Below are 57,527 nucleotides of genomic sequence, written 5' to 3'. Positions count from 1 at the left end.
ACGGAATCCGTCGAGCGCGCCATGTCAATCCTAAGCGCGTTTTCAACCCAGCACCCCATCATGTCTCTGGCCGAGTTGGCCGAGGAAACCGGGCTGCACAAAAGCACCATCCTGCGCCTAACGAATTCCATGAGCATCTATGGTTTTATCCAGCGTGACGAGGACGGCCGGTTCAGTGTGGGTCCCAGCGTCTGGCGGCTTGGGTTGATTTTCCGGCGTGATTTCACCAAGCGCGAACACGTCGCACCATCGCTGAAAATACTGGCCGAAGCGACGGGGGAAACCGCCTCTTTCTATGTGCGCTCTGGCAATGAACGCATTTGTTTATACAGAGAAAACTCACCAAACCTACTGCGCTTTCATGTCGAAGAAGGCATGCGCCTTCAACTGTCTACTGGGGCCTCAGGGCTGGTGCTGCGACACTTCTCGGGCGAGGATGTTGGTGACCTGGCGAAGTTCAACAAAAACGGCACAGCCAGTTCTGAAGGCCAAACCAATCCGAACATCTCGTCAGTGGCCACTCCGGTCTTCGATGCCGAAGGGCACCTTATCGGCGCGCTGACGGTCTCGGGTCTGGCCAATAGGTTCGACGCCGAAACAAGGGCAAACACGATCCCGTTGCTTGAAAGTCTGGCGCGCAGCCTGACCACGAGTTGATGGGCTTGTTTCATCTGATAGAACGCCAAGCTGCTCAACTTGCCACATTAACCGGGCTTCGATAGGCATTCAGGTAACGCCACAAGCCGGAGGGCGCCCCGATGATGAACCATGAGATCAACAAAGCTTTCCGCGAACGCCTGAACACGGGCAAAGCGGTTCTGATGCCTGGTGCTGCCAATGCCCTTGCCGCGCGCGTGATCGATCAGCTGGGTTTTGAGGCGGTCTATATTTCGGGTGCGGGCCTGACAAACACCAACTTGGGCATGCCCGACCTGGGCTTTATCTCGCTCCCCGAGATTGCGCAGCATACATCGGCCATTCGCAACAGTACCGAACTGCCCATCGTGGTTGATGCAGATACCGGGTTCGGCAATGCCCTGAACGTGCATCACACCGTGCGCACATTGGAGCGTGCAGGCGCCAGCGCGATTCAGTTGGAGGATCAGGTCAATCCAAAACGGTGCGGCCATTTTGCGGGCAAGGATGTGGTCGATCTGGTCGAAGCGCGCAGCCGGATAAAGGCAGCAGTGGACGCGCGTCAGGATCCAAATTTCCTTGTGGTTGCCCGCACGGATGCCTGCGCCACACAAGGGTTCAATGCTGCGATCGAACGCGCCGAGGCGTTCATCGAAGACGGTGCCGACATCACATTTGTCGAAGCGCCCCAAAGCATGGAAGATATTCGCAGTATCCCAGGACGTTTGATTGGCACACCGCAATTGATCAACCTGGTTGTCGGCGGCAAAACCCCAATCGTCGATTTCTCCACGCTGGACGAGATGGGGTTTGGCCTTGTGCTCTATGCCAATGTTGCGTTGCAGGGTGCATTGAAAGGCATGCATGATGCGCTGTCTTTGCTGAAATCAGATGGCCGGATGGATGAAAACGGACCTGTCGTTAGCTTCGAGGTGCGGCAGGGCGCAGTTCAGAAAGCCTATTATGACGAAATGGAAAAGCGATACACGGAATGATGTTAGGCATTCCGGTTGCCGACCACCTGCCGCAAACGTGGCCCTGAACCACCAGTTGCCGCACGCCCAATTACAGACCCACCAGAATATCGGGCAACCAGGTTGCGACTTCGGGGATCAGAATGATCACCACCAGCACCAACATCTGCGCTCCGACAAACGGCAATACGCCGCGATACATCTGGCCATAGGTCATGTCACGCGGCGCGATTGAGCGCAGATAGAATATCGATGGGGCCATGGGCGGCGTCAGATACGAGGTCTGAATAACGACCAGCACCATCATCGCAAACCAGATCGGATCGATACCGGCAGATTTCACAATCGGGGCAAAGATCGGGATAAAGATCAGAACAATTGAAACCCAATCCAGCACGAAACCGGCAAAGAACACCACCAGCAGGAAAAAGGCGATGATTCCAGCATTGCCATATCCGATGCCTGCGACGGCATCCCGCACCAGTTGTCCCCCTCCGGTGACCGCAAAGATGCTGGTAAACATCGTTCCGCCCGCGACGATCAGCATAATCATCGCCGTGATGCGCAGCGTGACGTTCAGTGCGTCAGACATCAGCCTCAGGTTCAACTCGCGGAACATCAGCGCAAGAATGACTGTTCCAGCCGCCCCAACAGCTGCGGCTTCGGTGGCCGAGGCGATGCCAGCTAGCAGCGATCCTAGAACCAGTAAAATCAAGGCCAAAGGTGGCAACAGTGCGGTCAGCGTGACCTTCATCTTGCTGCCGGCGGGCATCGCCCGATCCTCTGATCGCAGGGGTGGTGCGTCGTCAGGGCGGACCATACTGCGGATCAAGATATAGAGTACAAAGAACACCACCATGAGCAGCCCAGGCAGAATCGAGGCGGCAAAAAGCTTGCCAATCGATAACTGAGCGATTGACGCATAGACGACCACGATGACCGATGGCGGAATGATTGTACCCAACGACCCGCCCGCGCAGATGGTTCCAGCAATCAGGTCGTTGCGATAGCCCGCTTTGGCCATCGCCGGGATCGCCATCAGGCCCACAACAATCTCAACCGCGCCAACAACACCGGACGCGGCGGCGAACACGGCACACATTGCAATCGTCGACAGTGCCAGCCCACCGGGCAGACCGCCCAGCCACAACTGCAGTGCGAAGAACAGCCGTTTAGCGATCCCCGACCGTTCCAATATCGCACCCATGAAGATGAATAGGGGGATCGCGGCCAGCACAAAATTCGACGCCGTATGCAGCAGCGGGCCATAAAGTTGAAGAAAGATCAGATCGCCAAACACCATGTATCCGAAGGCCACGGAAATGATGATCAGTGAGAACGCGACAGGAATTCCGGCGAAGACCAGCACAAAAAGTGCGGCAAACATCAGCAACGGTGTCATTGATTTTCTTCCATAGCTTCAAGCTCGCCCGGTGCTTCGCCAGGGTTCTTCCGGCCGGTCAGCAACTTGATTGACTCACCCAAAAACTGAAGCGCAAAAACCGCCAGACCAACCGAGATGACGGTGTAAAAGGGCCAAACCAGGGGCGCCCAGGGGCTGACGCTTTCGACTTCACCAGTGATCAGCGCCTTCCAGGCCTTCTTGCCTGAGACCCAAGCGAAAATGACCATGATCGGTGTCATGATCAACAGGAAAACCAACCCGTTCAGCATCTGCTGCGCGCGCATTGGCAGCCGTTGAGATAAAAAGTCGATCCTGACATGCACATCACTGCGCAGCGCATAGGCCGCGCCCAGCAAAAAGATCGAACCGTTCAGCATGTATGAGATGTCAAACGCCCAGAGCGTCGGCGCACCAAACGCATAGCGGGCCACCACTTCGTACAACATAGCAAGGATGAGGGCGAAGATCACACACCGGCCAAACCAGGCCAGTATCCCTGCAACCGCATCGATAAGTCTGAGTATTCTGGTCATGTGCTTCCCCATAATAGGATGACCGGCACAGGCGACCGGTCATCCAGATCAGCGTCAGAGTGGGAGTTACTCGGCGCTGTCACGTACCAGATAGCCGGAGTTTTCAGCCCAGTTCGCCTGATAGGCGAGGTAGCTGTCTAGGACCTCTTGCATCCGGGCGCTGCCGGCTTCGGCCTTTTGGGCGGCCTGGTTGCGGGCCCAATCACGCCCGGCCGCTCGGATCTTTTCCGATTCCGCCGGTTCCATATTGACGATTTCAACATTTGTATCGCGGAACGCGACCATCGCCTGGATGTCTTCGTGACCGAAATGGGTGAAGCTTTCATAGGTTGTCAGCTTCGCCGCAGCGGTAACCTGTTGCTTGATCTCCTCCGGCAGCGCGTCCCAGGTTTCCTGTTTAACAAAAACTTCCCACAGGAAGGACGGCTGATGCACACCCGGCATGATCATATAGGGCGCAACCTCATGGAACCCTTCCGAGATGTTACCACCCGGCGTCGACCATTCGACCGCATCCACGCCTTTACGCTGCAACAGGGTGTAGATTTCATTCCCCGGCACAACCGTTGGCACGCCGCCAAAAGTTTCCTGCAAGACGGCGGCCCAAGCACCGGATGTCCGGTATTTGACGCCCTTCAGGTCCTCGGTTGTTTCGATCTTGACGTTCGAATGCGCCATGACCTCGGATGTGCCAATGCCGACAACCAATGTATGCAGGCCCATTTCCTCGCGGCGGAACTCTTGCAGCATCTGCTCGCCACCGCCTTCGTAAACCCAGTGCAGCGTCGCCTCACCTGACATGCCGCCCGGGAAGCTGGCGAAAATGGCGTTCGTCGGATCCTGGTTTACCAGATAGGATGGGGTGGAATGCCCCGCCTCAACGATACCGTCCTGCACGACCTCATAGGCTTTGAAAGCCGGGGCCAGAACGCCAGCGCCAAAAGGTTGGACGTGCATGCGACCGGCAGTGAGCGTGTCCACATTGGCAGCAAACCGTTCCATAAAGTTCTGATAGAAGAAGGACCCTTCGCCAATTGCGGCGGTCATTTTCCATTCAATCTCGGCGGCTGATGCTGGCACGGAAAGCGTGGCTGTCACCGCCAATGCGGCTAAGTTCGAAAAGAGTTTCATCTATTCCTCCTGTTGCGGGCCAAGGCCCCTGGTTTTGCGCCTGTTGGCGCTGCATTCCGCCGATCTGCTTCTGTGGCAGAGTCTCGGGGGCGATGATCGAACAGCCAGGTCGCGGCTATCCCTGCCCGGCCCCCACCCGGGGGCCAAAGCTGTTACTTGCGGTTGAAACGCGATGCTACTGGCCCTGCGTTCCCAGATCATCCGGGCAAAGCGCGGCCGGCATGTTCTGGTAGGCAACCGGGCGCACCCACCGCCGTATGGCCATGGTTCCCACACTGGTTGCACCAAAATTCGTACTGGCCGGATAGGGCCCGCCATGGACCATCGCATCAACCACTTCCACACCTGTCGGAAAGCCGTTGAACAGTAACCGACCAGCCTTGCGTTCGAGAACCGGGAACAATTGGAGCGCCAACGCTGTGTCTTCGTCATCCATGTGGATCGTGGCCGTCAATTGACCGTCCAGTTTGGCGGATAGGGCGACCATGTCGTCCTCAGACTTAACGCGCACAACCAAAGATGAAGGTCCAAAGATCTCTTCGCTCAGGCTTGGATCGGCCAGAAAAACCTCGGCGCTGGTTTCAAACAATGCCGGTTCTGCGGCCCGATCCGATGCGGCACCTTGCAAAACTGGGCGCACACCGGCGCAGCTTGCCAGATGCGATTGACCGGCTCGGAAGGCGTCAGCAATACCATCAGTCAGCATGGTCTGACTGGGCACCTGTTGCAAAGCTTCTGCCACAGCGGCCACGAACCGATCGGCATCCGCGCCATCTACCACAACAGCAATTCCTGGATTGGTGCAAAACTGCCCGGCCCCCATGGTCATGGACCCGGCCCAGGCCTTCCCGATCTCTTCAGCACGCGCCGCAATGGCGTTTGGTAGAACAAACATCGGATTGACCGAGCCCAATTCCCCAAAGAACGGGATCGGGTCGGGACGTGCGGCGCATAGGTTGAACAGCGCCCTGCCCCCGGCCAAACCGCCAGTGAAGCCGACCGCCCGGATCGCGGGATGGTTCACCAGCGCCTCGCCAATACAGCGATCCCCGCCTTGCACCAGTGAGAATACGCCTGCAGGCATGCCGGTTGCCTTGATAGCGGCGTTGATCGCGTCGGCCACGACCTCGCCTGTTCCGGGATGCGCCGGATGACCTTTGACAACAACCGGGCAGCCCGCGGCCAAAGCCGAAGCGGTATCGCCACCCGCGACCGAGAAGGCCAGCGGAAAGTTCGACGCCCCGAACACCGCAACCGGGCCGACTGGGCGTTGCATCATCTTGATATCCGGGCGAGGGGCGGGTTCACGATCCGGCAAAGCAGGATCATGACGGCGTTCCAGATATTCACCCTTTTGGATAAGCTCGGCAAACATCCGCAGCTGTCCTGTGGTCCGGCCGCGCTCGCCCTGCAAACGCGCTTCGGGCAGACCGGTTTCTGCACTGCCGACACGGGTGATATCCTCGGCGCGGGTTTCGATCTCATCCGCAATAGCATTCAGAAACCTTGCGCGGTCCTCTCGACTGCGATTGGCATAGTCCTGAAATGCAGCCTCAGCCAAGGAACAAGCCTGATCAACCAGTTCGGGTGAGCCGGATGCAAACGAGTGCGCCGCACCCGTTGCAGGGCTTGAGGTGAACCACTGCTCGGATCCAACCCATTGACCGCCGATCAGATGCTGCCCGCGAAATGTGTAGCCGTTATCAAGTGACATGTCAGATCCTCACGCAGCGTGCTGTGCAGAGGCACCGGCCTGCTGCGTCCAATTGGTGTACCAGTTGCGGAACAGGGTGAATTGCTGTTCGACGTAACCACGCTGGCTGTCGCTCAGCGCATCGGTTTTGTTGAAGTGGTTTGTGTATTCCGCATAACCCGTCAGAACCATCAGATGCTTGTAGTACAACACCAGATCGGGGCCCTCATCGAACGAAGACAAAACGCCAAGCGCCGCCTCAAGTTCCAATGCGCGACTGCGGGCAACCGCATCCCCTTTAGCCGCTGCCTGGCACAAAGCGACCAGATGCAGGACTTCGTTGGGCAGAACGTTCCCGATCCCGGTGATCGCGCCCGTTGCACCGCAATTGACAATGCCGTGGAAGACAGCGGTATCAACACCAACCATCAGGGAAACATCATCGCCGCCACTGGTGATGCTTTCAGCCGCATAGCGCAAGTCGTCAGCACCGCCGAATTCCTTGTAGCCGACAAGGTTCGGATGATCCGCCCGCAGTTCAAAGAACAGGTCGGCGCGTGTCGCGAAACCGTAATAGGGGCTGTTGTAAATGACTGCGGGCAGTTCTGATGCAGCGGTCAAGATGGCTTTGAAATGTTGCCGCTGTGCGGCAATCGACGTGCCGCGCGACAGGACGCGCGGGATGACCATAAGTCCCCTGGCCCCGACCTTCTGCGCGTGTGCCGCATGCTCGACCGCCAACACCGAGTTGATCGCACCTGTTCCGACAATCACTGGGATGCCCGCCTCGACCAGGGCCTCGACCCCTTGCATCCGCTGCACGTCGGTCAACAACGGCCAGTCACCCATCGAACCGCAATAGACGACAGTGGACATGCCGGCCTCGATCAGCTCTGCACCCTTGCGCACCAGCGCGTCAAAATCAGGGGTTCCATCCGCCCGGCAAGGGGTCATCAGCGCCGGAATGCATCCTGAAAAGACATTCGAGTTCACTGCTTTGATCTCCGTGGTTGTGGCCCAGATCGCAAGGCGTCACCTGTGTCGCCTGCTGATCGGGAATCGCATATTATCGCGCCAGTCTACTTTTAATATTTTATTTGTCGACAAATAATCGACAAGCGCGCGAAATTCGACCCAGATACCCGGAAAACTGATGAATTCTCCCCCAGCAATAACGCTCGACTCGCAGCAGACACGTGTGGCAATACCGTTGAACACGCTGATAAGCGCCCACGACCCCGCGGCCGAGGACAACCGATATGGAAAAACGCAAGACCGGAGATACGGGCCGCAAACGCGGTTCAGGTGTCCAGTTTGTCTATGAAACCCTGCGGGACGAAATCATCGATCTTGCGCTGACACCCGGCAGCCCAATTGACGAAGCCAAACTGAGCGAGCGGTTCTCCATGTCCCGCACCCCGATCCGCGAAGCGCTGGTCCGGCTGACATCCGAGGGTTTGGTCACAACATTGCCCAACAGGGCCAGCATCGTGGCCCCGATCGATTTTCTGAACCTGCACACTTTTTTCGACGCCATGACGTTGATGTATCGCGTCACCACCCGATTGGCGGCTGAGTATCGCACGGAACAAGATCTTGAAGATATCCGTGCATGCCAAGCGGAGTTTTTCGAAGCTGCGGCCGGAAATGATGTGCTGACCATGATCACCAAGAACGCCGATCTTCACAACGCCATCGCTCGGGCCGGGCGGAACCCCTATTATGAAAGCCTGACACGCCGTCTTTTGAACGAGGGGCAGCGGATCATGCGGCCCTATTATTCGTCTTTCGGGGATCGCCTGCCAGATCGCTACGCCTCGGAACATGATGACATTATTGCTGCAATCGCAGCGCAGGATATAACCGAAGCCGACCGGCTTGCCAGCGCGCACGCGGAACAGATTGTTCAAAACATCCGCGACATGATTTCGGCAGACCGGCGCCACGCAATCGCTCTCTGACTCCCATCATCACAGCCCTTTCAACTCGCCTGGGCCGTTGATTTCTGCGCCCATGCGCATCAGTTTTTTACCCTTACTAAAAATATTTTTGATCTTTCTCTTCTAATCCGATTGAATGCGCCGTGATGATTGATTTCGGGAGACAGCGCATGAGCAGTCCGGCGGGGAAGGATAACTCAAAGCCCAAAGGCAGGCCCAGCGAATTGGGCCAGGCAATCCGCAGGCGCCGCAAGGCCATGGGTCTGACGCTAGATCGGGTCGCCCAAACATCCGAACTGACCACCGGATTCCTGTCTCAGGTTGAACGCGGCCTCAGCTCACCGTCTCTCAGCTCGCTGATGGCAATTGCGGCAGCGCTGCAAACCAGCATCGAAAAGCTGCTCAGCGTGCCCGAAGTGTTCACAGAACATGTCGCAAAGGACAACAGGCAAACCTATTCACTGGGCACGCGCGGGCGGTTCTATGAAAAACTGGGGCCCGGATTTGCCGGGGCCCTGTTCAATCCGCAGATCGTACACAGACCTCCCGGCCACGTATCTGAAAAGATGTGCCATGAGGGCGAAGGGTTTTGCTATTTGTTGTCCGGGCGGCTGGAATACCACCTTGGTGATCGGGTGTTCATCATGTCGCCCGGTGACGTGGTTCACCATGACACATCCACCCTCCACTACTCGGTCGTTTTAGGCGACGAGGAATCGATCGAGCTGTGGGTAACCACTTCTCCGATCAATGATTCTCGGGCCGTTTCGCTCTAAGTCGACAAATTGTCGACTTAGAACTAAATGAAATCATACGGTAATTTCTGCTTTACTAAAAAAAGCTTTAGTAAAACTAATAATCGGATATGGTCAGCCCGAGAATATGCTGTATCTGCGGGAGGACTGTACATGAAACTCAAAGCCGCTCTTGGCGTAACCGTCGCATTAACCCTGGCCATGCCTGTGCTTGCGCAGGAAAGGGGTGGCACGCTGAATTTCGCGCGCTATGACGGTTCACGGCTGATTGACCCGATCTATGCGGATCGCAATCCTGATATCTGGATGGTCGGCAGCCTGTTCGACACATTGCTGCGCAGCAGTGCAGACGGCAATTCCGTTGAACCGGGTCTGGCCGAGGCATTTTCGGTTTCCGACGACGGCAAAACCGTATCGCTTACACTACGTGAGGGTATTCAGTTTGCAGATGGCTCACCGATGTCCGGCGCAGATGTCGTCTTCTCTCTGGACCGCGCGCGAAATCCTGATCTCAGCCCGTGGGCCGGTCTGTTGGGCTCGATTGGTACGGTCAGCGCCGATAGCAATGCCGTTACCATCTCGCTCAACAGCCCCGACCCAACCCTTCTTTCTATGTTGGCCACGTTCAACACGGCCATTGTGTCGAAAGCGGCGTTTGATGCCGCCGCTGGCGATACCGATCAGGACAAATCCGCTGCGATCTTTGCCTCCACATCTGCCGGTGTCGGATCAGGGCCGTTCTACCTTTGTGGCTTTGAACAGGGCGCGTCGATGGATTTCTGTGCCAATGAAAACTACTGGCGCATGGGCGCGGATGGCAAACCCTTGCCCTATCTGGACGGCGTACATTTTGAGATCATTCCGGATGATGCAACCCGTATCCTGAGCCTGCAAGCTGGTGAGGTTGATGCTGCCGAATTCATCCCGTTCAGCCGAGTGGCAGAACTGCAGGGCGATCCAAACATCGACATGCAGCTTTATCCGTCCACCCGGATCATCTATTCGCCGATCAACACGCGCGAAACCCGCGCTGACGGGTCACCAAACCCGCTGGCTGACGCCCGCGTGCGTCAAGCCTTGAACTATGGCACCAACAAAGAAGCCTTGATTGGTTTGGTCCTGCACGGCGCAGGTCAGCCGATGAGTTCGCCTTTGATGGCCAAAGCGACCCAATACGCCGCCGACATGAGCCCGCTTTACGCCTATGACATGGAAAAGGCCAAAAGCTTGATGTCCGAAGCAGGGTTTGCGGATGGCACACAGGTGACCTTTACCACCCTGGCCGGGTCGGCTGATGACGCGACGATTTTCGCAGCGCTGCAGCAGATGTGGGCGCCGCTGGGCATTGATTTGGTGGTCGAGCAGGTCGATAATGCCACGCGCGGAGCCAAGAACCGTTCGGGTGAATTCGATATCCACACCTATGGCTGGGTCAACGACGTGAATGACCCCAGCCAGGTTGTGGGCTGGTTGGGCCATACCCCAACCGCCAAGGCCGTTGGAACCGGCTGGGAAAACGCTGAATTCAACACCCTGTTCGACGAAGCCGCCAGCGAAATGGACGCCAACGCACGCAAGGCGAAATTCGCACGCATGCAAGAGCTTTATGCCGAGTCCGCACCACTGTTGTTCATGTATGAAACACCTTTTGCCGTGGCACTGGGTTCGGCCGTCGAAGGTTATGTTCAGACCCCATTGGGCAACAACGTCTTCGATCAAGCGACCGTAAGCCGTTAACAGTTACCACTCGGCCTCGCCGCTTTCGAGTGGCGGGGCAATAAGGCGGAGCTTGCATTGTCCAGTTTAAACTATATCGCCAAGCGCTTACTGATGATGATCCCGACCTTTCTTCTGGTCATGATCATCATCTTTTTTCTGGTTCGCCTGCTGCCTGGCGACCCGGCAATCGCCATGGCGGGCGACCGCGCGTCGGATGCGGATATTCAGGCAATCCGCGAACGGTTGGGCCTGACCGAGCCCATGTTCGTACAGTTCTGGTTGTTCCTCAGCAACACGCTGCAAGGAGATTTGGGTCGCTCGATCCTCATGCGATCCGATGTGATGGATGTAATCGCCGAACGCCTGCCGATTACCCTGTTTCTCACCGTCTATTCGGTTGCGTTGTCCCTGCTGATTGCCGGACCCCTGGCTTTTGTTGCCGCACTGAATCGTGGGCGCTGGCCCGATGCATTGATCCGCACCGTCTTTCAGATCGGATTGTCGATGCCTGTTTTTTACATCGGCCTGGTTTTGCTGACATTTCTCGCCGCACAGATGCGCCTGTTCCCGGTCGGCGGCTATGGCGACACCTTCACCGAACGGCTCTATCACCTGTTCCTGCCCTCAGTGACTGTTGCACTTTATACCTCGGCCATCGTGATGCGGAATCTACGCAGCGCGATTGTCGAAGTTCTGGATGCAGAATATGTCCAGTTCGCGCGCGCCAAGGGCTTGCCTCCACGCCTGATCCTGGGTCGGCATGTTCTGCGCAACGCGCTGATTTCAACGGTGACGCTGCTGGGGCTTTCCATCGGCAATCTTATGAGCGGTACGCTGGTCACCGAAACCGTGTTTGCAGTGCCCGGGATGGGGCGACTGATGCTCGAGGCGATCTTTGCCCGTGACTATCCCCTGATACAGGGCCTGACCCTGACATTTGCAGTTCTGGTGTCCGTTGTCTTTCTGATGACCGATCTGTTCCAAAGCAGACTTGATCCAAGGATGCGCCTGCAATGAGCGACGCGACCTTCAACAACAGCATGAAACCTGCAACACTTCTTCGACGCGCCCTGCGCAAGCCCGGTTTTGTCGCGGGCTGCGCCATCATCGGGTTTTCAGTGTTGCTGGCCCTGTTCCCAGCAGCCTTCGCGCCCTATGATCCGAACGCCATTGACTACCTGGCCATCAAGCAACCCCCGTCCTGGGCACATCCTTTCGGCACCGACCTGCTGGGCCGTGATAGCCTGTCACGTGTGATCTGGGCCTATCAGGTCAACATGCAGATGGCGGTTTTCGGCACTGTCTTTGCACTGGTCACCGGCATTACGATCGGGGCGCTGGTCGGCTACTACCGGGGCGTCGCTGACCTGATCTTTGGGCGCATTGTCGATGCGGTCATCACCTTTCCGTTTCTGGTTCTTGTGATTGCGGTGGTGGCCGTTTTGGGGCCCGGGCTGATCAACATGTATATCGCCATTTCTGTCGTCTACTGGGTGTATTACGCGCGGCTGATGCGGGCTGAGGTGATCGCCCAGATGGGCAATGACTATGCCTCGGCCGGGGTCGTCATGGGGTACTCCGACAAGCGGATCATCTTCCGTCATCTGCTGCCCAACGCAATCACCCCGGTGATCGTCTATTGGATGACCGACATGGCGCTGGTGATCCTGTTGGGATCGTCGCTTGGTTATCTGGGTCTGGGCGCGCAACCGCCACAGGCCGAATGGGGCGTTTTGATTGCCGAAGGGCGCAACTTTATCTCGACCGCATGGTGGCTAAGCTTGATGCCGGGCATCGCCATCGTTCTGACCGGCCTTGGCTTTTCACTACTTGGCGACGGGCTGGCAGATTTGCTGAGGCCGCGGGGATGACGATGCAAGATCAAAGAAAGCTGCTTGAGGTCACAGGGCTCAGCACGACCTTTCACAAGAACGGCCTGGCCTTGCCCGCCCTGCGCGATGTCAGTTTCAGCGTCGAACGTGGTGAGGTTTTGGGCCTCGTGGGCGAAAGCGGTTCAGGCAAAAGCGTCACCTTGCGGTCCATCATGGGTCTGGCGCGGCGCTACGGGCAGGTCAGCGGGCAGGTGCGCTGGAAAGGCAGTGATCTGGTTGCGATGCCGGACCACGTTCTGCGCCACATTCAAGGCCGCGAGATCGCGATGATCTTCCAAGAGCCGATGACCTCGCTCAACCCCTTACTAACGGTTGGGCTTCAGTTGGAAGAAACGCTGCGCACGCATACCGATCTATCCCGCGCCGCGCGCCGCGACCGAGCAATTGAGATGCTGGATCTGGTCGGTATCCCGTCCGCCGCACAACGGTTGAAAGACTATCCCCACCAGTTTTCCGGCGGGATGCGTCAGCGTGTGATGATCGCCATTGCCTTGGCGGCCAATCCCAAACTGCTGCTGGCGGATGAGCCAACAACCGCGTTGGACGTGACCATTCAGGCGCAAATCCTGGATCTGATCCTGAGGTTGGCGCAGGACATGGATATGGGGGTTGTACTGGTCACCCATGATCTGGGTGTTGTGGCGCAAACCTGTGACAATGTTGCGGTCATGTATGCAGGCCGGATTGTCGAACAGGGGCCTGTTCGCGATGTCCTGCGGACACCGCAGCATCCTTACACCGTTGGGCTAATGCGGTCAGTGCCGGAGAACCTGCCACCGCGCACGCCGCTCTATTCCGTTCCAGGTGTGCCACCTGCCCTGGACGCCTTGCCACCGGGTTGCGCTTTTGCGCCGCGCTGTGCCGCCTGCATCGACGCGTGCAAGCTGGATCGCCCACCGATGACGGTGATCACCGATCAACGGCAGGTGGCCTGTTTCAACCCCATGACCAAAAGCCAGGGGAACGCCGCATGACTGCGCTGATGCAAATCCGAGACCTGCATTTGCGGTTCCCAATGGGCCGCAGCATCGGCGATGTCGTGGCCCGTCGCCCGGGGCGCGAGGTTAAGGCACTGAACGGGGTCAGCCTGGACCTGATCCGCGGCGAAACCCTTGGGGTGGTGGGCGAATCCGGATGCGGAAAGTCCACGCTTGCCCGTTGTATTGTGCGCCTGCACACGCCCAGCGACGGAAGCATCCGTTTTGAGGGTCAGGACGTGTTTGACAGCATCTACAAAGCAGATCGCAGCTATAACCGCCGCGTTCAGATGATGTTTCAGGACCCCTATTCCTCGCTCAACCCTCGCATGACGACCGGGCAGATATTGGCCGAGGCGCTGAGTGTCCACAATATGCGTCCCGAAGCTGAAATCCCCGGCCGCATCGCCGAGTTGTTGGATCTGGTGCGCCTGCCGCAGGACGCGCAGACCAAACTGCCACATGAGTTCTCGGGCGGCCAGCGCCAGCGCATCGCCATCGCCCGTGCCCTGGCCGTCGAACCCGAAGTTCTGATCGCGGATGAGCTTGTGTCTGCCCTTGATGTTTCGGTTCAGGCGCAGGTCGTGAACCTGTTGCTGGACCTTCAGCGAGAACTTGACCTGACGATCCTGTTCGTCGCCCATGACCTGCGCCTTGTCCGGCATGTTTCGAACCGGGTTGCCGTTATCTATCTGGGCCGGATCGTTGAGATCGGCGATAGCGAAACCCTGTTCTCGGCACCTTCCCATCCCTACAGCCAAGCCTTGCTTTCTGCCGCACCGTCCCTGAATCCCGATGACAAAGGCACCGTGAAACGGTTGGAGGGAGAGCTGCCCTCACCCCTGAACATGCCCAGCGGCTGCCCGTTTCACGTCCGCTGCCAACACGCCACAGACCTTTGCAAAACCGAAACGCCTGCCCTGCGCAGCTTTGCGGGCCGTGGTGAGGTCGCATGCCATCATGTTGAAAAGATAAACACCCATGCGTGACACCCCGGACACCGATCGCGCCCCTGTCATCGCTGCCTTGCGCGCCGAGATTCAAGCACAGGGTTTGGACGCGTTCATCCTGCCCCGATATGACGCGCATCAGGGTGAATATGTCGCTGCTCATGACGAGCGTCTGGCCCATATCACCGGGTTCACCGGGTCGGCGGGCATGGCGATCATTACCCCGGACACTGTCGCCATGTTTGTAGATGGCCGCTACGTTGTTCAGGTGGGTAATCAGTGCTCTGGCGCAATTTTCTCGCACCACCATTTGTTCGGCAACCCGCCCGAGCTCTGGTTGGCCTCGGTCGCGCAAAAAGGCTGGCAGATCGGCTTTGACGCGATGCATCTGCCGCCGGTTTGGTATGATCGCTTTGCCGATGCGCTGAAAGACACCGGTGCGGAGTTGAAGGAAACCAGGGGAAACCCGGTCGACGCTGTCTGGCCGGATCAGCCGCCCGAACCCGATGACCCAATCGAAACCTTCCCACTGCAGTTTGCAGGCATCAGTGCGGTCGAAAAGATCTCCGATCTGATCGCTGAACTGACACGCAGGGGCGCCGACCTGCTGGTGGAAACCCAGCCAGACAACATTGCCTGGTTGTTGAATGTGCGCGGCTCAGATGTGGCGTTCAACCCGGTTCCGAATTCATTCCTTCTGGTGCAACGCTCGGGCAAAGTGCATTGGTTCGTCTCGGATAAAAAGCGAAGCGCTGATATCATCGATCATCTTCCAACGAATGTCGAACTGCACGCCCCGGATCGATTTCTTTCTGTTCTTGATCACCTTGCAGCGCAAGGACAGGGCGTTGTGTTCGACCCGGAATTCTCTCCAGTCGCGGTGCGGCATGTCCTGAACAACGCGGACGCCCGGGCACTGCCGGTCCGGGGGTTGCTGAGCCGTACCAAGGCCACAAAAAACCAGACCGAGCTAGAGGGAATGCGCGCCTGTCATATCAAAGACGCCGTAGCCTGGACCGAATTCTGCGCCTGGCTCACCACCGAAGTCCCGGCGCGTGCAGCTAGACAAGATTGGGTGACAGAGCGCGAAGCTGAAAACAAGATACTTGAGTTTCGCCAACAGCAGCCAGGATATATCTGCGACAGCTTCAATACGATCTCAGCCGCCGGTGCCAATGCCGCCATGTGCCACTATGCAACTGATCCAGACAATACTGTCCCTATTCTGCCGGACGGCACCTATCTGCTGGATTCCGGTGGCCAATACGATACCGGGACAACCGATGCCACGCGCAGCTTGTCGTTCGGCGCTCACCGCCCGGATGGATATGACCGCGCATACACAGCCGTTTTCAAAGCCTTTCAGGCCTTGGCGACTTTGCGTTTTCCGCGCGGAACACAAGGGCATCACATTGATGCGATCTGCCGAAGGCCGCTGTGGGATCTGGGGCTAGACTATGACCACGGCACCGGACACGGGATCGGGCACCGCCTGTCTGTCCATGAACATCCGCAGCGCATTGGCAAACCCTATAACCCGGTCGACCTTATGCCCGGGATGGTTCTATCCATCGAGCCTGGATATTACGAGGCCAACCGCTTTGGCATTCGCATCGAAAACCTCTTTGAAATTGTCGAGGCCAAGGACGGGTTTCTTGAGTTCTCGAACCTGACCTGGATTCCGATCCAGACCGGTATGTTGCTGATCGAGATGCTGACCGACGCACAGATTGAATGGCTCAACACCTACAACGCCGCTGCTTTGAACCGGCTGCGTTCAGAATTGTCACCCGAGGGTCTCGATTGGGCTGAAACCGCATGCTCTGCCATTTGATAAAGCGAGGCACCGACCTTTTTGAAATTATCTAAGGTCCTCATCAGCACGCTTTGAGGCGATCATCTCAAGCAACTGATCTTTCGTGCGCCGAATATGTGATGTCAGAAGTTCGCAGGCGTCTTCCACCTTGCCTTCCCGGGCCAGTTGCAGAAGATCCCGATGTTCCATCTTTGCGGGTTCGCGCTGCTTCATGACGCTCAGATGCATCCTTACATAGCGGTCCGACTGCAAATTGATGCGGTCCAGTAGTTCATGGGTCAGCTTGCGATCCGAGGCTGTATAAAGCGCCGAGTGGTATTCATGATTCAAAATCCCCCATCTGCTGACGTCGTTGTCGTCATAAGATGTTTCCATCTGTCTCAGAATCTCTTCACAGCGGGTGAAGTCACTGGCATCCATTTTAGGGATGGACCGACGAAACAGATCAACTTCGATCAGGCTGCGCAGATCAAATATCTCGCCGATTTCGCTGAGGGAGTGTTTGGTGACCGATCCACCACGATTGTTGGTCCACTGAACAAGACCTTCGGCATTCAAACGTTTCAATGCCTCTCGTATCGGCATCCGTGACACGTCATACTCTTCGGCCAGCGCCTCTTGTCGAATTGTCTCGCCTTCCGCCAGTTCACCACTGAGAATGCGTTCACGCAGGTCATTTGCGATGACGTCTGGAAGGCTTTGTTTGGTGATCGCGCGTTTTCCTGCCATTTCTTCCCTTGCCCGGTTACGGTCCGAAGATACGCGTAGCGATTAGCGGCAGTTTTTCCAAGCAAAACCGCATATCCGGCATCCTCGCATAGGTTTGAATACTCTTACTTTTATTGTGTATCCAATATCCCATTAGATCAAGTGATGAATACCGAACCGCGCAAACGGGCCCGCATGCCTCAGGCGCCCCAGGTGTCGGACAGACGGTAGCCCCCCGGCCATGGGTCATCAGGATCCAGCATGTGCTGGTGGATACCTGTGATCCAACCCCGGCCGCCGATTTCAGGAATGATGGCTTCACCACCGCCGACCGTAGTCTTGCCCAGAATGCGCCCGGTGAAGCGGGACCCGATGATCGAGATCGCTTCGAAGGTTTGACCTTGTGCCATCACCCCTTTCGCAGCCATCAATGCCATACGCGCGGAAACCGCAGTGCCCGTTGGCGACCGATCCACCTTACCGGGCTGGATGGCGACGGCGGATTTGCTGGTCAGTCCGGTCTCTGTCGAAGACAGCGGCCCGCAAAATGCACAGAACGAGATATGGTTCCAATCCGCGTTTTCGGGGTGCGAGAAACCAAGCTGTTCATTGGCCGCATTGGTGATCCGCACGCCCGTCCGGGCGATATCGCGGGCTTCGTGTTCTGCAATCTCGAACCCCAGTGCCTGCGCATCGACGACGACAAAACTGTCACCACCATAAGCAGTGTCCACTGTGAGTGTACCCAGGCCCGGAACCTCCAGAGGGACCGAGAGTTTATCCGCAAAGCTCGGCAAGTTCTGCACGAAGATACGTTGCGCCTTGCCGTCACGGCATTCCGCCCGCACCCGCACCAACCCTCCGGGCGCTTCAAGCACCATATGGGTTTCGGGTTCGCGCATGGGAATGATTCCACTATCCAACAACACGGTCGCAACGCAGATCGAATTTGATCCGGACATGGGCGGCGTGTCTTCCGGCTCCATGATAATCCAGGCGGCATCAGCCTCTGGATGCGTGGGCGGCACCAGTAGATTGACATGCCGGAACACTCCGCCACGGGGCTCGTTCAGCACGAAATTGCGCAGGGTCTGATCCTGAGCAATAAAGCTGCGCTGATCCCAGAGCGTCTTGCCCGGCGGCGGGGCCACGCCGCCGACAATGACGTCCCCCACTTCTCCTTCTGCATGGGCAGAAATGACATGAACGGTTTTGCTGCTGCGCATCTGACCCTCAATTATACTGCGCGACAGGCTCACCCAAGGCGTCATAGATCGGATCAACCCCCAGACCGGGCCGATCCGGGGCGGTCATTCGACCATTTATGCGTTTGGGTGCACCGGTTGCGATATCGACTGTGCCGTAGGAATTGAAATCGGTCGCTGAAAAGGTGAATTCCGGCGGCGTCGAGCGAGCCAGATGGGCGATGGCTGCGGTTGTGATGTCACCACCCCAGGTGTCTTCAATGGTCATCGGGATACCATGCGCCACGCATAAATCCCGCATCTGGCGCGCCTTGGTCAGGCCGCCAACCTTCGAGATCTTTAGGTTGATGACATCCATCGCATCTTCAGCAATGCCGCGGACAAGCGTATTTGGGGTGTCGATCACTTCGTCCAGAACAAACGGCAATACCGTGCGACGACGGATCGAGACGCATTCCTCATAGGTCAGGCAAGGCTGTTCCACATAGACATCCAGATTGGCAATCGCACCCACCACTCGTGCGGCCTGATGACGGGTCCAGCCGGTATTGGCATCGGCGACCAGAATGTCGGTCTTTTTCAGAACCGCGCGAGTGGCATGGATACGGTCAATATCCTCATTGGCCTCGCCTCCAACTTTCAGCTGAAACTTGGTATAACCTTCAGCGGCATAGCCTTCGATCTTCTTTGCCATCAGGTCGGGCGCTTCCTGGCTGATGGCGCGGTAGAGCACCACATCATCCTGCGCCGCGCCTCCGAGAAGGGTGTAAAGCGGTTGGTCCGTGGCCTTGCCCAACAAATCCCAACACGCAATGTCGACGGGAGCCTTGGCATAGGGATGGCCACGCAGAGCCGCATCCATGGTGCGGTTGATCTGCCCGATGTTCAGGGGATCCTGCCCGATCAGATGCGGCGCCAGTTCAGCCAGCCCTGCCCGGACGCCCAATGCAAATGATGGCAGATAGGCCGAGCCCAACGGGCAGCATTCAGCGTATCCGCGCAGACCTTCGTCTGTGATAACCTCCAGAACGGTGCTGTCAAAGACCTCGACGAAGTTGCCATTGGACCAACTGTATCGGCCCTCTTTCAGCGGCAGATCCACCTGATAGACATTCATTCCGGTGATCTTCATCGGTCATCCTCCAGATTAGAAACGCGTCGAAGCATAGGGTGCCATGTCGATATCCGGTTCGTGACCCATGGCCAGATCAGCGATCAGTTCCGCTGTACCGGCCGATTGGGTCAGCCCCAGATGGCCATGCCCAAAGCCATAAAGAACCTGCGGAGAACGGGCCGAACGAGAGATGACCGGAAGGCTGTCAGGCAGCGACGGGCGAAAACCCATCCATTGCGTGCCACCGTCTGCGTTCAAGCCCGGCATGAAGCGTTTTGCCTTGTTCAGCAAGGTATCAGCCCGCTTGAAGTTGGGCGCAAGTTGTAGCCCCCCCAGCTCGACCGCGCCACCGACACGCACACCGCCATTGATCCGCGACACGACAAAGCCATGTCCGCCAAAGGTCAGATGCGTCCGCAGATCAAAGGCACCTTCGGGCAGCGTGGTATTGTATCCGCGCTCGGTCTCCAACGGGATACGGTCCCCTATCGTTGCCGCCAACTGGTGCGACCATGCGCCTGCAGAGACAATGACTTGCCCGGCGGTTAACTCACCCTCGCTGGCCGTTACCCGCACCCCGGGGTCGATAGGTGTCAGCGCAGAAACACCCGCGATCCTGATCTCTCCTCCGCGCGATGTGAACTGCTTGGCCAAATGACTGGTCCACCTAGCGGGGTCTAGGGTGTTCAGCCAAGTTGGCGTAAAGCCTGCATGGGTGAATCTGCGATCCAGACCCGGCTGAATCTCGGCGATCGCCTCTGGACCCTCCAGCAAATCGAAAGGGATACCGTGTTCTTTGCGCAGCTCCCAGGTGGAGAGGCTGGCCCGAAACTCGGACTCGCTTTCGAACAGCAGCAACTGACCATCGCGCTGGAGAAAAGCCTCACCATCCACATCCGCGACCTGACGTTCCAACGCGGCTCGGCAGTGCTTCATCAACGCGGCTTGGGCAGTTATTGATGCGGCATAGCGGTCCCGCCAGCTGGCGCGCCAGAACCGCAGCATCCAGGGCGCTATGTTCAGCGCATAAGAGGGCGGAATCGACAATGGCCCCAAGGGATCAATCAGCCATTTCGGCGCTTTACGCATGATACCCGGAGTCGCGAGCGGCTCGATATCGGGAAAAGCAAACGCCCCGGCATTGCCTTTCGAGGCCCCCGCCCCAACCGCTTCACGATCCAGCACCAACACCTGTTTGCCGCGCTTTTGCAACGCCAGCGCCGTGCTGATCCCGATCAGACCGGCTCCGATCACGACAATATCCGGTTGAGTGCTAGGCTGCATGCTTGAGTGCTCTCACATTATGTTTGCCATAGGGCCAGATCGCTCTGGCCCCGGATCAGCGTATCAAAAGGCGATGCCGGCCCGAAACGGATCATCTTTTGCGAAAATCAACTTACCTTCCCCCATGACATGGGCCCGCCCGGTCAGGCTAGGGATCACGCCGCCATTTGCACCCGGCTGATAGCTCAGCCGATAAGGGCTGCCGATAACACTTTCCTGAACGATCTCTTCACCCGGTGCCAGCACCCCATCGGCCGCAAGGCAAGCCAGGCGGGCAGAACTGCCGGTTCCACAGGGCGAACGGTCATATTCATCATCGGGACACAGCACAAAGTTGCGGCTATGGATACCTGCGACATCGGATTGCCCCTGCAACACTACATGGTCCACAAGCTCACCGTTTTCGCCCGTGACACCTTGCGCGATGCACGCTTTGCGAATGGCGATCGCCAGATCGCCCAGGTCGCGGATGTTGCCCGGCTCCACAGCGATTGGACTTGGATCAACGATAAAGAACCAGTTCCCGCCATAGGCCAGGTCTCCGATTACCTGCCCTTGGCCCGCAACTTCCACCGCAACAGAGGCACGCACCCGGCGACTTTCAACATTGGTCACGCGGACGGTATTCGCATCCAACAGGTCTACCGAAATCAGACCTGCTGGGGTTTCAAATGCATGCCTGCCCGGGGTGATCCGACCCAGATAAGCCAGCGTCACCGCCAAACCAATAGTGCCATGACCACACATGCCCAGCACCGCATCAGCGTCGAAGTAAATTACGCCTGTTTCGCTACCCGGACCCTGCGGATCAACCAGCAGCGCCCCAACCATGCCTGGCTGACCGCGCGGTTCCAGCAGGACGGATTTGCAAAACGCCTCATGCTCTGTCGCTAGACGATGGGCGCGTTCAGCCAGAGACCCCGAACCCAGATCAGGGCCGCCATCCAGGATCACACGTGTGGGCATCCCGCCTGTGTGGCTGTCGATCACATGCATTCAGCGATGATCCCGCCCTGTTTGGACCAATCTTTGAACCACGCGCGGAACAGGGCATATTGCTGTTCGCAATAGTTGCGCTGCGCGTCTGTCAGCTCATCTGTTTCGTTGAAATGCAAGCGGTATTCCTCTTCACCGTTCAGCACCAGAAGGTATTTGTAGTAGAGCACCAGATCTGTACCTTCGTCAAAGCTGGCCAGCACGCCAAACGCCTCTTCCAGTTCCAGCGCACGCTGACGTGCCTCTGCGTGACCTGCGGCTGCCTTTTGGCACAACGCCGCCAGCAACAGCGCCTCACGCGGCAGCGCGGTGCCGATGCCGGTGATCGAACCGGTAGCGCCACAATTGACGAAGCCATGATAGACCTCGGTGTCCACACCAACCATCAGGGTGACCTGATCATCTTTGGACGTGATATGCTCTGCTGCATAGCGCAGATCGCCTTTGCCGCCGAATTCCTTGAACCCAACAAGGCTGGGGTGGTCAGCGCGCAGTTCCAGAAACAGATCGGCACGGGTTGCAAAGCCATAGACCGGGCTGTTGTAGATGATTGCAGGTATGTCCGGGGCCGCTGACAGGATCGCCTTGAAATGGTTCCGCTGTGCCGCAATCGACGAGCCGCGCGACAGCACGCGCGGGATCACCATAAGCCCGGCCGCCCCGACCTTTTGAGCGTGTGCCGCCAACGCCACCGCAGATTTGGAGTTGATCGCACCCGTGCCGACGACAACGGGCAGCCCAGCGTTGATCAAACGCTCAACACCTTCCATACGCTCAGCATCTGACAGCAATGGCCAGTCGCCCATCGAACCGCAATACACGACAGCCGACATACCTGCCGCGATCATTTCCTTGCCCTTTTTCACCAGCGCGTCGAAATCCGGTGTCCGATCCGGTTTGCACGGGGTCATCAGGGCCGGCATCGTGCCGGTGAAAATATTCTGGGACATGAACGTAACCTTCCTTAACGTGTCGTCTGGTCAAACTGCTTAGCGCACATTGGCCAGAAATTTGCGTGTATTCTCGGACTGTGCATCACCAAAGATCTGGCCGGGTGGGCCAATCTCTTCCATCACGCCCTGATGGAAAAAAGCAACCCTGTCCGATACATCGCGGGCGAAACCCATCTCATGTGTCACACAGATCATTGTCATGCCTTCTTCGGCCAAAAGGCGCATGGTATCGAGAACCTCACCCACCAGTTCGGGATCAAGGGCCGAGGTCGCTTCGTCAAACAGCATGTATTCCGGCTCCATCGCCAAGGCCCGCGCGATGGCAAGGCGCTGCTGCTGACCACCTGATAGGGCCGATGGGTAAACATTGAGCTTCTCGCCCAGACCCACATGGGTCAGTTGCTGAGTAGCAATGTCTTTGGCCTCTTGCTTTGATTTGCCTTTGACAAGTTTTGGGGCCAGCGCAACGTTTTCCAACGCCGTCAGGTGCGGGAAGCTGTTCCATTGCTGAAACACCATGCCAAGCTTTGTACGCAGCTTGTTGATGTCAGTGCCTTTTGCGTGCACATCGGTACCATCGACCGCAATTGCGCCTTGTTGGATGGGTTCCAGCCCGTTGATGCAATATAAAAGGGTTGATTTACCGGACCCGGACGCGCCGATCACCGAGAGGACCTCGCCTTTCTGGACGTCCAGATCGATGCCTTTCAGAACATGAAGCGCGCCAAAATACTTATGCAGATCACGAATTTCGATCATTGGGCCCACCTTTTTTCAAGAGACGCGGAATAGCGCGAAATCGGATAGCTGAGCGCGAAATAGAACGCGCCCGCGATTGTCAGGATCAGGAACGGCTCCTGCGTGCGGGTGATCAGGATCTGGCTGGCCTTGAGCAATTCGACATAGCCCAGCACCGAAACCAATGCGCTGTCTTTCATGACACCCAGCGCGACCCCGACCCAGGCCGGGAACACGGCGCGCCCGCCGATTGGAAAGACGACGTAACGCAGGTCCTGCCAATAGCTCATGCCCAGGCTGCGCGCAGCCCGGCGCATGGGTGTTCCAACAGCCTCGATCCCGCCGCGCGCAACATTCGCCACCAAAGCGGCAGTGTAGATCGACAGGATCACCACGCCCGAGGCGAACGGGTCCAGGTTCAGCCCAACAATGGGCGCGAAGTTATAAAACAGGACCAGTTGAATGATCAGCGGAACCGAGCGGAATATGTCCAGAACCGGGGCCAGCGTCAGCGTCGCCGCCAGCTTGCCCTCGTACAGGATCCAGCCGCATATCACGCCAAAAACCGTGCCGATAGAAATCGACAACACCGAAATCCAGAGCGTCCGCAACGCGGCTTCGCCCAGAAACCACAGATCGTTGATGTTAAAGCCGCTGAAGAACCTGACAGTGGGTTCCATCTGTGCCCCCTTCAGTATCTGAACAGCCGCGCCGCCAGCAGGCGCGAGGCGATAAGGATGATTTTGACGATCACGTAATAGATGACCGCGGTGACCGCGAAGTATTCAAAGATGCGGAAAGTGCGCGAGGCGAAGAACTGGGTTTCGCCCGACAGTTCCCGAAATCCGACCAACATCCCCAGCGAAGACATCAGCACGGCCCAGACCATCTGATTGGTGATCGGGTGATAGACGATACGAAACACCTGCGGAATCACCACGCGCGTATAAGCCTGCCAGGCGGTCATACCTAGGGATCGCGATGCCCTCAGTTGTGTTTCAGGAACAGCCTGAAACCCGCCGCGAAAATTCTCAGCCAGATAACCGGCGCAATTGAAGGTCAGCCCAGCCAGGACGATAAAGTACGGCGACAGGTGCAGGCCAAACGCGCCAAGCCCGAAGCCGAAAAAGAACAGCTGGAACAACGCTGGCGTATTGCGGGCCAGTTCGACCCAGGCCGACGCAAACCAATAAAGCGGGCCTTTCAGGTGCAGACGCGCCAGCGCCAGGCACAGGCCGACACCAATACCAAGGATCATCGCCAGCACCGCGACCTGCAGCGTCAGCAATGACGCTTCCAGCAGATCCGGCAGGCTTTTCATCACGGGCCGCCAATGGAAGTTATAGTCGAACACGGCTTTCCCTCATGGAAATGGGGCAACTCTCCCGCCCGGCTGGGGCCGGACGGGAGAGATGTTGGGATGCGATCAGTACATCACGCCGGGAATGCGCAGCTCGGGCGCGTCGCCACCGACATACTTGCCCCACAACTCCTGATAACGGCCCGAACGCACCTGATGCGTCACGAACAGGTTCAGGAAGTTCAGCCAGGTCACGTCCTGCCGTTTCCCCACAACCGAGGTGTAGTCGGTGGTCCAGGGCATGCGCGGGCCCGCCAAAACGGTTTCATATTGCTGCGTGATTGGCAGAACAGCGGTATTTGTGGTGATACCGATATCCGCCTTGCCTTGCGCCACGGCCAGGAACACTTCGTTTTCGGATTGATAACCCTGATAGTTACCTTCCTCGCCCCATTCGGCGGCGATTTTCAGCCATTCCTGTTCCGGCACTGTACCGATGGCGGCTGCCACGCGCTTGCCACGAATATCCTCAAAGGTTTCGATACCACTGTCTGCATTTACCACACCTTGAGCGTAGTAAATTGCATAGGGGATGGTGAATCCAACGGTCCGCGCCCGTTCCAGGCTGTCCGAGGTTGCGCCGAAGACGACATCGGCGCGCCCGGTTACGATGACCGGCAGACGCTCGGCCCATGTCACCGGCAGAATTTCCGGTTCAACCTCCAACGCGGCGGCAAGGTCATTGCAGTATTCGACGTCAAAACCGGCCGGTTCGTTATTCGCATCCCGATACCCGATTGGCGGAAAATCAAGCACGACGCCACAGCGCAGCGTGCCGCGATCCACGACATCGTCAAGCGTATCCGCAGCAGCGGGAATAGCCGCAAAGGTCGTCAGAGCTGCGATGGCAGCGATTTTCTTCAACATGTGTTCCTCCCTGAATCTTGTGATCAAGATATATAAAGGATTTTGTATCCAACATCCAGTATAATGTTTTTGAAATGTATTTGTGCTGATCTGCGGAATAAGAGGAAACACGCGCCCATGCCTGAACGCTAAAATGGGCGCAGGCGACAACTAGCGGCACGGCTGAAGCGGCCCTAGTGAACTAAAGTTGAAACCGGCAAACCCATAGGGTCAGCCGGTGGTCTTAAGCCGTCAATGGGTTCAAGCAGGCCACCTGATGCACCTCACCGCTCAGTTCAGGTGGTGCGCTACGGCAAGCTTTGCTCGCCAACCAACACCGCTGTGCAAAGGCGCAGCCTTTTGGGACATTCATCGGCGAAGGCAATTCGCCCTCAAGCTTGATCCGGTCTTTGCGCGCTTCGGGATTGGCGCGCGGCGTTGTCGACAGCAGGGCCTTGGAATAGGGATGACGCGGGGCGGCGAATAGCTGCTCTTTAGGTGCCTTTTCGACAGCACGGCCCAGATACATCACGATCACATCATCGGCGAAGTGTTTGACCACGGAAAGGTCGTGCGAAATGAACAGGTAAGCAAGTTTCAGACGCTCCTGCAATTCGACAAGCAGGTTTAAAATCTGCGACTGGATGGACACATCCAGCGCCGACACAGGTTCATCCAGCACCAGCACCCTTGGGTTCAACATCAAGGCGCGGGCAATCGCGATCCGCTGACGCTGACCGCCCGAAAACATGTGCGGATACCGGTCATAATGTTCGGGCCGCAGGCCCACCATCTCGATCATCTGACGGGCCTGCGCCTCACGCTCTGCAGCGGACAAGTCGGGGCGGTTTATGATCAGCGGTTCCTGCAGAATCTGCCCGATCCGGTGGCGCGGGTTTAATGAGCCGTAAGGATCCTGAAACACGATCTGCACCGTTTCACGCGTTTGCGCCCATTTCGATGGGGTGATGTCGATCCCGTCGATCGTCAGTGTGCCCGAAGTTGGCTCTTCGATCATCGTGACCAACCGCGCCAGCGTGGACTTGCCACAGCCGGATTCACCCACAATGGCCAGCGTTTTGCCGGACTGAAGTTCAAAATCCACGCCAGACAACGCCTTGACCGTTGCCGGTTTCGACAACAAGCCGCCCTTTACCGTGTAATGACGGGCCAAGGCAGTCGCTTTGACGACAGGTGCGGTCATGCCAAATCTCCGGCTGTGATCTTTTCCACATGATGGCAGCGAGCCTTGCCAAAGGCGCCGTCATGGGGCGCGGGTGGTTTTGCGCGGCACAGGTCATCTGCAAACCTGCATCTTGGACTGAACAGGCACCCTTGGGGCCGGTCGAACTGACCAGGCACCACACCGGGTATCGTCGGCAGCATCTTGGATGTCGCCCGCTCTGGTAAGGCACTCAGCAAGGCCGAGGTGTAAGGGTGGCGAGGGGTGCGGAACAGGTCTTTGACCAGCTGCTCCTCGACCTTTTGGCCCGCATATTGAACCTGTACCCGTTCGGCCGTTTCAGCCACAACACCCATATCATGGGTAATCAGAACCAGACCCATCCCCTGTTCATCCCGCAGACGGACCAATAGATCCAGTATCTGCGCCTGAATGGTGACATCCAGCGCCGTGGTCGGCTCATCCGCGATCAGCAGTTTGGGCTTGCACGCGATGGCCATGGCAATCATGACCCGCTGGTTCATCCCGCCCGACATCTGGTGCGGGAAGGTGTTCAGACGACTTTCCGGTGCAGGGATGCCGACCTGGTCGAACAGCTCAATCGCCCGCTGGTGACGATCTTTACGGTTCAGACCCAGATGGATGCGCAGCGCCTCTTTGATCTGAAACCCGACTGTGAAGCAGGGGTTCAGTGACGACATCGGTTCCTGAAAGATCATCGCGATGTCTTTGCCGACGATCTTGCGCCGGTCCCGGGCCGAAGTTCGGGTCAGATCGATCCCCTCAAAACTCAGCTGGTCCGCAGTAATCGTGGCGGTCCAGGGCAGCAGGCCCATCAACGCCAGCATCGACACGGATTTGCCCGATCCGCTTTCGCCGACAATAGCCATCAGCTCACCCTTGTCGACTGAAAGGTCAACGCCATCCACGGCGCGGAACCTGCCTGATGCGGTTGCGAATTCAACGGTGAGGTTTCGGATATCCAAAAGGCTCATATCATCAGCTCCGCTTCAGCTTCGGGTCCAACGCATCGCGCAGACCGTCACCCATCAGATTGATGGCAAGCACCGTGATCAGGATGGCGAGGCCCGGAAAGGTCACCACCCACCAGGCGCGCAGGATGAATTCGCGCGCTTCGGCCAGCATCGTGCCCCATTCTGGCGTGGGCGGCTGCGCGCCCATGCCCAGAAAACCCAACGCGGCGGCGTCCAGAATGGCGGTCGAAAAGGACAGCGCCGCCTGCACGATGATCGGCGCCAGACAGTTCGGCAACACGGTTTTGAACATCAACCGAGCCTTGCCCGCCCCGGCCACGCGGGCCGAGGTCACATAATCCTTTTGCCGTTCGGACAGAACCGAGGCTCGAGTCAGACGCACATAGTGAGGCTGAAACACGATCGCAATTGCGATCATTGCGTTGGTCAGCGACGGCCCGAGGATGGCCACCAGCACCAGCGCCAGCAGCAGGGACGGGAAGGACAGGATGATATCCATCACCCGCATGATCAGCGTATCGACCCATTTTGGCGCAAACCCGGACAACAGCCCGATGATCACGCCACCGGTCACCGCAACGCAGACCACGACGATGCCCACAAAGAAGGAATAGCGCGACCCCATGATCAACCGCGACAGCATATCCCGGCCCAGCGGATCCGTGCCCAGCGGAAAGGCCCAACTGCCCCCTTCTTGCCAGGCCGGCGGTTGCAGGATGTGGCTTCTGAATTGTTCCGTCGGGTCATAGGGGGCCAGCAGGGGCGCAAATGCGGCACAAAAGACAAAGGCCAGGAATATCCATAAGCCAAAGACCGCGCCTCGGTTTTCGCTGAAGTAATACCAGAACTCGCGCAGGGCGCTGGGGCGGTCTTCGGTTTTGGGCGTGTTTGCGGACAACTCGGCCATCACCGCCTCCGGATTTTGGGGTTGATGATGCCGTAAAGGACATCAACAGCCAGGTTCACCAGCATCACTATCACAGCGATCATCAGCAGGCCGCCCTGCACCACCGGATAGTCACGGCGAAAGATGCTATCGACCATCCACTTGCCGATACCCGGCCAGCTAAAGATCGTCTCGGTCAGGATTGCGCCCGCCAGCAAGGTTCCGACCGACAGGCCAATAACGGTGATCACGGGGATCAGCGCATTGCGCAGCGCATGCAGCCCGTTGATCCGTGCCGGAGACAGACCTTTGGCACGCGCGGTTCGGATATAGTCTTCGCCCAACACCTCCAGCATTGCAGACCGGGTCTGGCGCGCGATGACTGCCAAGGGAATCGTGCCCAACACGATGGTTGGCAGGATCAGGTGCCGCACGGCTGACCCAAAGGCCCCCGATTGCCCGGACAGCAGGCTGTCAATCAGCATGAAACCCGTGACACTTGGGAAGTAATACAAAAGGTCAATCCGGCCCGAAACCGGAGTCCACCCCAAATTGCCCGAGAACACGATGATCAGCAGCAGCGCCCACCAGAAGATCGGCATCGAATACCCGATCAGGGCCGACGACATCAGCGCCCGGTCAAAGAACTTGCCACGGTTCACCGCAGCAATCACCCCTGCTGGCAAACCCAAAGCCACGGCAAAGATCATGGCACAGATCGACAACTCAAGCGTTGCAGGGAACAGCGCAAAGAACTCATCCCAGACAGGTTTCTTGGTGACAAAACTTTCGCCAAGATCACCCTGCAGAACGCCAACAAGATAGTCCCAATATTGCTGCAGGACTGGCTTGTCGAAGCCCAGCTTCTCGACCATTTCCTGATAACGTTCTTCGGTCATACCGCGCTCACCAGCCATGACGATGATCGGATCGCCGGGCAGCACCCGGATGAACATGAATGAGATCAGCGTTACACCCAGAAAGGTCGGGATGAACATTCCCAGCCGGGTCAGAAAGTAACCAAACATCAGCGACCTATGAGTGTGAGGTTTTTGGGGAAGCTGGTCAGTGACCGGCACCCCTGTTCGGTCACCAGAACATCATCCTCAATGCGAACGCCAAAGTTTCCGAGGTCGTAGAGCCCTGGCTCATTGGTCCAGACCATGCCCGGCAAAATTTCCTGGTGGTTTCCACGCATGATGTAGGGCGCCTCGTGCACATCCCGGCCTAGCCCGTGGCCCGTTTTTGTGCGGATACGATCCGCATAGGGCGAGGCCTCAAGCACGCCGGTCACGGCATCGTCGATATCATGGGCCGTCACACCGGGGCGGCAGGCTTCGAACCCCGCAAGGTTGGCGCGCAGGACGGTATCGTAGACATCCCTGCCCTCGTCCGAGACCTCTTCGACAAAGAAAGTACGCGTGATATCGGCTGCAAATCCATGTTTGCGAGCGCCAAAATCAAACAACAGCGCATCGCCCGGTTTGATCCGGTAATCCGCCCGCGCCTTGCCGTGCGGGCGTGCCGAGTTATCCCCTGCTGCAACGATCGGTGCAAACGCCAGAGAATCTGCACCTTCAGCAAACAGCGCCTGAATCAGGGCCTGTTCGATCTGCACTTCGGTTTGACCCGCGCGTACATCAGCAATCACATGTGTCAGCGCACGCTCCGAGATATCAATTGCCGCCTGCAATGCCGCGATATCGTCTTCGGTTTTACAAATCCGCAAACCCGAGATCTCACGCTCGGCATCCACAATCCGCAGATTGGGCATAGCGTTGGTAAGGGCCTTAGACACAAAGACCCGCATAACCTGCCCCTCAACAGCCAGCGAGCCAAGCGGCATGTGATCGGCCAGAGCTGCAAAGGCGTCATCATACCCGCACTGATCGAACCAGTCGAAAACGGCGCCTTCAAAACCCACCAGTTCCCACGATCCAAGTTCAAGATTGGGCACGACCGCTGCGGGTGCTCCTTCTGCCGGGATCACGACCACAAAAGGCCGCTCATGGCTCATAAAGGGCTTTCCCAAGGCGCGGGTAAAATTCGGGCCGGGCACAAGCGCCACGGCATCCACTGACAGGGTCTTTGCCAATTGGCGGTACTCGGACAAATCCGGCATTTGTGCCGACCTCCTCATAGAGAAAACCGAAGCCGCCACCGGGCGGCTTCGGCAAGTGAGTGGTGGCTTACTCGACGCTCACACCGTAGAAGATGTGGCCGCCCAGCGGGTGCACTTTGTACCCCTGCACCTCATTGCGCATCGGCATGTAAACAACCGAATGTGCGATGGTCGCCCAGGGTGCCTGCTCTTTGAAAATCACCTGCGCGTCTTCATACAGTTTCGTCCGTTCAGCCTGATCGGTGGTCTGCTTGGCCTTCAGGATCAAGTCTTCGAACGGCTGGTGGCACCACTGCGCACGGTTCGAGGCTTCGCGACCATCACATCCCAGTAGCACGGCCAGGAAGTTGTCTGGATCGCCGTTATCGCCAGTCCAGCCCAGTAGAACCGCACCGTCGCGGTTCAACTCCTTCGAACGCGACAAGTATTCACCCCATTCATAGGACACGATCTCGACATCCACGCCCACTTTGCCAAAATCTGCCTGGATCAGTTCCGCCATACGGCGTGCATTGGGGTTGTAGGGGCGCTGTACAGGCATCGCCCAGATCTTCATCGACAGATCAGAAACGCCTTCGGCGTCCAGCATGGCCTTAGCCGCTTCAGGATCATATGCATCATCGATGATGGCGTCATTATAGCTCCACATGGTTGGCGGGATCGGGTTCTTGGCCACCTGCCCAGACCCTTGGAACACCACGTCGATGATGGCATTCTTGTCGATCGCCATGTTCAGCGCCTTGCGGACGTTCGGGTTGTCGAACGGCTCCATGGTCGTGTTGTAAGCCAGGTACCCGACGTTCAGGCCTTCTTGCTCCATCATGTTGATGTCTGCGTCATCCTGCATCGCCTGAATATCGGCGGGGTTGGGATACGGCATGATATGGCACTCACCCGCTTTCAGCTTCTGGTAGCGCACCGACGCGTCCGGGGTGATCGCGAAAATCAGATTTTCCACATCTGCTGGTGCTTTCCAGTAATCGGCGTTTTGGGCATAGCGGATCACCGCATCCTTCTGATACGCCACGAATGAGAACGGGCCCGTGCCAATAGGCGCTGTATTCATCTTTTCAGGCGTGCCCGCTGCCATCATCGCATCCGCATATTCGGCAGACAGGATCGAGGCAAAATCCATCGCCATATTGGCAACAAACGGCGCTTCGGGCTTGGTCAGGGTGAACTTGACCGTATAGTCGTCGATTTTTTCGATCGACTCAACCAGATCCGGCATACCCATGCCCTGGAAGTATTCCCACGTGCCGCCCGAAACCTGATTGTAGGGATGCGCCTCATCCTTCTGACGCATGAACGAGAAAATTACATCATCCGCGTTGAAATCCCGGGTCGGGGTAAACTCGTCATTCGAGTGGAACTTGACACCCTGACGGAGCTTGAAGGTGTATTCCAAACCGTCATCACTGGCTTCCACGCTTTCGGCCAGGCCGGGGATCACGTTGGTCGTGCCGGTTTCGAACTCAAGCAGACGGTTGTAGATCGGATGCGAGGATGCATCAAATGTCGTGCCAGCGGTGAATAGGGCCGGATCAAACCCTTCCGGCGATCCTTCGGAACAGTAGACAAGCGTATTGGCCTGTGCCGCGGCAGCCGACAAGGCAATCGCAGCAGTTGCAGCGTACAGTTTCAGTTTCATGTGGGTCTCCCTTTGAGTGGGCAGCTGTTGCCTCGTTATGCCAGTATGGCCATTTTGATATTGCATAATGTATCCATTATACATTATCGACTGTCAACAGAGAATGGCGTTCGCAACCAAGGGCAGCCGAAAGGGCCCGCCGGCGCGGACCAAGGCATTGATTTAAGGGTTGATCGTATCGGCCAAACGGCCTCATCACGCATAACCAAGCCGTGCTTGCACGATGGTATGTGGCTTACCAAAATCCCACAGGCGCAACCCGGAAGGACCTATGGGCCGCACCTAGGGGCTATGTAAAACACTGGCCGGGTGCCGCTCTAACCCGCAAGATGGCATGCGACGCGACTGCCATTGAGGGATCGCATCTCGGGCCGCAGGCGGGCGCAGACCTCTGTCGCCATCGGGCAGCGTGGATGGAAGGCGCAACCGGTTGGCGGATTGATCGGATCGGGGATTTCGCCTTTGGGTGGCTCTACCTCGCGACCGAACGCATCCATCCTTGGCGCAGCGGCCAGCAACATCTGCGTATAGGGATGTTTGGGAGATTCAAACAGGTCATCAGGCGCTGCCTCTTCGACCAACCTGCCCAGATAAAGAACACCAATCCGGTCAGAGATATGGCGCACAACCGTCAGGTCATGGCTGATGAACAGGTATGTCAGGCCAAGGTCATCCTTCAGGTCGCTCATCAAGTTCAGCACCTGCGCCTGAACGGAAACATCCAGTGCCGATGTCGGCTCGTCGCAGACGATCAGCCGGGGCTGGGAGGCCAGCGCGCGGGCGATGCAGATGCGTTGACGTTGCCCGCCCGAGAACTCATGCGGGAACTTGTCTGCGTCCTCAGCCGATAGGCCGACCTGCTCCAACAATCGCTCGGCCAGCCCCTTGCTGTCTCCGCCCCTGGCGACGACAGGTTCACAGATGATATCACGGACCCGCCAACGCGGGTTCATCGAGGCAAACGGATCCTGAAAAATCATCTGGATCGCATCCCGGGCCTTGGCAACGGCCGCTGCGTCTTTCTCACGTGTTAAATCAACGCCCGAGATTTCGACCGAACCACCGGAGTTCTGCAAAAGACCCACAACCATCTTACCAATGGTCGATTTGCCCGATCCGCTTTCACCGACCAGCGAGTAAACGGTCTTTTCCTGAATGTCGAAGCTGACATCCGAAACGGCGGTCAGATGGGATTTGGGCAGGCGCTCCAAGACCCTATTCAACCAGGGTTTCGAGACATCAAAAACCCTGGTCAGTTCGTCTACGGAAACGATGGCGGTCATGCTGCGCCCTCCAATTTGATTGCGTGCCAACAGGCGGACCGGCCCTCGTCAGCCTCAAGTGTAGGAGGCGGGTTGCTGCCGCATCGCCCGGTGGCCCGTTCGCAGCGCGACGCAAAGGCACAGCCTTGCGGCAGACTGTGAAGCCGTGGCATCGCACCGGGGATCTGACGCAGCCGGCGCTGACCTGCCGACGCGGATGGTGTCGACCCCATCAGCCCATCGGTATAAGGATGCCGAGGGCGCATGATCACGTCCCGCACATCGCCGATCTCGGCCATCCGGCCCGCATACATGACCGCGACGCGATCAGCGGCCTCTGCAATCACTCCCATGTCGTGGGTGATCAGCATAACTGCGGTGCCACGCTCGCGGCACAATCGTTTGAGCAACGCGATGATCTGAGCCTGCACCGAGACATCCAGCGCCGTTGTGGGCTCATCCGCGATGATCAGCGACGGCTCGGCACACAGGGCCAACGCAATCACCACCCTTTGGCGCATACCTCCAGAGAATTCATGCGGGTAACTGTCAATCCGCTCGGCCGCCGCCGGAATACCGACCTCCTCAAGCGCGGCAATAGCCCGGCTGCGGGCGTCAGAGCGGGTCAGGCCCAGATGTTCGATCATCGTTCCGACCAATTGATCCCCGATTTTGATCAGCGGGTTAAGCGATGTCAGCGGATCCTGAAAGATCATCCCGATCTCTTTCCCGCGCAACTGCCGCATCTGTTCGGGTGGCAGGTTGTCGATGCGCCGACCATTCAGCCAGATCTCGCCCCCGGTGATCCGGGCGGGCGGGTTCAGCAGGCCGATAACAGCGTTTCCGGCCATGGACTTCCCCGCACCGCTTTCGCCGACGACACCAAGGATTTCACCCGGGGCGATATCATAGCTGACCTTATCAGTGGCACAAAGCCGGGCATGACGAGTCGGGATTTCAACAACAAGGTTTCGAATGGACAGGACAGGTTCAGTCATCAGCGCAGCTTTGGATTAAGGGCATCACGCAGCCAGTCACCCAGCATGTTCACGCTCAGCGCAAGTGTCAGAAGTGTGAGGGCCGGGAACAACAGGATCCACCACTCACCCGAAAAAAGGAATCCTTGGCCAATGCGGATCAGGGTTCCCAGCGAAGGCTGTGTAGGCGGCGCACCCACGCCCAGAAAGCTGAGCGTCGCTTCGGCGATAATGGCCAGAGCCAGTGAAATGGTGGCAATAACCAGAACCGGTGAAAGAACGTTAGGGAGGAGATGGCGGATCATGATGACCCACTTGGAACGCCCGATCAGCCGCGCCGCCTGCACATATTCCCGGTTCTTTTCCACTAAGGTGGCACCGCGGACGACACGTGCAAACTGTACCCATTCGCCCAGACCAATGGCCAGGATCAGAACCCAGATGGCCACCTGATCGCGGTATTCAACCGGTGTTATTCCTTTGGCAATCCCGAAGATCAGCATTGCGACAAGGATCGACGGAAAGGTAAGTTGCACATCAGCGATCCGCATGATGATGGTTTCCGTCCACCCGCCGACATAGCCGGCAATCAGCCCCAGAACGATGCCAAGGACCATGGCCAGGGCAACGGACAACACCCCAACCATCAACGAAATACGCATCCCGTAAAGAATGGTGGACAACACATCCCTGCCCTGATCATCGGTCCCCAGCAGAAAGACGTCACCGGTAAATGCGTTGGGCTCCATGGGCTTGGTGAAACCGTTCATCAGGTTCAACGTGGCCGGGTCAAACGGATTGTGTGGTGCAATAAACGGGGCAAACACCACCGCCAGCACCAAGATCAGCACGATCAACGCGGAAACCAGCGCAACAGGCGAGTTGCGGAAATTCCAGGCCAGATCAGATTGCCAGATGTTGTGAAGTTTGTGCATCAGTGTGCTCCTGCCTTGCTGGTCCGCAGGCGTGGGTCGATGAGGAAGTAGAACAGATCAACGATGAGGTTGATGGCGACAAACAGAACCGAAATCAGCATCAGATAGGCCGCCATGACCGGGATATCGACAAACTGAACCGCATTGATGAACAGCAAACCGACACCGGGCCACTGAAAGACCGTTTCGGTGATAATCGCGAACGCGATGATGCTGCCGAGTTGAAGGCCGATAATGGTGATCACTGGCACCAATGTGTTGACCAGAGAGTGGTGGAAATAGACCACATGCTCACGCAGACCACGGGCACGGGCGAACCGGATGTAGTCGGTGCGCAGAACCTCGAGCATCTCGGATCGCACCAGACGCATGATCAAGGTCATCTGATACAGGCCCAGCGTGATCGCAGGCAGGATGAGCGAGAGAAGGCCGCTCTTGGTCAGAAAACCGGTCGACCATTGGCCAATCTTGACCGTCTCACCCCTTCCGAAAGATGGCAGCCAGCCAAGCTCGACCGAAAACACATAGATCAGAACAATTCCGATCAGGAAGGTGGGCAACGATACCCCGATCAATGAGGCTGTCATGATCGTGTTGGATATCCAGCCATCGCGCCGGATCGCCGTATAGACGCCCAGCCCGATGCCCATCACAATGGCCAGCGTTCCGGATACCAGCGCAAGTTCCAATGTCGCAGGCGCACGCTCTAACAGGATTTCCGCAACGGGCCGCCCCTGCCGATAGCTCAGCCCGAAATTGCCGTGGGCGGCGTTCTCAAGAAAGCGCCAGTATTGCACGGGAAAGGGCTGATCCAGGCCCAATTCGGTGCGCAAACGCTCTACGTCTTCGGCTGTCCGCTCTTGCCCCAGCATGTTCTCAATCGGATCGCCGACAAAGCGAAACATCGAGAAGGCCACAAGGCCGACCACAAACAGCACCAGAACGGACTGCATGATACGGCGGATGATATAGGCTAACATTGGCTTTGGTCTCCAGGTTCGGATGCACGGCGCCCCGCAAGCCCCGATCAGGCGGGCCTTTGGGCAAGGAGCGGTGCGGCCAGAGCCTCCCATTTGGACAGGAGGCTCTGGTCCGCGGGCCCTATTGGAAGGCGAAGTATTTGAACTTCGGGCTGTCCTCGGGGTCGACAATCGTGTCGACGCTGGACTTCATGCCCCAGTTCAGAACCTGGTGGTGGATCGGCAGATACAACACGTCTTCCTGAACCTGATCCCAAATGGCACCGATGGATTCATTCCGGGCCGCCAGATTGGTCTGGCTTGCCAGCGCTTCGATCGCCTCGTCCAGTTCAGGGTTGGAATAACGGGTGCTGTTCCACGATCCGTATTCGTCACCTCTGGAATGAACCAGGAAGTTGAAGATGTATTCGGAATCATAGGTCGGAACACCCCAGCCCAGCATGTAGAAGTCGGATTCCAGGTTGTTGATCAACGGAAAATGCTGCGCCTTGGGTTTGGCATCCAGATTCACGTCGATCCCGATCTGCGCGAACATGCCGACCGAGGCCTGACAGATCGCTTCATCGTTGATGTAGCGATCATTCGGGCAATCCAGCTTGATCGAAAAGCCATCGCCATACCCGGCCTCTTCCATCAACGCCTTGGCCGCCGTGATATCAGTTGCCGGAACTTCGTCCAGCTCAGCGGTCCAACCGTTCACAAATGGGGGCATCGCCACGCCTGCAGGCTCTGACTGCCCGCGCATCACGATTTTCTGGATGGCCTCGCGGTTGATCGCCATGTTCATCGCCTGGCGTACACGCACGTCAGCCAGCGGATTTGCGCCATCAAGATTGTCATTGGCCAAGTCCGCGTCCCCTTGGTTCATCCCGAAAAAGATCACCCGGTTCTGCGGTGCTTTGCGCACGTCCAACTCGTCGGTGCCGTCCACGCGCGCAAGATCCTGTACCGGAACATCCTGAATGAAATCCACCTCACCAGACAGCAGGGCAGCGACCCGAGTGGCCGGGTTCTGGATTGGCAGGGCTTCGATCCGCGTGACTTCCAACGGGAATTGACCGTTCCCCCAATAGCCATCAAAACGCTCAAGCACTGTTTTCACATCCGGCTCGCGACTGACAACCTTGTAGGGGCCTGTACCATTTGCATTCTTGGTCGCATAGGTGTTTTCACCACCTTCATAGTCCTGCACGTCCACTGCGCCATTGGCCTCGGCCCAACCCTTGTCCATGATCAGAAGGTTGGTCAGATTGTTCGGCATGATCGGGTTTGGCCCTTTGGTCACGATCTCAACCGTGTAGGGGCCGGTGGCACGAACTTCGGCGACCGACGCCAAAACCTCGCGATAGTTGCTTGTATCCGTCATGGCGCGGTTCAGCGAGAAAACCACATCTTCACTGTCGAAATCTGCACCATCGTGGAATTTCACCCCCTCACGCAGGGTGAAGGTCCAGACATTCGGATCGCTGTCTGATGGGGCCCATTCAGTTGCAAGGCCGGGAACCAGCCCGCCTTTCATGTCTCGGTCTACCAGCGGCTCCATGATCTGGCGGCCAAGTGTGATTGTTGGCCCTTCATTCTGCGCGTGGGGATCAAGCGTCAGCGCATCGCCAGCACGTGCCCATTTCAGCGTTTCGGCTGAGGCCGGAACAGCGGTGGCAGCGCAAAAGGTACTGCACAGCAAAAGCGATCTGAGTTTCATGTTTTTCCTCCGTGTAGTCTCTGAAGGCATGGGAAACCCGTTTGGCAAATCGGATGATTTGCCATGGCGCCAACAAAGGTGCATTCTTTTTGTGAGGCCGCGTCCCTCCACGATACGCAGGCCGGATTTTATCTGCGCCAAGGTCTGACTGGTGAACCAGCGCAGAGATAAGGTTCTAGATTATTCGGGAATATTTGACCCAAAATTTGCGCATTTTAGCGAAATAGTGGTTCATATGAGCGGATATTATCGGAAAGTACCGATCAAGCTGTCGTGTAATCACATGCAAGATAAGTAATCCTGCTTCTCTCTGCCACCCTTGCTAGCTGAAACCGTTCTCTGAAGGATTCGAACATCAATCATGCCAGAACCTGTTCAAGGGCGGCCATGGATTGACTTCACCCAATCCGAAAACGCACGTACTTCTTCGCGTCTTTCCACCCCTTCGCGTTCAACGATGAAATGGGCCGGTCGGATCGCAAGCTTGTCTGAAATCGGTCTTACGACGGCACCGCGATCAAGAAACGCGCTGGCGAAGTTTTCGACGACAATGGCCATTCCGTATCCGGAACTTACAAATTGCAAGGCCATCAATGATGAATCAAACCGCGTCACCTTTTTGGCGACCGAAGCTGTCAGCCCCAACTGTTCCATCAGCTGTGGCCAATCCGATTCCGAGCCATGGATGGTTGTAATGTGATCGGAAGCAAGCTGATCAAATGTGGGGGCCTCGCCGAAACGGGCAAGGTGATCCGCATGGCAGACGGGAATGGCATATTCATGGCCCAGATGGGTAACGTGACCGTCCGTCCAGTCGCCATGACCGAACCGGATGTCGACATCCCCCAAACCTTGCTGAAAGCGACCTGCCCAGACGAAGGTTGAAAGCTCAACATCAATGTCAGGATGTTCAGCAAGAAACTCGTCCAGGCGGGGCGCAATGATAAGGGCGGCATATGAGATCGAGGCCCTGACCTTGATCTGCCGCTTCCTTGCGGCGCCGAACAGCCCAGCGGTGGCGGTGCGCATATCGGCAAGGCTTTGGCGGACCGGCTGCGCATAGGCTTCGCCCATATCCGTAAGCGCAACGCCGCGCGGCAATCGTTCGAACAGAGTTGTCTTCAGGTGATCTTCCAACAGACGCATCTGCTGGCTGACGGCCGCTGGGGTCAGGCCCAGCTCGTCTGCCGCCGCCGAAAAGCTGGCAAGTCTCGCGGCAGCCTCGAAGGTTCGCAACCAAGTTGGATGAGGCAGGTCCATATCGCATAACCGTTAAGTAAAGTTTGGTCTATATCCTAAAATCCATTGTTTGATTTAACAATACTTCTGCCAGAAAGATGTCCCCAAGGATCGCGGATGCGGCTCGCGCACCACGAAAGGGAGGCAGGTTGTCACGATGGACAGCTACGATTTCATCATTGTTGGCGCCGGGTCTGCGGGCTGCGTTTTGGCTGATAAACTAACAGCTTGCGGAGGTCACAAGGTCTTGCTGATCGAAGCGGGCGGATCGGATCGTCGTTTCTGGATCAAAATGCCATTGGGCTATGGCAAAACCTATGATGACCCAAAGGTCAACTGGTGCTACACAGCCGCGTCTGATCCGGGCCTGAACCAGCGTCAGGCTTTCTGGCCACGCGGGCGTGTGATCGGCGGATCAAGCTCGATCAACGCAATGGCCTATGTTCAGGGCTTGCCGCATGACTATGACGATTGGGAACATGCAGGCGCCACAGGATGGAACTGGGCCGCTGTTTCAGAAACGTTTGCCGCGCTTGAAACGCAGCACACCCAGGCAGGTGATATAGGAGCCGGCCCAATTCACGTCTCTGATCTGAGCCAGAAGATGCATCCGTTTTCGAACCACTTTCTGACCGCGGCGCGTCAGGCGGGTTGGCCCATTCTGGATAATCTGAACGGGTCCACGCGTGAGGGTATGGCCCGTCTGCGCAGCACCGTCAGAAACGGCAGGCGATGGTCGGCAGCAGATGCGTTTTTGCAAACGGCGAGGGGCCGATCCAACCTGCACATTGTCACTGAGGCTCTGGTCGAACGGATTATCGTCGACAACGGTGCCGCAACAGGGGTCACGTACCGGCAGGGCGACCGCAGCACCGTAGCACACGCCGCGTGTGAGGTCATCGTCAGCGCAGGGGCCGTGAACTCACCGCAAATTCTGCAACGGTCGGGCATCGGCCCTGCTGCCCTGTTGAAAAAGCACGGGATCGATGTGCGGCACCGGCTGGAGCAGGTGGGTCAGGGTTTGCAGGATCACCTTGCAGTCTCTTATCAATTTCAGGCTACCGAACCGACATTGAACAATCACCTGGGCAACTGGCCGGGCAAGATTATCGCCGGGGCGCAATATGTATTGACGCGGCAAGGCCCCCTGGCGGTACCCATCAATCAAGTCAGCGGCTTTGTTCGATCCGGGCGCAACCGGCATGCCGATTTGCAGATGTATTGCAATCCGATGTCCTATCGGGTGAATGCCGCCGGAAAGCCGGACGTGGAAAAGGAGGCCGGTTTTCTGATCTGCGCGCAGCCCTGTCGACCCACAAGCCGGGGCGAGGTTCTGATCACATCAGCAGACCCGCGTGACGCGCCCGAGATCCGGCCGAACTCGCTCTCTACAAACGAAGATTGCGCCATGGCAATCGCTGCAGGGCGCAATATCCAGAAACTTGCGAACACGCCTGCAATCCGTGCCGTGGTTCGCAGAGCGCCCGATATCACCGAACATTCCGACGATGCGCTGCTGGAGGATTTCCGTGAGCGGGCCAATTCGGTGTATCACGCCAGTTGCACCTGCCGGATGGGAAACTCGGCCGCTGACTCGGTTCTCGACCCTCGACTGCGGGTCCATGGCATGACCGGGCTGCGCGTGATTGATGCGTCCTCGTTTCCGAACGTTACCTCCGGCAATACCAACGCGCCCGTCATGATGCTGGCCGCGCGCGGGGCCGAGATGATCCTGGCGGATGTCCGGGCCTCGGGCTTGGAAAGGCACACGGCATGAAGCTTGATACACTTGAAACCTTTGTGGTGGGCAACCCGCCGCCCCGCCACGGCGGTCGCTATTTTATCTTTGTGCGCCTGACGACGGTCTGTGGGATCACCGGGGTAGGCGAAATCTACAACGCCACATTTGGGCCCGATCTGTGCGCAGCCATGGCCCATGATGTGTTTGAGCGGCAATTCGCGGGCCAGAACCCGCATCATATCGAACGGCTCTGGCGTCAAACCTATGGCGCGGGCTTTACCATGCGCCCCGATGTAACGGTGATGGGGGTGCTCAGCGGGCTTGAAATGGCCTGTTGGGACATCATCGGCAAGGCGGCGGATCAGCCGGTCTATGACCTGCTGGGCGGTAAGGTGCATGAGCGGTTGCGCAGCTATACCTATCTTTATCCGGCTGACGGGGATGTGTATCCCGACCCTGATCAACCGAATGTCTACAATGATCCCGATATCGCTGCCGAGGCGGCAGTCAGGGCCGTTGAACAGGGGTTTACGGCTGTCAAATTTGATCCGGCGGGACCCTACACGATCTATGACGGGCACCAACCCCGCCTAAGCGATCTGGACCGGTCCGAAGCGTTTTGCCGTCAGATCCGGGCCGCCGTGGGCGACAAGGCGGATCTGCTTTTTGGCACCCATGGCCAGTTTACGGTCTCAGGCGCCAAACGGATGGCGCGGCGGCTCGAAGCCTATGACCCGCTGTGGTTCGAGGAACCGGTACCACCGGAGAACCCGAATGATATGGCCGAAGTGGCCCGCTATACCTCGATCCCGGTGGCCGCGGGCGAACGGCTTTGTACAAAACATGAATTCGCGCGCATGCTGGAATGCGGGGCAGCCTCGATCCTGCAAATGAATCTCGGGCGCGTTGGTGGGCTTCTGGAGGCGAAGAAGATCGCAGGCATGGCTGAGACCCGACAGGCCGAGATCGCGCCGCATCTATATTGTGGGCCCATAGTAGCCGCAGCCAACATCCAGATCGCCACATGCAGCCCGAACTTTCTGATCCTGGAATCCATCGGTCGTTTCGACGGGCGGTTCATGGATTTCCTGACGACACCGATTTCTTGGGAGGATGGATATGTCCTGCCGCCTTCATCACCGGGGCTGGGTGTCGAGCTGAACGATGCAGCCATTGCCGCCCATCCCTATACCGGCACCGAACTTCATCTGAATCTGGAAACCGCACCGGTTTCCGCCTGACGTCTTTGGAATGGGAAAACCAATATGGAAGACCTGAACACGCATTACATCGATGGTGCCTGGGTCGCGCCTGCGTCCAGCATCGGCTTTCCGATCAAGAACCCTGCGGATAACTCTGTGATTGGCGGAGTTGCGCTGGGATCGGCTGCGGATGTCGACCGCGCCGTGACCGCCGCATTACGCGCCTTTGCGACTTTCTCAAAAACCTCCAAGGCCGAGAGGCTAACATTGCTGGAGCGCTTGCTGGAGGTCTACACCGCACGGCTTGAAGACATGTCCTGGGCCATCACGCGTGAAATGGGCGCACCCATCGATATGTCTCGCAACGCGCAAGCGGGCTGCGGGATCGAGCACATCAAGGATTTCATCCGCGTGCTCAAAGACCACGACGCGCGTGAAACCCTGCCCAGTGGCGATGTGCTGTACCGAGAGCCGATTGGCGTTTGCGGCCTGATCACCCCCTGGAACTGGCCGATCAGCCAGATTGCCCTCAAGGTCCTGCCTGCGCTTGCCGTGGGGGCCACCTGTGTTCTGAAACCTTCGGAACACACGCCCCTGTCCGCCGCGATCTTTGCCGAGATCGTTCACGAGGCCGGTTACCCAGCGGGCGTGTTCAACCTTGTATTTGGTGACGGGGCCGAGGTCGGGGCCGCCATGTCACGGCATCCGGACATCGCGATGATGTCTTTCACCGGTTCGACCCGCGCGGGTATCCTTGTGTCGAAAGACGCCGCAGATACGGTCAAACGTGTGGCACTGGAACTGGGCGGAAAATCCCCCAATCTGGTGTTTGCGGATAATGGTTCTGATCTGAAACCACGCGTCGAAGCATCGGTTTTCAACTGCTTCCACAATACTGGCCAATCCTGCAACGCCCCGACACGGATGCTCGTCGAACGTAGCTGCTATGAAGAGGTCGTCAACATCGCCGCTGCTGCGGCACAGACGCAGGCGGTGGGAAACCCAGCCCAGCCCGGCGATCATATCGGACCTCTTTTTGATCAGATCCAATATGACCGGGTGCAGCGGATGATCCAGATCGGCATTGATGAAGGCGCACGCCTGATTGCCGGTGGCCTCGGCAAACCGGACGGGTTTGAAAACGGTTGGTATGCGCAACCCACGATCTTTGCGGATGTGACAAACCAGATGACCATCGCGCGGGAAGAGATTTTCGGACCGGTTCTTGTCCTGATCCCGTTCGAAACCGAGGAAGAGGCCATTCAGATCGCCAACGACACTGTCTATGGCCTGGCGGCGTACGTTCAGACCGGAGATTCAGAGCGCGCCGAACGGGTCTGCGCCGCATTGCAGGCGGGCACTGTCACCATAAACGGGCAGAGCACCAATTTTGGCTCTCCATTCGGTGGATACAAACAATCCGGCAACGGACGTGAAGGCGGGACCTTTGGTCTTGAAGACTATCTGGAACTGAAGGTCCGGGGCGGGCTTGGCCTGCCTGTCTAACCCATACGCAACAGGCCAGCCCCCGGCACTTTCCGCCCAGGGGGCTGGCCCAAGGCGCCGAACACAGCTTGCGGGCAACTTCGGTCAAAGAAACTTAATTTGCTTGGGAGGAAGCAATATGTCCGACATGGACCTTAACCTGGCTCTAGAGCCCTGCCCCGCAAGTGACGCGCCGCAAAACCCGTGGTTTGCGTTTCGCGATGATACCCCGATCGAGGGCGGCTTCGACCCCAAATTTGGCGAGATCACCTGGCGAACACTGATCTGCAAAGATCGAATGAACTCGGACGATATTGTTCTGGGCACCGCCCATCTTCCGGCCTTCGGTCGCTTGCCGCTTCATCGTCACGAACCGGCCGAATTCTACTATTTTGTTTCGGGCCACGGCGAGGTCACCATCGAAGGCAAAGCCACCGCCGTGCACCCGGGCATGGCGGTGTTCATTCCCGGTGGGGCCGAACACGGTGTGACCGCCAGCGATGAGAGCCTTGAGTTTGTCTACGGCTTCGCCCAGCATCGTTTTGGCGATGTGGTCTATAACTTCTCAGAACAACAGGAAGCAGAACAATGAAAATCGGATTTATCGGCCTTGGCAATGTCGGCGGCAAGTTGAGCGGCAGCCTGATCCGCAATGGGCATGATGTGATGGTCCACGACCTGAACGCCGAATTCGTGGCCGAAAAAGTTGCGCTAGGCGCGACAGCCGGGGAAAACCCGGCTCAGATGATGCGGGAGTGCGACGTGATCATCACCTGCCTGCCGTCACCCGCGGCCTGCGACGCCGTGTTGCAACAGATGCTTCCCGAGGTGCGCGAAGGTAAGATCTGGATGGAAATGTCCACCACCGATCAGGCCGAGGCTGTTCGTCTTGGCAATCTGGTTATTGCTGCCGGGGGCGCTGCGGTGGATTGCCCGGTTTCGGGGGGCTGCCATCGTGCGGATACAGGCAATATCTCGATCTTTGCGGGCTGTGATCGCGCCACGTTTGAAAGGGTCCTGCCCTTGCTGACAACCCTTGGTCGCCGGGTTCTTCACACGGGCGAGTTGGGCTCGGCCTCGATGCTGAAGGTGCTGACCAACTATCTGGCCACCGTTCATCTGGTGGCCAATGCCGAGGCGCTGGTTGTGGCCAAGGCCGCCGGGATGGACCTCAACACCGCCTATGAGGCCATCGCGATATCGTCTGGCAATTCCTTTAGTCATGTCACGGAAAGTCAGGTCATCCTGAACGGGTCGCGCGATATTTCGTTCACCATGGACCTTGTGAAAAAGGATATCGGGCTGTTTCAGGAGATTGCCGAGCGCAACAATGTGCCCTTGGAAATCTCACCGCTGATCTGCAATATCTTCGACGATGGCATCGCCCGTTATGGCGATCGGGAGCTTTCACCAAACATCATCCGCCGTCTGGAAGACGCAACCGGGCTGGACATCCGCGCCCCTGGCTTCCCCGCCGAGATGACAGATGACGAACCCGAGGAACCCGGCTACGAGGTCACGCCAACAGGGCTGAGCCGCTAGAAACCGTTGTGATCAGGAGGAGATCGGCTTTTGTAGATCTCCCCCCCCGGACGGCCAATCCAAAGGCGTGTATCCGGGTATACCTAGCTGCGCCTGTGTAAAAAACGTTTCGTCGCTCTGGAGCGTCAAACGCGGTGTGTTATGGTATCAGTCAACCGCTGGGTTGGTCCACGCCGAAGGCTGGAACGGCCGCTCAAGGGCGCGTTCCACGAGGCCCAGATGATCCTGACCATAGAACGGGTCTCCGTCCACGATATAGGTGGGTGAGCCAAAGATGTTGCGCTCTCTGGCCCAGGTTGAGTTGTCCTGCAGTTTTTGTTGGATTTGCTCTGATCCCGCCTGATCCAACAGCGCCACAAGATCATGACCCAGCTCTGCCGCCACGACCGCAAGCGTTTCGGTATCGGAAAGGTCTGCATCGTCGCGCCAATGGGCCTCGAGCAACCTATGCGCCATAGCATCGGGCCCTTGCCCCGTCTCGCCCAGCGCGATGATCATCCCAGATGCCAGGCTGTAATCCGCATCATGATATGTAGGTCGAAACCGGACGACGGGAACGTCACGATACTCGGCCCAGCGTTCGATTTCTCGCCCAAAGAAATAGTCCACATGGGCCTGCGTCCGCGCATGGAAAGGCTGACTGCCTTGTGCTTCAACCACCGGCGTCAACAAAACCGGTTTGTGGATCAGGGTAGCATCGTGCCGGGCGCAAATCCGCGCCAGCTCGGCCGAACCCAAATAGGCATAAGCGGAATGGGCAGAGTAGACATATTCGATAACTGACATGTCGCACTTATGCGGAAAGCCATTGGGAAAGTACAGCCGGATTGCTTTCGGTGAACCTACCAAAACGCAAGATCTGAAACACTGGGTCCAAGCCATTTCGGCTCCAGTTCAATGCAAACACCTTCGGTATTTCAGCAGCCTAACGTAATCTGCGACAGGAGTGCTTCATTCGGATTTTTCAAACTCTTGCTCCGACACTGCGGGTCTGTATTGCCTCGCTGGTAGCAAAAAGGGGATGGGACGGTGAGACGGCAAAGTTCAAGCGAATCCCACAACTGGGCCTCTGATCAGCGTGCGCCTACAGTTCTCGAATACCATGGACTGTCAGGGTGCAAACAAGGTCAGCATAATCTGCACGCGCCTTGGTTCCGGCCCCCGTATTCCACATGTAGTACCAGTTGAGCATACCAAAGACTGACATCGTCGCGCCGCGCAATTTGTCTTTGTCATGGCCCAAGGTGTCCGGGGACAGTTCTTTCAAAATCTCACGAATGAAGCTCACCAAGTCCAACTGGTAGGCGCGCAGAATCTTCTGCTGGTCTTGACTCAAAGAGCCCATGCCGCTGATTTGAACCCGGTGCTCATCATCTGCCCCTTGATAGGCGTACAGGATTTCGCGCACCGCTTTGCGGAGTTTTTCCTCGGGGCTCAGCCCGTTCAACTCGACATTGCAGATACGATCACGCAGCTCACGAAGATAGGTTTCAAGGATGTCATAAAGGATGGCATCCTTGCTGTCATAGTAATGGTATATATTCGCCTTCGATATCCCGCATTCTTTTGCCAACAATGTCATGGAGGCGCGGTCAAAACCCTGATCCGCAAAAATCTTTGCCGCGCGCTTCAGGATCTGTTCCCGTTTCTGGTCATGGTCTTTGGCGATTGTTCGTGCCATGGCCTATTCCTTGTCGCGGTTGTCGATGATGCGCTTTGCCTTACCCTGAGAGCGTTCGACGTCGCCGGGATCACCTACAACAATTTCCGTTGAGACACCAACCATGTCCTTGATGCGCTTTGTCAGCATACGGGCCGCTGCCGTTTTGGACATTTCATCCGTCGACCCCTCTGTTGCCTCAACAAACACCCGCATCGCGTCCATGCGACCGGATTTGTACAGCTCGATCTGATAGTGAGGGGCCAGACCCCCCGTCGCCATGACCTGTTCTTCGATCTGGCTGGGGAATACGTTGACACCCCGCAGGATCATCATGTCATCACTGCGACCCGTTATCTTGGCCATCCGCCGCATTGAACGCGCCGTTCCGGGCAAAAGGCAGGTCAGATCGCGCGTGCGATAGCGGATCATCGGCAACCCTTCTTTGGTTAATGTGGTAAAGACCAGCTCACCCGTTTCGCCATCCGGCAGAACTTCTCCTGTCGTCGGGTCGATAATCTCGGGCAGGAAATGATCTTCCCAGATCACAGGGCCATCCTTTGTTTCAACGCATTCGCTGGCAACACCAGGCCCCATGATCTCGGACAGGCCATAAATATCGACCGCATGCATATCAAACGCAGCTTCGACCTCAGCGCGCATGGCATCAGTCCAAGGTTCTGCGCCGAAGATACCAACCTTGAGAGAGCTTTTCCGGGGATCAAGCCCCGCCTTGTGAAACTGCTCGAGGATATTGAGCATATATGACGGCGTCACCATGATTGCATCGGGTTGGAAATCGGTGATCAGACCAACCTGCTTTTCGGTTTGTCCGCCGCTCATCGGTACAACGGTCGCACCCAGCCGTTCGATCCCGTAATGGGCGCCCAGACCACCGGTAAACAGGCCATAGCCATAGGCGTTGTGGATCATATCGCCTTTTCGCAAACCAGCCGCCCGCAGCGACCGCGCAACCAGATCGGCCCAATTGTCGATATCGCCTTTGGTATAGCCCACAACCGTTGGTTTGCCGGTCGTGCCGGATGACGCATGCAGCCGGATCACGTCTGAACGAGGAACCGCAAAAAGGCCAAATGGGTAGTTGTCGCGCAGGTCGTTCTTGTAGGTGAACGGGAATTTCGACAGATCCGAGAGGTGCTGCAAATCATTGGGATGCACGCCAGCCTCGTCAAAGCGCTGCTTATACATCGCAACGTTGTCATAGGCATGTCGAACGGACCATTTCAGGCGGTCAAGTTGTGTTGCACGGATTTCATCAATCGAGGCAATTTCTATCGGATCCAAATCCGCTTTGCTCGGTGAGAGGTCATCCATAGTGTTGCTCCTCCGACGTCGTTCTATTCGTCAAAATTCTGTCCGCCAATTGCACGGGACATGCCCCGGAACTCGGCAATTATGATGTCATCCTGGTTGGTGACGCGCACGTCATACACACCGCTACGACCCGCAACCGTGGTTTCGGTGGCCGTTGCGGTCAACCGATCACCCAATTGCCCGGGCGCCAGATAGCTCATCATCGTGTGCTGTCCGACAGTCGCCACATTGCGGCTGTTGCACGCAAAGGCAAACGCGCTGTCTGCCAAAGCGTGTGTCACACCACCATGGCAAATCCCATGCCCGTTGCAGTGATGCGGCGCGACCGTCAAAGCCAGAACGGCGCGGCCTTCGTCAACTTCGACAAGCTCCATCCCGAACCATTTGCTGGCCTCGTCATTGGCCCACATGGCGGCGGCGGATTTGGTTGCGCGTTCTTTCGGGGTCATTGTCATTTGCCCAGAAACCGCGGAGCACGCTTTTCGAGGAAGCTGGATACGCCTTCTGCATAATCCGCGCTTTCCCCACAGATTTTCATGGCGTCCGCTTCGATTTCAAGATGATCCGAAAGCGTGGTTGTCGCAGCAGCCTGAATACACTGTTTGGTTTTGCCCAGCCCAACGGTTGGGCCATTGGCCAATTGGCTGGTCAAAGACCGCGCTTCGGTCAGCAACTCCTCATCAGGAAGTGCCTTCCAGATCAGACCCCATTCCTCCGCTTGGCGTGCGGATAAGGGTTGAGCGGTTAGTGCCAGGCCTTTGGCTCTCGCTTCTCCAACCAAGTGTGGCAAATGCCAACTACCGCCCGTATCAGGGATCAAGCCGACCTTGGCAAAGCTTTGAATGAACTTGGCACTTTCACCGGCCAGGACCATATCGCAGGCCAGTGCCAGATTAGCCCCGGCCCCGGCGGCGACGCCATTTATTGCGCAGACAACGGGAAAATTCAGCGACCGGATCAAACGCACCAACGGGGCGTAATAGGTCCGGACGGTCACGCTCAGATCAGGGGGGCCATCCATTTTTGACGGATCGCGGTCGCCAAGGTCCTGACCGGCACAAAACCCACGGCCCGCGCCCGTCAGCAGGATCGCACGTGCGCCGCTGTCCCGGGCAGATTTCAGGGCATTTTGCAACGCCTCATGCATCTCATCATTGAACGCGTTCAGCTTGTCGGGTCGATTTAAGGTGATTTCCACCCAATACCCATGATCTTCTACAAGAATCGTATCGCTCATGACTGTCCCGCCTGATGCCTGTTGAATTAAAGCATTGCATTAACCGAACGGTTGGTCAATATATGAATCAGTTTCGAATCCGGACCATCTGAAGGGCGCAGACATGCCGCATACGTCACCTGTGAGCTTTGAACTAAGGGGCGATGTTGCGTGGGTCACCATTGACAATCCGCCGGTGAATGCGACCTCGGTCGGCGTTCGTCAGGGACTGGTCGATGCCATTACTGCGGTCAAAGGCGCACGGGTTGCAGTGTTACGATGCGCTGGCAGGACCTTTGTCGCGGGTGGCGACATGTCTGAATTCGACAGACCGCCAGTCGAGCCGCATTTGCCGGATGTCATTCAGATGATTGAAGACAGTGAGGTTCCATTCATCGCCTGCATGCATGGCAATGTTCTGGGCGGTGGGTTTGAGATTGCGATGGCCTGCGCATGGCGCATTGCGGCACCCGGCACCGGCTTCGGACTGCCCGAGGTCAATGTCGGGCTGATCCCCGGCGCGGGCGGCACGCAACGTCTGCCACGCCTTGTGGGGATGGACCTCGCGATTGACCTGGCCTGTTCAGGCAAAATCCTGAAGGCCCAGGTTATGCAACGGCACGGTGCCGTCGATCTGGTGGCTGACCCTGTGGAAGATGCGGTTGAACGCTTTGTCTCTGATTTGCCGAAACGCCCAGTGCCCGTCAGCCAACGCCCTGTTGCGGATTTTGCGCCTGACCTGATTGAGGTCTCGCGCAGTAAACTGGAAAAGCGCGCCAAGGGGCAGCGTTCACCAATGGAAAACCTGACCGCGCTAGGCTGGGCGACAGAACCGTTTTCGGTGGGGCAAGCGAAAGAACGAGCCCTTCATATGGCGCTGCGGCAAAGCGCGGAAAGCCGCGCCTTGCGGCATGCGTTCTTTGCCGAACGCTCAGTCTCAAAACCGGCCATGATCAAGGGTGTCGAGGCGCGTGAAATTCAACGCATTGCCGTTGTCGGTGGCGGTTTGATGGGGGCTGGCATCGCAACCGCCGCGCTGAGCAGTGGATTGTCCGTTACGTTGATTGAGCGGGACACCGAGGCAGTAACCGCCGCTCATGACCGGGTTGACGGTCTGTTGAACGGTGCTGTCAAACGCGGAAAGATGACCGAGGCTGAATTCCAGAATGCCCTGTCCCGGTTTCGCGCCGTTGACAGCTATGCTGAGGCTGCGGATGCGCAACTGGCCATTGAGGCGGTGTTCGAGGATATATCGGTCAAGCAACAGGTCTTTGCCGAACTGGCTCAGCATATGAGCGCTGATACCATTCTGGCCACCAACACCTCGTATCTTGACCCGGATGAAATCTTCGCAGGCATCGAAAGCCCGGCGCGTTGCATCGGATTGCATTTCTTCAGCCCGGCCCATGTGATGAAACTGCTTGAGATTGTGCATACACCCCAGACGGCGCCCGAAGTGGTGGCCACAGGGTTCGCGCTGGGTAAGAAACTGCGCAAGATCTCGGTCCTGTCTGGCATCTGCGATGGATTCATCGGCAACCGTATGCTGGCCGCCTATCGCCGCGCAGCGGATTATCTGCTGGCGGATGGCGCCCTGCCTTATCAGGTGGATCAGGCGATGCGCGACTTTGGAATGCCCATGGGCCCTTACGAACTGCAAGATCTGACCGGGCTGCAGATCGCATGGGCCAATCGAAAACGCAATGCAGCAACACGCGATCCGAACGAACGCTATGTGACCATTGCCGATCAACTCTGTGAGATGGGCCGACTTGGCCAGCGCTCGGGAAAAGGTTGGTATCGATACGAAGCCGGAGATCGCAAACCGATCCGCGACCCCGAAGTTGAGGCGCTGATCGAAACCTATTCAGCCGTCGAAGGTATCACCCGGCGAAGCTTTACCACTCAAGATATTTCTTCGCGTCTTCTGGCCGTATTGGCCAATGAGGGCGACCTGATCATTGAAGAAGGGATCGCCGAAAACGCAGAGGCCGTCGATATGGTTCAAATCCATGGCTATGGCTTCCCGCGCTGGCGCGGCGGGCCTATGAACTATCGCAAAGAAATCGGAAGCCGCGCATCCGCGGCAACCATGCGGGTTGTGGCGGAAGAAAGCCCCGCGTCTTGGGTCATCGCGACCCAAACAAAACGCCAATAACATGTTGATGGTTACAAAAGTAACCATTAGCGCATTCTGAATGCATGTTTCAAAGGGAGGCACTGAACATGAAACTCACCAAGTTAAGCACCTTGCTGGCGTCGGCAGCTTTGGCCGTTTCAGGCACCGTGGCGCTGGCGGCGGATTACACGCTGACGATTTCCAGTTGGGCACCACCGACCCACGGCATCAACGCCAAGATGTGGCCCAAATTCGTTGAGATGGTCGAAGAGGCCACGGATGGCCAGGTCACCGCGGAACTGAAGCTGGGCATTGCGCCTCCACCCGCCCAGATGGACCTGATCATGGACGGGGCGGCGGATGCCTCGATCATCTTCCACGGCTATCAGCCCGGTCGCTTTGTCACCACCAAAATGATCGAACTGCCCGGCTATGAGGGCTCGGCCGAGGCCGCATCGGTGGCCTATTGGCGCGCCTATGACAAGCACCTGAAAGCTGCGGACGAACATCGCGGCGTGAAAGTGATTGCCCTGCACACCCACGGCCCGGCGCAGCTGCATTCCAGCAACCCGGTTACGTCGCTGGACGAGGTTTCGGGCCTTAAGGTTCGTATCCCGGGTGGTGTTGGCGGCGATGTCGGTGCAGCACTTGGCGCAACCGGCATCCAGGTGCCGGCCCCGAAAGTGTACGAGACACTGGCATCGAAAGCAGCAGATGGCGTTGTGATGCCCTTTGAATCTCGTAAAGGTTTCAAGCTGACCGAAGTGGCGCAGAACGTCTATGAAGTTCCCGGCGGTCTGTACCGTGGATCCTTCGCCTTCATCATGAATGAAGACACGTTTGCCGATCTGCCCGCCGATCTTCAAAAAGCGCTCGACGACAATGTGTTCGGAGAGCCCCTGAGCCGTGAAATCGGTAAAATCTGGGATGAGATCGACGCGATAGGTCGCGAGGCAACCGAGGGCACCGAGGGCAATGCAATCAACACCGCGTCTGCCGAAGACCTGGAAAAATTCAACACGATTGCCGTGGATGTCCGTGCCAAGGTCATTGATGAAGTCAATGGTGCAGGCGTCGACGCACAGGCCGCCTATGACCTGATCGTCAACGAAATGGCATCGCAGTAACCAAGCCTGGCTGGCGGAATCAAACCGCTGGCCACCCCCAGCTTGCGGGAACTCTACATGCAATCCTTTGTGACCCTTGCGCGTCGCGTTAGCGTCGCCCCGACGATACTTGCCTGTTTGGCGTTGTTCGTTCTGATGGTGATGACGTTCTTTGACGTCGTGTTGCGATCAGTCTTCAATGCCCCGATTGAGGCGGCAACCGAACTGACACGTATTCTGATGGCCATCCTTGTTTTCTCGGTCCTGCCGATGGTGTCAGCGGGAAAGGGCCAGATCGCCGTTGATCTGACCGACGGGCTGTTTTCACGTTACCGCCTTAGCCGCGCACGGGATGCAATTGTCTATCTGGTCTCGGGCATCATTTTGATCTGGCCCATCCAACTGGTTTGGATTCTGGCTGAGCGGGCGCGAGACTATGGGGATGTGACCGAGTATCTATCGATTCCAGTTTTTTACATCGGTTGGTTCATCGCCGCATCCACCGCGGTCACGGCCGTTGCGATGATCACAACCGGGTTTCTGCACATCTTCGCCCCCCACGTTTTGTCGGAGAACCAGCAATGACTGCTGCGCTGATCGGTTTTGCCCTTGTTCTTGTGCTCGTGCTGCTGCGCTTGCCAATTGTGTTCGCAATGGGCTTGGTCGGGACACTGGGCTTTGCGTATGAGCGTGGTGGAAGCATCCTGTCGGAACGGGGTTTGAAAGCGGCCATGTCCATGGTCGGTCGCCAGATCACCGACACCGCACAGGATTATGGCCTCTCGGTTATTCCGCTGTTTATCCTGATGGGGCTGTTCGTAAACAAAGGCGGGCTGGCACGCGAACTCTACGCTGTGTCGAATGCATTTCTGGGCCATTTCAAAGGCGGCATCGCCATGGCCACGGTTGCGGCCTGTGGCGGGTTTTCAGCCATCTGCGGCTCGTCCTTGGCCACGGCGGCCACGATGTCCAAAGTCGCGATGCCGGAAATGCGCCGCTACCGGTACTCGGATGAGCTCTCGACTGCCTCAATCGCAGCAGGCGGCACATTGGGCATTCTGATCCCGCCCTCCGTGATCCTGGTGATCTATGGTCTGTTGACCGAAACATCCATCGGCAAGCTGTTCGTCGCCGGGATCATCCCTGGTGTTCTTGGCATCCTTTTGTACTTGTTTGCGGTCCGTTGGACCGTCTGGCGCAAACCGGAATCCGGACCAGCTGGTGAGAAGCATGGTTGGGGTGAGCGATTGAAAGCCCTGCGTTCGGTCTGGGCTGTGCTGCTGTTGTTCTTTCTTGTCATCGGCGGGCTCTATGGTGCCTTTGACTTTCATCCGCTGAACCTGACATTCAGCCCGACGGAAGCCGCTGGTATGGGGGCCATGGGCGCCTTCCTGATTGCCCTGTCGCGTGGCGGGCTGAGCCTGAGTTCCACGTTTGAAGTTCTGAAAGAAACTACGTTTACCGCTGCGGCCTTGTTTTCGGTCCTGATCGGGGCGCAGATATTTTCGAACTTCATCAACCTCGCCGGTTTGCCCGAAGCGCTGATCGCGTTGGTCACCGCCTATGATGTAGAACCCTTTGTGGTGATCCTGATGATCCTGGGCATCTACATCATCTTGGGCTGCGTGTTTGAATCGCTGTCGATGCTCCTGCTGACCGTGCCGATCTTTTTCCCGCTTGTGACATCACTGGGCTATGATCCAATCTGGTTCGGCATTGTGGTTGTTGTGGTGACAGAGATCAGCCTGATTACACCGCCAGTTGGCCTGAACGTGTTCATCTTGAAAGGCGTGGTCGGGGATGTCTCGACCGGAACGATCTTCAAAGGTGTTACGCCGTTCTGGATTGCCGATATCTTCCGTCTGGCCCTGATCGTGCTGGTGCCGTGGCTAGTGCTGGTCCTGCCCGAGCATATGGGGGCGATGGGTCACTGATGTTTTCTCTGACCGCGCTTCCCGAAGGGTTCCACGATGACCCCTATCCAGCCTATGCAGCGCTGCGCGAGGAGATGCCGGTTTGCCCGCAGCCTGACGGTTCAATGATCCTGTCGAGGTACGAGGATCTGGATCTGGTCTATCGGGACACGACGCGGTTCATCTCGGACAAAAAAGCAGTGTTTGGCCCCAAATACGGGGTCGACAGCCCCTTATACGAACACCACACCACCAGTCTGGTGTTCAATGATCCGCCCCTGCATACCCGTGTCCGCAAGGTGATGGTTGGGGCAATGAATCCGCGCGCTTTGGCGCAGATGGAACCGGGTTTGATCCACCTGGTCGATGCTCTGCTGGATCAGATGCAGGCTAAAGGCCGTGTGGAGTTGATCGAGGATTTTGCCGGGGCAATCCCAATTGAAATCATCGGCAACTTGCTCGGCATTCCCCGATCCGAACGCGGACCCTTGCGGGATTGGTCTCTGGCCATTCTTGGTGCCTTGGAACCGCAATTGACGCCTGAGCAAGAAGACTGGGGCAATCGCGCTGTCACTGAGTTCAAAGAGTTTCTGCGCCATGTTGTTGATGATCGAAGACGCAACCCTGGAAACCCGAACACGGATGTTCTGACCCGGTTGATTCAGGATGACGCGGATGGCGGCCTGACCGAGGTTGAGCTGTATCAGAACTGCATTTTCATCCTGAATGCAGGGCACGAAACCACAACAAATCTGATCGGCAACGCGCTGGAGTTGCTGGACAGACATCGAGATAAACGAGCCGAATTGCTGGCCTCCCCCGAGTTGATCACCACAGCGATGGATGAGTTTCTGCGCTTGGAAAGCCCGAACCAGTTTGGCAACCGCCTGACCACCGAAGAGGTCACGTTTCATGGTCATACCATCCCGGCGGGTACCGATATTCATTTATGTATCGGGGCAGCCAACCGGGACCCAAGGCAGTTTGACCAGCCTGATGACATGCAGCTGGACCGCAGGCCTAACAAGCACCATGCGTTTGCCGGTGGCCCTCATACCTGCGTCGGTCTGACCCTGGCCCGAATGGAGGGTAAAATTGCCGTCAGTCGGTTTCTGGGCCGTTTTCCAAACTATCAGATCACAGACGGCGCAATACGCGGCGGGCGCATCCGTTTTCGCGGCTTCGCCCAGCTACCAGCGGAGGTTTGACTTGACCAAAGCAACAAATAGCCAGTCGTTAATTATTGACCGACCATACGGTTAATAATATGCTCATCTTTACGGCGCGCAAATCGGCGCAGATCATCTCAGGACTGAGGAGTGGCTCATGACAATCCAACAGGTTTCAAGTTTCGCAGCAGGCGAATGGATTGCCCCGGGCGACGGGGCCCGCACTATTGCCAGCGCCGTAACGGGCGAGGTGATCGCGACCGCAGGCAACAACAGCTTGGATGTGCAGGGCATGCTGGACTATGCCCGCAACATTGGCGGGCCCGCACTGCGTAAGCTGACCTTTCACGAACGCGCCAAGATGCTCAAGGCGCTGTCTCTGTATCTGGGACAGCATAAGCAGGTCATGTATGACCTGTCGTTCAATACAGGTGCCACGCAATCGGATCACCTGATCGATATCGATGGCGGGATCGGCACCATGTTCGTTTTCGCATCAAAAGGCCGCCGAGAGATGCCGGACGGCCATGTATATCTGGACGGCGATGTTGAGCACCTGTCGCGCAACGGCACATTTCTGGGCCAGCACATCTGCACCCCACTTCAGGGCGTGGCAGTCCATATCAATGCATTCAACTTTCCGGTTTGGGGCATGCTGGAAAAACTCGCCCCGGCCTTGCTGGCCGGTGTTCCTGCGATTGTCAAACCGGCGACGAATTCCTGCTATGTCACCGAACTGTGCGTACGATTGATGCTGGATTCGGGCATTCTGCCAGCTGGGGCGCTGCAGCTTGTTTCAGGCGGTCTGGGGGATATGCTGGATCGTCTGACCCTGCAGGATGTGGTCAGTTTTACCGGATCGGCCGACACGGCGCTGAAACTGCGCTCCAACCCTGTCATTCTTGAGAATTCAGTACGGTTTGTTGCCGAACAAGACAGCCTGAATTGTTCGGTTCTGGGCCCCGACGCAGAACCGGGAACGCCAGAATTTGATTTGTTCATCAAAGAAGTTCAGCGCGAGATGACCACAAAGGCAGGTCAGAAATGTACTGCAATCCGCCGGATCATCGCGCCTGAACCACAGGTACAAGCGGTGATCGAAGCCCTTTCCTCGCGCCTGTCCAAAACGGTCATCGGCGACCCGAAACTTGAAACCACGCGCATGGGGGCGCTGGTCTCGAATAGTCAAAAACGGGATGTACTGGAAAAGGCCGCGGTCATTGGGCAAGAAGCCGAGCGTGTGTTTGGCGACCCGGATAACTTTGCCGTTGACGGCGCAGATGCCGACAAGGGGGCTTTCCTGCCGCCGATGCTGTTCCATTGCGCCAATCCGGATGCGGCTACACGCGTTCATGACACTGAGGCCTTCGGGCCGGTCAGCACAATCATGGGATACCGCGATACCGATCACGCGATTGAGTTGGCCAATAAGGGACAAGGCTCTTTGGTTGCGTCGGTCATCACGCATGACACGGATGTAGC

The 57,527-nt window shown here is 57.4% G+C and carries 53 protein-coding genes (2 of these 53 cut by a window edge); 21 read left to right on the top strand and 32 right to left on the bottom strand.

The genetic code is table 11. The features are described 5' to 3' along the window. Positions 1 to 657: the 3' portion of an IclR family transcriptional regulator gene (locus tag AC2FGE_RS03680; protein ID WP_480549806.1), read on the top strand. 15 nt of this gene lie to the left of the window's left edge; only the last 657 of its 672 coding nucleotides appear in the window; its start codon lies off the left edge, out of view; it ends in the stop codon at positions 655 to 657. A gap of 101 nt (positions 658 to 758) precedes the next feature. Further along, complete coding sequence (locus tag AC2FGE_RS03675; protein WP_496817842.1) at positions 759 to 1,631, top strand: isocitrate lyase/PEP mutase family protein; 873 nt, start codon at positions 759 to 761, stop codon at positions 1,629 to 1,631. Positions 1,632 to 1,701: 70 nt separating this feature from the next. On the opposite strand, the gene AC2FGE_RS03670 is transcribed toward AC2FGE_RS03675, so the two are convergent. From AC2FGE_RS03670 to AC2FGE_RS03650, 5 genes are all read right to left on the bottom strand, one after another. Next, positions 1,702 to 2,997 carry a TRAP transporter large permease gene (locus AC2FGE_RS03670; RefSeq protein ID WP_496817841.1) on the bottom strand — a complete coding sequence of 432 codons (1,296 nt, stop codon included), beginning with the start codon at positions 2,995 to 2,997 and terminating at the stop codon, positions 1,702 to 1,704. An 11-nt stretch (positions 2,998 to 3,008) separates the two neighbouring features. Further along, on the bottom strand, positions 3,009 to 3,548 hold the full coding sequence (locus tag AC2FGE_RS03665; protein WP_496817839.1) for a TRAP transporter small permease subunit: 540 nt from the start codon (positions 3,546 to 3,548) through the stop codon (positions 3,009 to 3,011). A 66-nt stretch (positions 3,549 to 3,614) separates the two neighbouring features. Next, complete coding sequence (dctP, locus tag AC2FGE_RS03660) at positions 3,615 to 4,679, bottom strand: TRAP transporter substrate-binding protein DctP (RefSeq protein WP_496817838.1); 1,065 nt, start codon at positions 4,677 to 4,679, stop codon at positions 3,615 to 3,617. Between the two features lie 175 nt (positions 4,680 to 4,854). Continuing rightward, positions 4,855 to 6,393, bottom strand: coding sequence for an aldehyde dehydrogenase (NADP(+)) (locus AC2FGE_RS03655; RefSeq protein WP_496817837.1), 1,539 nt, complete (start codon positions 6,391 to 6,393; stop codon positions 4,855 to 4,857). Positions 6,394 to 6,402: 9 nt separating this feature from the next. Then, positions 6,403 to 7,365, bottom strand: coding sequence for a dihydrodipicolinate synthase family protein (locus AC2FGE_RS03650; protein ID WP_496817836.1), 963 nt, complete (start codon positions 7,363 to 7,365; stop codon positions 6,403 to 6,405). Between the two features lie 266 nt (positions 7,366 to 7,631). Between AC2FGE_RS03650 and AC2FGE_RS03645 the strand changes: the two genes are divergently transcribed. The 8 genes from AC2FGE_RS03645 (at position 7,632) to AC2FGE_RS03610 (ending at position 16,439) form a co-directional block, all read left to right on the top strand. After that, entirely contained in the window at positions 7,632 to 8,333 is a 702-nt protein-coding gene (locus tag AC2FGE_RS03645) for a GntR family transcriptional regulator (protein ID WP_496817835.1), read from the top strand. Between the two features lie 149 nt (positions 8,334 to 8,482). After that, a complete protein-coding gene (locus AC2FGE_RS03640; RefSeq protein WP_496817834.1) occupies positions 8,483 to 9,088 on the top strand; it encodes a helix-turn-helix domain-containing protein in 606 nt (201 codons plus the stop codon). Between the two features lie 132 nt (positions 9,089 to 9,220). Beyond that, positions 9,221 to 10,804 (top strand): ABC transporter substrate-binding protein, encoded by a 1,584-nt coding sequence (locus AC2FGE_RS03635; RefSeq protein WP_496817833.1) that lies wholly within the window; start codon positions 9,221 to 9,223, stop codon positions 10,802 to 10,804. A gap of 57 nt (positions 10,805 to 10,861) precedes the next feature. Then, positions 10,862 to 11,803, top strand: a complete 942-nt coding sequence (locus AC2FGE_RS03630) for an ABC transporter permease (RefSeq protein ID WP_496817832.1) — start codon at positions 10,862 to 10,864, stop codon at positions 11,801 to 11,803. Next, on the top strand, positions 11,800 to 12,657 hold the full coding sequence (locus AC2FGE_RS03625; protein WP_496817831.1) for an ABC transporter permease: 858 nt from the start codon (positions 11,800 to 11,802) through the stop codon (positions 12,655 to 12,657). The genes AC2FGE_RS03630 and AC2FGE_RS03625 overlap by 4 nt, the downstream gene beginning before the upstream one ends. Before the next feature lie 2 nt (positions 12,658 to 12,659). Continuing rightward, entirely contained in the window at positions 12,660 to 13,652 is a 993-nt protein-coding gene (locus tag AC2FGE_RS03620; protein WP_496817830.1) for an ABC transporter ATP-binding protein, read from the top strand. Continuing rightward, positions 13,649 to 14,644 (top strand): ABC transporter ATP-binding protein, encoded by a 996-nt coding sequence (locus AC2FGE_RS03615; RefSeq protein WP_496817829.1) that lies wholly within the window; start codon positions 13,649 to 13,651, stop codon positions 14,642 to 14,644. Before AC2FGE_RS03620 ends, AC2FGE_RS03615 begins: the two co-directional genes overlap by 4 nt. Continuing rightward, complete coding sequence (locus AC2FGE_RS03610; protein ID WP_496817828.1) at positions 14,637 to 16,439, top strand: aminopeptidase P family protein; 1,803 nt, start codon at positions 14,637 to 14,639, stop codon at positions 16,437 to 16,439. The genes AC2FGE_RS03615 and AC2FGE_RS03610 overlap by 8 nt, the downstream gene beginning before the upstream one ends. A 27-nt stretch (positions 16,440 to 16,466) precedes the next feature. On the opposite strand, the gene AC2FGE_RS03605 is transcribed toward AC2FGE_RS03610, so the two are convergent. The 22 genes from AC2FGE_RS03605 to AC2FGE_RS03500 form a co-directional block, all read right to left on the bottom strand. Next, a complete protein-coding gene (locus AC2FGE_RS03605) occupies positions 16,467 to 17,150 on the bottom strand; it encodes a GntR family transcriptional regulator (protein ID WP_496817827.1) in 684 nt (227 codons plus the stop codon). A 179-nt stretch (positions 17,151 to 17,329) separates the two neighbouring features. Further along, on the bottom strand, positions 17,330 to 18,355 hold the full coding sequence (locus AC2FGE_RS03600; RefSeq protein ID WP_496817826.1) for a trans-3-hydroxy-L-proline dehydratase: 1,026 nt from the start codon (positions 18,353 to 18,355) through the stop codon (positions 17,330 to 17,332). 7 nt (positions 18,356 to 18,362) lie between these two features. Next, a complete protein-coding gene (locus AC2FGE_RS03595; protein WP_496817825.1) occupies positions 18,363 to 19,466 on the bottom strand; it encodes a cis-3-hydroxy-L-proline dehydratase in 1,104 nt (367 codons plus the stop codon). A 15-nt stretch (positions 19,467 to 19,481) separates the two neighbouring features. Further along, positions 19,482 to 20,732, bottom strand: a complete 1,251-nt coding sequence (locus tag AC2FGE_RS03590; RefSeq protein WP_496817823.1) for an NAD(P)/FAD-dependent oxidoreductase — start codon at positions 20,730 to 20,732, stop codon at positions 19,482 to 19,484. A gap of 63 nt (positions 20,733 to 20,795) precedes the next feature. Further along, positions 20,796 to 21,728, bottom strand: coding sequence for a 4-hydroxyproline epimerase (locus AC2FGE_RS03585; protein ID WP_496817822.1), 933 nt, complete (start codon positions 21,726 to 21,728; stop codon positions 20,796 to 20,798). Next, the gene (locus AC2FGE_RS03580; protein ID WP_496817821.1) at positions 21,719 to 22,678 is read right to left on the bottom strand and encodes a dihydrodipicolinate synthase family protein; all 960 of its coding nucleotides are present in this window, start codon (positions 22,676 to 22,678) and stop codon (positions 21,719 to 21,721) included. The genes AC2FGE_RS03585 and AC2FGE_RS03580 overlap by 10 nt, the downstream gene beginning before the upstream one ends. A 39-nt stretch (positions 22,679 to 22,717) precedes the next feature. Further along, the gene (locus AC2FGE_RS03575; RefSeq protein ID WP_496817820.1) at positions 22,718 to 23,440 is read right to left on the bottom strand and encodes an amino acid ABC transporter ATP-binding protein; all 723 of its coding nucleotides are present in this window, start codon (positions 23,438 to 23,440) and stop codon (positions 22,718 to 22,720) included. Further along, a complete protein-coding gene (locus AC2FGE_RS03570) occupies positions 23,437 to 24,099 on the bottom strand; it encodes an amino acid ABC transporter permease (RefSeq protein WP_496817819.1) in 663 nt (220 codons plus the stop codon). The genes AC2FGE_RS03575 and AC2FGE_RS03570 overlap by 4 nt, the downstream gene beginning before the upstream one ends. Before the next feature lie 11 nt (positions 24,100 to 24,110). Further along, positions 24,111 to 24,773: an amino acid ABC transporter permease gene (locus AC2FGE_RS03565; protein ID WP_496817818.1), complete on the bottom strand. Its 663-nt coding sequence runs from the start codon at positions 24,771 to 24,773 to the stop codon at positions 24,111 to 24,113. Positions 24,774 to 24,845: 72 nt separating this feature from the next. After that, positions 24,846 to 25,646: a transporter substrate-binding domain-containing protein gene (locus tag AC2FGE_RS03560; protein ID WP_496817817.1), complete on the bottom strand. Its 801-nt coding sequence runs from the start codon at positions 25,644 to 25,646 to the stop codon at positions 24,846 to 24,848. A 223-nt stretch (positions 25,647 to 25,869) separates the two neighbouring features. After that, the gene (locus AC2FGE_RS03555; protein ID WP_496817816.1) at positions 25,870 to 26,829 is read right to left on the bottom strand and encodes a dipeptide ABC transporter ATP-binding protein; all 960 of its coding nucleotides are present in this window, start codon (positions 26,827 to 26,829) and stop codon (positions 25,870 to 25,872) included. Beyond that, positions 26,826 to 27,803: an ABC transporter ATP-binding protein gene (locus AC2FGE_RS03550; RefSeq protein WP_496817815.1), complete on the bottom strand. Its 978-nt coding sequence runs from the start codon at positions 27,801 to 27,803 to the stop codon at positions 26,826 to 26,828. Before AC2FGE_RS03550 ends, AC2FGE_RS03555 begins: the two co-directional genes overlap by 4 nt. A gap of 4 nt (positions 27,804 to 27,807) precedes the next feature. Next, positions 27,808 to 28,710 (bottom strand): ABC transporter permease subunit, encoded by a 903-nt coding sequence (locus tag AC2FGE_RS03545; protein ID WP_496817814.1) that lies wholly within the window; start codon positions 28,708 to 28,710, stop codon positions 27,808 to 27,810. Then, complete coding sequence (locus AC2FGE_RS03540; RefSeq protein WP_496817813.1) at positions 28,710 to 29,717, bottom strand: ABC transporter permease subunit; 1,008 nt, start codon at positions 29,715 to 29,717, stop codon at positions 28,710 to 28,712. The genes AC2FGE_RS03545 and AC2FGE_RS03540 overlap by 1 nt, the downstream gene beginning before the upstream one ends. Beyond that, positions 29,717 to 30,811: a M24 family metallopeptidase gene (locus AC2FGE_RS03535; RefSeq protein ID WP_496817812.1), complete on the bottom strand. Its 1,095-nt coding sequence runs from the start codon at positions 30,809 to 30,811 to the stop codon at positions 29,717 to 29,719. The genes AC2FGE_RS03540 and AC2FGE_RS03535 overlap by 1 nt, the downstream gene beginning before the upstream one ends. A gap of 67 nt (positions 30,812 to 30,878) precedes the next feature. Further along, complete coding sequence (locus AC2FGE_RS03530) at positions 30,879 to 32,462, bottom strand: ABC transporter substrate-binding protein (protein ID WP_496817811.1); 1,584 nt, start codon at positions 32,460 to 32,462, stop codon at positions 30,879 to 30,881. A 317-nt stretch (positions 32,463 to 32,779) separates the two neighbouring features. Then, complete coding sequence (locus AC2FGE_RS03525) at positions 32,780 to 33,745, bottom strand: ABC transporter ATP-binding protein (RefSeq protein WP_496817810.1); 966 nt, start codon at positions 33,743 to 33,745, stop codon at positions 32,780 to 32,782. Further along, positions 33,742 to 34,722 carry an ABC transporter ATP-binding protein gene (locus tag AC2FGE_RS03520; protein WP_496817809.1) on the bottom strand — a complete coding sequence of 327 codons (981 nt, stop codon included), beginning with the start codon at positions 34,720 to 34,722 and terminating at the stop codon, positions 33,742 to 33,744. Before AC2FGE_RS03520 ends, AC2FGE_RS03525 begins: the two co-directional genes overlap by 4 nt. Further along, the gene (locus tag AC2FGE_RS03515) at positions 34,722 to 35,636 is read right to left on the bottom strand and encodes an ABC transporter permease (protein ID WP_496817808.1); all 915 of its coding nucleotides are present in this window, start codon (positions 35,634 to 35,636) and stop codon (positions 34,722 to 34,724) included. The genes AC2FGE_RS03520 and AC2FGE_RS03515 overlap by 1 nt, the downstream gene beginning before the upstream one ends. Then, positions 35,636 to 36,616 carry an ABC transporter permease gene (locus AC2FGE_RS03510; RefSeq protein WP_496817807.1) on the bottom strand — a complete coding sequence of 327 codons (981 nt, stop codon included), beginning with the start codon at positions 36,614 to 36,616 and terminating at the stop codon, positions 35,636 to 35,638. Before AC2FGE_RS03510 ends, AC2FGE_RS03515 begins: the two co-directional genes overlap by 1 nt. Positions 36,617 to 36,737: 121 nt before the next feature. Continuing rightward, positions 36,738 to 38,318, bottom strand: coding sequence for an ABC transporter substrate-binding protein (locus AC2FGE_RS03505; RefSeq protein WP_496817806.1), 1,581 nt, complete (start codon positions 38,316 to 38,318; stop codon positions 36,738 to 36,740). Positions 38,319 to 38,693: 375 nt separating this feature from the next. Next, a complete protein-coding gene (locus AC2FGE_RS03500) occupies positions 38,694 to 39,578 on the bottom strand; it encodes a LysR substrate-binding domain-containing protein (protein ID WP_496817805.1) in 885 nt (294 codons plus the stop codon). A 136-nt stretch (positions 39,579 to 39,714) separates the two neighbouring features. On the opposite strand from AC2FGE_RS03500, the gene AC2FGE_RS03495 reads away from it, so the two are divergent. From AC2FGE_RS03495 to AC2FGE_RS03475, 5 genes are all read left to right on the top strand, one after another. Then, positions 39,715 to 41,334 (top strand): GMC family oxidoreductase, encoded by a 1,620-nt coding sequence (locus AC2FGE_RS03495; protein WP_496817804.1) that lies wholly within the window; start codon positions 39,715 to 39,717, stop codon positions 41,332 to 41,334. Then, entirely contained in the window at positions 41,331 to 42,539 is a 1,209-nt protein-coding gene (locus AC2FGE_RS03490; RefSeq protein WP_496817803.1) for a mandelate racemase/muconate lactonizing enzyme family protein, read from the top strand. The genes AC2FGE_RS03495 and AC2FGE_RS03490 overlap by 4 nt, the downstream gene beginning before the upstream one ends. Before the next feature lie 24 nt (positions 42,540 to 42,563). Continuing rightward, positions 42,564 to 44,006 (top strand): aldehyde dehydrogenase family protein, encoded by a 1,443-nt coding sequence (locus AC2FGE_RS03485; protein ID WP_496817802.1) that lies wholly within the window; start codon positions 42,564 to 42,566, stop codon positions 44,004 to 44,006. A 118-nt stretch (positions 44,007 to 44,124) separates the two neighbouring features. Beyond that, positions 44,125 to 44,577 (top strand): cupin domain-containing protein, encoded by a 453-nt coding sequence (locus tag AC2FGE_RS03480; protein WP_496817801.1) that lies wholly within the window; start codon positions 44,125 to 44,127, stop codon positions 44,575 to 44,577. After that, a complete protein-coding gene (locus AC2FGE_RS03475; RefSeq protein ID WP_496817800.1) occupies positions 44,574 to 45,527 on the top strand; it encodes an NAD(P)-dependent oxidoreductase in 954 nt (317 codons plus the stop codon). The genes AC2FGE_RS03480 and AC2FGE_RS03475 overlap by 4 nt, the downstream gene beginning before the upstream one ends. Before the next feature lie 147 nt (positions 45,528 to 45,674). Here AC2FGE_RS03475 and AC2FGE_RS03470 read toward each other — a convergent pair whose 3' ends face one another. The 5 genes from AC2FGE_RS03470 to paaG all read right to left on the bottom strand — a co-directional run bounded on the left by AC2FGE_RS03470 (position 45,675) and on the right by paaG (position 49,759). After that, positions 45,675 to 46,313, bottom strand: a complete 639-nt coding sequence (locus AC2FGE_RS03470; RefSeq protein WP_496817799.1) for a 2-hydroxychromene-2-carboxylate isomerase — start codon at positions 46,311 to 46,313, stop codon at positions 45,675 to 45,677. Between the two features lie 298 nt (positions 46,314 to 46,611). Beyond that, entirely contained in the window at positions 46,612 to 47,208 is a 597-nt protein-coding gene (locus tag AC2FGE_RS03465) for a TetR/AcrR family transcriptional regulator (RefSeq protein ID WP_496817798.1), read from the bottom strand. Positions 47,209 to 47,211: 3 nt separating this feature from the next. After that, positions 47,212 to 48,522 (bottom strand): phenylacetate--CoA ligase PaaK, encoded by a 1,311-nt coding sequence (gene paaK, locus AC2FGE_RS03460; RefSeq protein ID WP_496817797.1) that lies wholly within the window; start codon positions 48,520 to 48,522, stop codon positions 47,212 to 47,214. A 23-nt stretch (positions 48,523 to 48,545) separates the two neighbouring features. Continuing rightward, positions 48,546 to 48,971 (bottom strand): hydroxyphenylacetyl-CoA thioesterase PaaI, encoded by a 426-nt coding sequence (gene paaI / locus AC2FGE_RS03455; RefSeq protein WP_496818290.1) that lies wholly within the window; start codon positions 48,969 to 48,971, stop codon positions 48,546 to 48,548. 2 nt (positions 48,972 to 48,973) lie between these two features. Then, entirely contained in the window at positions 48,974 to 49,759 is a 786-nt protein-coding gene (paaG, locus tag AC2FGE_RS03450) for a 2-(1,2-epoxy-1,2-dihydrophenyl)acetyl-CoA isomerase PaaG (RefSeq protein WP_496817796.1), read from the bottom strand. Between the two features lie 103 nt (positions 49,760 to 49,862). Between paaG and AC2FGE_RS03445 the strand changes: the two genes are divergently transcribed. The 6 genes from AC2FGE_RS03445 to paaZ form a co-directional block, all read left to right on the top strand. Continuing rightward, positions 49,863 to 51,896 (top strand): FAD-dependent oxidoreductase, encoded by a 2,034-nt coding sequence (locus AC2FGE_RS03445; protein ID WP_496817795.1) that lies wholly within the window; start codon positions 49,863 to 49,865, stop codon positions 51,894 to 51,896. A gap of 68 nt (positions 51,897 to 51,964) precedes the next feature. After that, positions 51,965 to 52,984: a TRAP transporter substrate-binding protein gene (locus tag AC2FGE_RS03440; RefSeq protein WP_496817794.1), complete on the top strand. Its 1,020-nt coding sequence runs from the start codon at positions 51,965 to 51,967 to the stop codon at positions 52,982 to 52,984. Between the two features lie 57 nt (positions 52,985 to 53,041). Continuing rightward, positions 53,042 to 53,548, top strand: coding sequence for a TRAP transporter small permease (locus AC2FGE_RS03435; protein WP_496817793.1), 507 nt, complete (start codon positions 53,042 to 53,044; stop codon positions 53,546 to 53,548). Then, the gene (locus tag AC2FGE_RS03430) at positions 53,545 to 54,897 is read left to right on the top strand and encodes a TRAP transporter large permease (RefSeq protein WP_496817792.1); all 1,353 of its coding nucleotides are present in this window, start codon (positions 53,545 to 53,547) and stop codon (positions 54,895 to 54,897) included. The genes AC2FGE_RS03435 and AC2FGE_RS03430 overlap by 4 nt, the downstream gene beginning before the upstream one ends. Beyond that, a complete protein-coding gene (locus AC2FGE_RS03425; RefSeq protein WP_496817791.1) occupies positions 54,897 to 56,084 on the top strand; it encodes a cytochrome P450 in 1,188 nt (395 codons plus the stop codon). The genes AC2FGE_RS03430 and AC2FGE_RS03425 overlap by 1 nt, the downstream gene beginning before the upstream one ends. Positions 56,085 to 56,202: 118 nt before the next feature. After that, positions 56,203 to 57,527, top strand: the 5' portion of a protein-coding gene (paaZ, locus tag AC2FGE_RS03420; protein WP_496817790.1) for a phenylacetic acid degradation bifunctional protein PaaZ. It continues 706 nt past the right edge of the window; the window shows 1,325 of its 2,031 coding nt (coding positions 1-1,325); it begins with the start codon at positions 56,203 to 56,205; its stop codon lies beyond the right edge, outside the window.

This window comes from Ruegeria sp. YTSA075, assembly GCF_059610245.1.
This window is presented reverse-complemented; position numbering and strand designations above follow the sequence as displayed.

What these genes read in the sequence shown, in the direction of transcription:
- AC2FGE_RS03675 (WP_496817842.1), top strand. Translation starts at nt 759, where the DNA reads ATGATGAACCATGAGATCAACAAAGCTTTCCGCGAACGCCTGAACACG.
- AC2FGE_RS03670 (WP_496817841.1), bottom strand. Translation starts at nt 2,997, where the DNA reads ATGTTTGCCGCACTTTTTGTGCTGGTCTTCGCCGGAATTCCTGTCGCG.
- AC2FGE_RS03665 (WP_496817839.1), bottom strand. Translation starts at nt 3,548, where the DNA reads ATGACCAGAATACTCAGACTTATCGATGCGGTTGCAGGGATACTGGCC.
- dctP (WP_496817838.1), bottom strand. Translation starts at nt 4,679, where the DNA reads ATGAAACTCTTTTCGAACTTAGCCGCATTGGCGGTGACAGCCACGCTT.
- AC2FGE_RS03655 (WP_496817837.1), bottom strand. Translation starts at nt 6,393, where the DNA reads ATGTCACTTGATAACGGCTACACATTTCGCGGGCAGCATCTGATCGGC.
- AC2FGE_RS03645 (WP_496817835.1), top strand. Translation starts at nt 7,632, where the DNA reads ATGGAAAAACGCAAGACCGGAGATACGGGCCGCAAACGCGGTTCAGGT.
- AC2FGE_RS03640 (WP_496817834.1), top strand. Translation starts at nt 8,483, where the DNA reads ATGAGCAGTCCGGCGGGGAAGGATAACTCAAAGCCCAAAGGCAGGCCC.
- AC2FGE_RS03635 (WP_496817833.1), top strand. Translation starts at nt 9,221, where the DNA reads ATGAAACTCAAAGCCGCTCTTGGCGTAACCGTCGCATTAACCCTGGCC.
- AC2FGE_RS03625 (WP_496817831.1), top strand. Translation starts at nt 11,800, where the DNA reads ATGAGCGACGCGACCTTCAACAACAGCATGAAACCTGCAACACTTCTT.
- AC2FGE_RS03620 (WP_496817830.1), top strand. Translation starts at nt 12,660, where the DNA reads ATGCAAGATCAAAGAAAGCTGCTTGAGGTCACAGGGCTCAGCACGACC.
- AC2FGE_RS03615 (WP_496817829.1), top strand. Translation starts at nt 13,649, where the DNA reads ATGACTGCGCTGATGCAAATCCGAGACCTGCATTTGCGGTTCCCAATG.
- AC2FGE_RS03610 (WP_496817828.1), top strand. Translation starts at nt 14,637, where the DNA reads ATGCGTGACACCCCGGACACCGATCGCGCCCCTGTCATCGCTGCCTTG.
- AC2FGE_RS03605 (WP_496817827.1), bottom strand. Translation starts at nt 17,150, where the DNA reads ATGGCAGGAAAACGCGCGATCACCAAACAAAGCCTTCCAGACGTCATC.
- AC2FGE_RS03600 (WP_496817826.1), bottom strand. Translation starts at nt 18,355, where the DNA reads ATGCGCAGCAGCAAAACCGTTCATGTCATTTCTGCCCATGCAGAAGGA.
- AC2FGE_RS03595 (WP_496817825.1), bottom strand. Translation starts at nt 19,466, where the DNA reads ATGAAGATCACCGGAATGAATGTCTATCAGGTGGATCTGCCGCTGAAA.
- AC2FGE_RS03590 (WP_496817823.1), bottom strand. Translation starts at nt 20,732, where the DNA reads ATGCAGCCTAGCACTCAACCGGATATTGTCGTGATCGGAGCCGGTCTG.
- AC2FGE_RS03585 (WP_496817822.1), bottom strand. Translation starts at nt 21,728, where the DNA reads ATGCATGTGATCGACAGCCACACAGGCGGGATGCCCACACGTGTGATC.
- AC2FGE_RS03580 (WP_496817821.1), bottom strand. Translation starts at nt 22,678, where the DNA reads ATGTCCCAGAATATTTTCACCGGCACGATGCCGGCCCTGATGACCCCG.
- AC2FGE_RS03575 (WP_496817820.1), bottom strand. Translation starts at nt 23,440, where the DNA reads ATGATCGAAATTCGTGATCTGCATAAGTATTTTGGCGCGCTTCATGTT.
- AC2FGE_RS03570 (WP_496817819.1), bottom strand. Translation starts at nt 24,099, where the DNA reads ATGGAACCCACTGTCAGGTTCTTCAGCGGCTTTAACATCAACGATCTG.
- AC2FGE_RS03560 (WP_496817817.1), bottom strand. Translation starts at nt 25,646, where the DNA reads ATGTTGAAGAAAATCGCTGCCATCGCAGCTCTGACGACCTTTGCGGCT.
- AC2FGE_RS03555 (WP_496817816.1), bottom strand. Translation starts at nt 26,829, where the DNA reads ATGACCGCACCTGTCGTCAAAGCGACTGCCTTGGCCCGTCATTACACG.
- AC2FGE_RS03550 (WP_496817815.1), bottom strand. Translation starts at nt 27,803, where the DNA reads ATGAGCCTTTTGGATATCCGAAACCTCACCGTTGAATTCGCAACCGCA.
- AC2FGE_RS03545 (WP_496817814.1), bottom strand. Translation starts at nt 28,710, where the DNA reads ATGGCCGAGTTGTCCGCAAACACGCCCAAAACCGAAGACCGCCCCAGC.
- AC2FGE_RS03540 (WP_496817813.1), bottom strand. Translation starts at nt 29,717, where the DNA reads ATGTTTGGTTACTTTCTGACCCGGCTGGGAATGTTCATCCCGACCTTT.
- AC2FGE_RS03535 (WP_496817812.1), bottom strand. Translation starts at nt 30,811, where the DNA reads ATGCCGGATTTGTCCGAGTACCGCCAATTGGCAAAGACCCTGTCAGTG.
- AC2FGE_RS03530 (WP_496817811.1), bottom strand. Translation starts at nt 32,462, where the DNA reads ATGAAACTGAAACTGTACGCTGCAACTGCTGCGATTGCCTTGTCGGCT.
- AC2FGE_RS03525 (WP_496817810.1), bottom strand. Translation starts at nt 33,745, where the DNA reads ATGACCGCCATCGTTTCCGTAGACGAACTGACCAGGGTTTTTGATGTC.
- AC2FGE_RS03520 (WP_496817809.1), bottom strand. Translation starts at nt 34,722, where the DNA reads ATGACTGAACCTGTCCTGTCCATTCGAAACCTTGTTGTTGAAATCCCG.
- AC2FGE_RS03515 (WP_496817808.1), bottom strand. Translation starts at nt 35,636, where the DNA reads ATGCACAAACTTCACAACATCTGGCAATCTGATCTGGCCTGGAATTTC.
- AC2FGE_RS03510 (WP_496817807.1), bottom strand. Translation starts at nt 36,616, where the DNA reads ATGTTAGCCTATATCATCCGCCGTATCATGCAGTCCGTTCTGGTGCTG.
- AC2FGE_RS03505 (WP_496817806.1), bottom strand. Translation starts at nt 38,318, where the DNA reads ATGAAACTCAGATCGCTTTTGCTGTGCAGTACCTTTTGCGCTGCCACC.
- AC2FGE_RS03500 (WP_496817805.1), bottom strand. Translation starts at nt 39,578, where the DNA reads ATGGACCTGCCTCATCCAACTTGGTTGCGAACCTTCGAGGCTGCCGCG.
- AC2FGE_RS03495 (WP_496817804.1), top strand. Translation starts at nt 39,715, where the DNA reads ATGGACAGCTACGATTTCATCATTGTTGGCGCCGGGTCTGCGGGCTGC.
- AC2FGE_RS03490 (WP_496817803.1), top strand. Translation starts at nt 41,331, where the DNA reads ATGAAGCTTGATACACTTGAAACCTTTGTGGTGGGCAACCCGCCGCCC.
- AC2FGE_RS03485 (WP_496817802.1), top strand. Translation starts at nt 42,564, where the DNA reads ATGGAAGACCTGAACACGCATTACATCGATGGTGCCTGGGTCGCGCCT.
- AC2FGE_RS03480 (WP_496817801.1), top strand. Translation starts at nt 44,125, where the DNA reads ATGTCCGACATGGACCTTAACCTGGCTCTAGAGCCCTGCCCCGCAAGT.
- AC2FGE_RS03475 (WP_496817800.1), top strand. Translation starts at nt 44,574, where the DNA reads ATGAAAATCGGATTTATCGGCCTTGGCAATGTCGGCGGCAAGTTGAGC.
- AC2FGE_RS03470 (WP_496817799.1), bottom strand. Translation starts at nt 46,313, where the DNA reads ATGTCAGTTATCGAATATGTCTACTCTGCCCATTCCGCTTATGCCTAT.
- AC2FGE_RS03465 (WP_496817798.1), bottom strand. Translation starts at nt 47,208, where the DNA reads ATGGCACGAACAATCGCCAAAGACCATGACCAGAAACGGGAACAGATC.
- paaK (WP_496817797.1), bottom strand. Translation starts at nt 48,522, where the DNA reads ATGGATGACCTCTCACCGAGCAAAGCGGATTTGGATCCGATAGAAATT.
- paaI (WP_496818290.1), bottom strand. Translation starts at nt 48,971, where the DNA reads ATGACCCCGAAAGAACGCGCAACCAAATCCGCCGCCGCCATGTGGGCC.
- paaG (WP_496817796.1), bottom strand. Translation starts at nt 49,759, where the DNA reads ATGAGCGATACGATTCTTGTAGAAGATCATGGGTATTGGGTGGAAATC.
- AC2FGE_RS03445 (WP_496817795.1), top strand. Translation starts at nt 49,863, where the DNA reads ATGCCGCATACGTCACCTGTGAGCTTTGAACTAAGGGGCGATGTTGCG.
- AC2FGE_RS03440 (WP_496817794.1), top strand. Translation starts at nt 51,965, where the DNA reads ATGAAACTCACCAAGTTAAGCACCTTGCTGGCGTCGGCAGCTTTGGCC.
- AC2FGE_RS03435 (WP_496817793.1), top strand. Translation starts at nt 53,042, where the DNA reads ATGCAATCCTTTGTGACCCTTGCGCGTCGCGTTAGCGTCGCCCCGACG.
- AC2FGE_RS03430 (WP_496817792.1), top strand. Translation starts at nt 53,545, where the DNA reads ATGACTGCTGCGCTGATCGGTTTTGCCCTTGTTCTTGTGCTCGTGCTG.
- AC2FGE_RS03425 (WP_496817791.1), top strand. Translation starts at nt 54,897, where the DNA reads ATGTTTTCTCTGACCGCGCTTCCCGAAGGGTTCCACGATGACCCCTAT.